Origin of the sequence: Pseudomonas migulae NBRC 103157 (assembly GCF_002091715.1) — a bacterium.
GTDB classification, from domain to species: Bacteria; Pseudomonadota; Gammaproteobacteria; order Pseudomonadales; family Pseudomonadaceae; genus Aquipseudomonas; species Aquipseudomonas migulae_A.
In genome coordinates this window covers 1-40,863 of sequence record NZ_BDAG01000052.1, presented here as the reverse complement: position 1 = coordinate 40,863, position 40,863 = coordinate 1, and the positions used below count along the sequence as shown (strand labels likewise).

35 protein-coding genes and 3 pseudogenes are annotated in these 40,863 nt (G+C 59.8%); 15 read left to right on the top strand and 23 right to left on the bottom strand.

Annotation, left to right across the window (positions count from 1 at the left end):
- The first annotated feature begins 470 nt into the window (after positions 1–470).
- Positions 471–1,166: an aquaporin Z gene (gene aqpZ / locus PMI01S_RS27770; RefSeq protein WP_084323281.1), complete on the top strand. Its 696-nt coding sequence runs from the start codon at positions 471–473 to the stop codon at positions 1,164–1,166.
- Between the two features lie 19 nt (positions 1,167–1,185).
- Here the strand turns inward: aqpZ and PMI01S_RS27765 are convergent, their stop codons facing one another.
- Positions 1,186–2,310, bottom strand: a complete 1,125-nt coding sequence (locus tag PMI01S_RS27765) for a GNAT family N-acetyltransferase (RefSeq protein ID WP_084323280.1) — start codon at positions 2,308–2,310, stop codon at positions 1,186–1,188.
- Positions 2,311–2,593: 283 nt separating this feature from the next.
- On the opposite strand from PMI01S_RS27765, the gene PMI01S_RS27760 reads away from it, so the two are divergent.
- On the top strand, positions 2,594–3,910 hold the full coding sequence (locus PMI01S_RS27760) for a putative porin (protein WP_084323279.1): 1,317 nt from the start codon (positions 2,594–2,596) through the stop codon (positions 3,908–3,910).
- Positions 3,911–4,107: 197 nt separating this feature from the next.
- On the opposite strand, the gene PMI01S_RS27755 is transcribed toward PMI01S_RS27760, so the two are convergent.
- From PMI01S_RS27755 to aceK, 3 genes are all read right to left on the bottom strand, one after another.
- The gene (locus tag PMI01S_RS27755) at positions 4,108–5,229 is read right to left on the bottom strand and encodes a beta-ketoacyl-ACP synthase III (RefSeq protein WP_084323278.1); all 1,122 of its coding nucleotides are present in this window, start codon (positions 5,227–5,229) and stop codon (positions 4,108–4,110) included.
- Between the two features lie 301 nt (positions 5,230–5,530).
- The gene (gene hrpA, locus PMI01S_RS27750) at positions 5,531–9,442 is read right to left on the bottom strand and encodes an ATP-dependent RNA helicase HrpA (protein ID WP_084323277.1); all 3,912 of its coding nucleotides are present in this window, start codon (positions 9,440–9,442) and stop codon (positions 5,531–5,533) included.
- Positions 9,443–9,615: 173 nt separating this feature from the next.
- Positions 9,616–11,334, bottom strand: a complete 1,719-nt coding sequence (gene aceK / locus PMI01S_RS27745) for a bifunctional isocitrate dehydrogenase kinase/phosphatase (RefSeq protein WP_084323276.1) — start codon at positions 11,332–11,334, stop codon at positions 9,616–9,618.
- A 412-nt stretch (positions 11,335–11,746) separates the two neighbouring features.
- On the opposite strand from aceK, the gene PMI01S_RS27740 reads away from it, so the two are divergent.
- Positions 11,747–13,372 (top strand): methyl-accepting chemotaxis protein, encoded by a 1,626-nt coding sequence (locus PMI01S_RS27740; protein ID WP_084323275.1) that lies wholly within the window; start codon positions 11,747–11,749, stop codon positions 13,370–13,372.
- A gap of 71 nt (positions 13,373–13,443) precedes the next feature.
- Positions 13,444–14,352 (top strand): DMT family transporter, encoded by a 909-nt coding sequence (locus PMI01S_RS27735; protein ID WP_084323274.1) that lies wholly within the window; start codon positions 13,444–13,446, stop codon positions 14,350–14,352.
- A 103-nt stretch (positions 14,353–14,455) separates the two neighbouring features.
- Here the strand turns inward: PMI01S_RS27735 and PMI01S_RS27730 are convergent, their stop codons facing one another.
- The 4 genes from PMI01S_RS27730 to cysK form a co-directional block, all read right to left on the bottom strand.
- The gene (locus PMI01S_RS27730) at positions 14,456–15,319 is read right to left on the bottom strand and encodes a DMT family transporter (protein WP_084323273.1); all 864 of its coding nucleotides are present in this window, start codon (positions 15,317–15,319) and stop codon (positions 14,456–14,458) included.
- 96 nt (positions 15,320–15,415) lie between these two features.
- Positions 15,416–15,580, bottom strand: a complete 165-nt coding sequence (locus tag PMI01S_RS31790; protein WP_167362920.1) for a hypothetical protein — start codon at positions 15,578–15,580, stop codon at positions 15,416–15,418.
- 243 nt (positions 15,581–15,823) lie between these two features.
- A complete protein-coding gene (locus PMI01S_RS27725; RefSeq protein WP_084323272.1) occupies positions 15,824–16,762 on the bottom strand; it encodes an aspartyl/asparaginyl beta-hydroxylase domain-containing protein in 939 nt (312 codons plus the stop codon).
- A gap of 220 nt (positions 16,763–16,982) precedes the next feature.
- Complete coding sequence (cysK, locus tag PMI01S_RS27720; RefSeq protein ID WP_084323271.1) at positions 16,983–17,957, bottom strand: cysteine synthase A; 975 nt, start codon at positions 17,955–17,957, stop codon at positions 16,983–16,985.
- 127 nt (positions 17,958–18,084) lie between these two features.
- Here cysK and PMI01S_RS27715 point away from each other — a divergent pair, with 127 nt between their 5' ends.
- The 3 genes from PMI01S_RS27715 (at position 18,085) to PMI01S_RS27705 (ending at position 21,362) form a co-directional block, all read left to right on the top strand.
- Positions 18,085–19,161 carry an AsmA family protein gene (locus PMI01S_RS27715; RefSeq protein ID WP_084323270.1) on the top strand — a complete coding sequence of 359 codons (1,077 nt, stop codon included), beginning with the start codon at positions 18,085–18,087 and terminating at the stop codon, positions 19,159–19,161.
- Between the two features lie 164 nt (positions 19,162–19,325).
- The gene (locus tag PMI01S_RS27710; RefSeq protein ID WP_007984829.1) at positions 19,326–20,171 is read left to right on the top strand and encodes an AAA family ATPase; all 846 of its coding nucleotides are present in this window, start codon (positions 19,326–19,328) and stop codon (positions 20,169–20,171) included.
- Positions 20,172–20,183: 12 nt separating this feature from the next.
- Positions 20,184–21,362 carry a vWA domain-containing protein gene (locus tag PMI01S_RS27705; protein WP_084323269.1) on the top strand — a complete coding sequence of 393 codons (1,179 nt, stop codon included), beginning with the start codon at positions 20,184–20,186 and terminating at the stop codon, positions 21,360–21,362.
- Positions 21,363–21,547: 185 nt separating this feature from the next.
- Here the strand turns inward: PMI01S_RS27705 and PMI01S_RS27700 are convergent, their stop codons facing one another.
- Positions 21,548–22,300 (bottom strand): 5-oxoprolinase subunit PxpA, encoded by a 753-nt coding sequence (locus PMI01S_RS27700; protein WP_084323268.1) that lies wholly within the window; start codon positions 22,298–22,300, stop codon positions 21,548–21,550.
- 44 nt (positions 22,301–22,344) lie between these two features.
- Positions 22,345–22,671 (bottom strand): annotated as a pseudogene (locus PMI01S_RS27695) (MFS transporter); the annotation flags it as partial.
- On the opposite strand from PMI01S_RS27695, the pseudogene PMI01S_RS27690 reads away from it, so the two are divergent.
- Positions 22,659–23,566: pseudogene (locus PMI01S_RS27690) on the top strand (LysR family transcriptional regulator). The pseudogenes PMI01S_RS27695 and PMI01S_RS27690 sit on opposite strands and share 13 nt — an antisense overlap.
- Positions 23,567–23,657: 91 nt before the next feature.
- Here the strand turns inward: PMI01S_RS27690 and PMI01S_RS27685 are convergent.
- The 3 genes from PMI01S_RS27685 to PMI01S_RS27675 are packed head-to-tail and all read right to left on the bottom strand — an operon-like array spanning position 23,658 to position 25,516.
- Positions 23,658–24,200, bottom strand: coding sequence for a DUF2937 family protein (locus PMI01S_RS27685; RefSeq protein WP_084323267.1), 543 nt, complete (start codon positions 24,198–24,200; stop codon positions 23,658–23,660).
- Positions 24,201–24,211: 11 nt separating this feature from the next.
- On the bottom strand, positions 24,212–24,988 hold the full coding sequence (locus tag PMI01S_RS27680) for a class II glutamine amidotransferase (RefSeq protein ID WP_084323266.1): 777 nt from the start codon (positions 24,986–24,988) through the stop codon (positions 24,212–24,214).
- Positions 24,989–25,018: 30 nt separating this feature from the next.
- Complete coding sequence (locus tag PMI01S_RS27675) at positions 25,019–25,516, bottom strand: MFS transporter (RefSeq protein ID WP_084323265.1); 498 nt, start codon at positions 25,514–25,516, stop codon at positions 25,019–25,021.
- 230 nt (positions 25,517–25,746) lie between these two features.
- Here PMI01S_RS27675 and PMI01S_RS27670 point away from each other — a divergent pair, with 230 nt between their 5' ends.
- Positions 25,747–27,801, top strand: coding sequence for a S9 family peptidase (locus PMI01S_RS27670; RefSeq protein ID WP_084323264.1), 2,055 nt, complete (start codon positions 25,747–25,749; stop codon positions 27,799–27,801).
- A gap of 212 nt (positions 27,802–28,013) precedes the next feature.
- Entirely contained in the window at positions 28,014–28,487 is a 474-nt protein-coding gene (locus PMI01S_RS27665; RefSeq protein ID WP_084323263.1) for a cyclic nucleotide-binding domain-containing protein, read from the top strand.
- Here PMI01S_RS27665 and PMI01S_RS27660 read toward each other — a convergent pair.
- A complete protein-coding gene (locus PMI01S_RS27660) occupies positions 28,484–28,774 on the bottom strand; it encodes a hypothetical protein (RefSeq protein WP_084323262.1) in 291 nt (96 codons plus the stop codon). The genes PMI01S_RS27665 and PMI01S_RS27660 overlap by 4 nt on opposite strands.
- 92 nt (positions 28,775–28,866) lie before the next feature.
- Here PMI01S_RS27660 and PMI01S_RS27655 point away from each other — a divergent pair, with 92 nt between their 5' ends.
- From PMI01S_RS27655 to PMI01S_RS27640, 4 genes are all read left to right on the top strand, one after another.
- The gene (locus tag PMI01S_RS27655; RefSeq protein ID WP_084323261.1) at positions 28,867–29,553 is read left to right on the top strand and encodes a spermidine synthase; all 687 of its coding nucleotides are present in this window, start codon (positions 28,867–28,869) and stop codon (positions 29,551–29,553) included.
- Positions 29,554–29,601: 48 nt separating this feature from the next.
- Positions 29,602–29,973 carry a YajD family HNH nuclease gene (locus tag PMI01S_RS27650; RefSeq protein ID WP_084323260.1) on the top strand — a complete coding sequence of 124 codons (372 nt, stop codon included), beginning with the start codon at positions 29,602–29,604 and terminating at the stop codon, positions 29,971–29,973.
- 208 nt (positions 29,974–30,181) lie between these two features.
- The gene (locus tag PMI01S_RS27645) at positions 30,182–30,652 is read left to right on the top strand and encodes an RNA methyltransferase (RefSeq protein ID WP_017336996.1); all 471 of its coding nucleotides are present in this window, start codon (positions 30,182–30,184) and stop codon (positions 30,650–30,652) included.
- Between the two features lie 92 nt (positions 30,653–30,744).
- A complete protein-coding gene (locus PMI01S_RS27640; RefSeq protein ID WP_084323259.1) occupies positions 30,745–31,122 on the top strand; it encodes a YgaP family membrane protein in 378 nt (125 codons plus the stop codon).
- Positions 31,123–31,224: 102 nt separating this feature from the next.
- On the opposite strand, the gene PMI01S_RS27635 is transcribed toward PMI01S_RS27640, so the two are convergent.
- Both PMI01S_RS27635 and PMI01S_RS27630 read right to left on the bottom strand, forming a co-directional pair.
- Positions 31,225–32,454, bottom strand: coding sequence for a hypothetical protein (locus PMI01S_RS27635; protein ID WP_084323258.1), 1,230 nt, complete (start codon positions 32,452–32,454; stop codon positions 31,225–31,227).
- Between the two features lie 18 nt (positions 32,455–32,472).
- The gene (locus PMI01S_RS27630) at positions 32,473–32,922 is read right to left on the bottom strand and encodes a YcgN family cysteine cluster protein (RefSeq protein WP_084323257.1); all 450 of its coding nucleotides are present in this window, start codon (positions 32,920–32,922) and stop codon (positions 32,473–32,475) included.
- Positions 32,923–33,201: 279 nt separating this feature from the next.
- On the opposite strand from PMI01S_RS27630, the gene PMI01S_RS27625 reads away from it, so the two are divergent.
- Complete coding sequence (locus PMI01S_RS27625; protein ID WP_084323256.1) at positions 33,202–33,795, top strand: nitroreductase family protein; 594 nt, start codon at positions 33,202–33,204, stop codon at positions 33,793–33,795.
- Between the two features lie 140 nt (positions 33,796–33,935).
- Here PMI01S_RS27625 and PMI01S_RS27620 read toward each other — a convergent pair whose 3' ends face one another.
- From PMI01S_RS27620 to PMI01S_RS31865, 7 genes and pseudogenes are all read right to left on the bottom strand, one after another.
- Positions 33,936–34,868, bottom strand: coding sequence for a D-2-hydroxyacid dehydrogenase (locus PMI01S_RS27620; RefSeq protein WP_084323255.1), 933 nt, complete (start codon positions 34,866–34,868; stop codon positions 33,936–33,938).
- A gap of 120 nt (positions 34,869–34,988) precedes the next feature.
- Entirely contained in the window at positions 34,989–35,282 is a 294-nt protein-coding gene (locus PMI01S_RS27615; RefSeq protein ID WP_007898694.1) for a YcgL domain-containing protein, read from the bottom strand.
- Positions 35,279–36,412 carry a ribonuclease D gene (rnd, locus tag PMI01S_RS27610; RefSeq protein WP_084323254.1) on the bottom strand — a complete coding sequence of 378 codons (1,134 nt, stop codon included), beginning with the start codon at positions 36,410–36,412 and terminating at the stop codon, positions 35,279–35,281. Before rnd ends, PMI01S_RS27615 begins: the two co-directional genes overlap by 4 nt.
- Before the next feature lie 123 nt (positions 36,413–36,535).
- The gene (locus PMI01S_RS27605) at positions 36,536–37,198 is read right to left on the bottom strand and encodes a class I SAM-dependent methyltransferase (RefSeq protein WP_084323253.1); all 663 of its coding nucleotides are present in this window, start codon (positions 37,196–37,198) and stop codon (positions 36,536–36,538) included.
- A 74-nt stretch (positions 37,199–37,272) separates the two neighbouring features.
- Positions 37,273–38,922 carry a phosphoethanolamine transferase gene (locus tag PMI01S_RS27600; protein ID WP_084323252.1) on the bottom strand — a complete coding sequence of 550 codons (1,650 nt, stop codon included), beginning with the start codon at positions 38,920–38,922 and terminating at the stop codon, positions 37,273–37,275.
- A 168-nt stretch (positions 38,923–39,090) separates the two neighbouring features.
- On the bottom strand, positions 39,091–40,473 hold the full coding sequence (locus PMI01S_RS27595) for a glutamine synthetase family protein (RefSeq protein WP_084323251.1): 1,383 nt from the start codon (positions 40,471–40,473) through the stop codon (positions 39,091–39,093).
- Positions 40,470–40,863, bottom strand: a pseudogene (locus tag PMI01S_RS31865) (hypothetical protein); the annotation flags it as partial. The pseudogene PMI01S_RS31865 and the gene PMI01S_RS27595, both read right to left, overlap by 4 nt.

Here is a 40,863-nt window from a genome sequence, read left to right as displayed (position 1 = left end):
GGAGAACGCGGACAGCTGAAGAGCCAGGTCGGCTTTCAGGCCGCCTCGGCGGCTGTGGCGGTAGTCGCACCCTCGAGAGGCCGAGCGCAGGTTCTGCGCAGTGGGCAACCCGGCATGGATGCCGGGTTAGCCGCCCCCGGCCATGGATGGCCGATGGCGGCGGGCCCACGGAGCAGGACCGGAGCGAGGCACCGAACGAAAGGGGCGAGAGCGCTTGGTTACTTGGCGCTTCTCCAAGTGACTCGCCGTAAGGGCGAAACCATTGGCAGCCGTGACCGCAGCAACGGATATGCTCCCCCCCAAAAACCCACCAACCCCCATCCCCCAAAGGCTCTGGCAGTTTCAAACCCACTGGAATTCCAGAAAAACCCTGCTGTACTCACCCAAGGTCCTGAAGATGAACCTGTCGTAAACCCGCAGGATGCAAAACTTGATTCAGTCCCGATAGCTCGCCTATCAAGGAAGATCTCATGTCTCTGTTCAAACGTTCAATCACTGAGTTGCTAGGTACATTCTGGCTGGTGTTGGGAGGTTGCGGCAGTGCGGTGCTGGCCGCGTCGTCTCCGCTTGGGATCGGAGTGCTCGGTGTGGCCATCGCGTTTGGTCTCACGGTACTGACCATGGCCTTCGCCATCGGCCACATCTCCGGTTGCCATCTCAACCCCGCCGTCTCGGTCGGTTTGTCAGTCGGTGGCCGATTCCCCGCCAAAGAACTGCCCGCCTACATCATTGCCCAGGTCATCGGCGCAATCATCGCCGCCGGCTTGATCTACTACATCGCCAGTGGCAAGGAAGGCTTCGACCTCTCCGCCGGCCTCGCTTCCAACGGCTACGGCGAACACTCCCCCGGTAAATACTCGATGGCCGCAGGCTTCGTCTGTGAGCTGGTGATGACAGCGATGTTCGTACTGATCATCCTCGGCGCCACCGATAAACGTGCGCCCGCCGGGCTGGCACCGATCGCCATCGGCCTGGCCCTGACGCTGATCCACCTGATCTCGATTCCCGTCACCAACACCTCCGTCAACCCGGCCCGCAGCACCGGTCCGGCATTGATGGTCGGCGGCTGGGCCATCGCGCAATTGTGGATGTTCTGGGTCGCACCGCTGCTCGGCGCGGTGATCGGTGGCGTGACCTATCGATGGCTGGGCAAAGAAGGCACTTGAACCTGCTGCGGGCGAGGGATCAGTCTTGCCGATACGGCAAGGCTGTCCTCGCTTCCTCGGCATACGCCAACACGCCGAGACGTTCCTGCTGAAGGAAATCTTTTACCGCCGCTTTCAGCCCGGGATGACGCAAGTAGTGCCAGGAATGGGTGATCACCGGTTCAAACCCGCGAATCAGCTTGTGCTCACCCTGGGCACCGGCATCAAAACGCTGAAAGCCGTTGGCAATCGCGTAGTCCATGCCTTGATAGAAACACGTCTCGAAGTGCAGCCGATCGAACTCCGCCAGACAGCCCCAGTAACGGCCATAAAAACTGTCGCCACCGACGAGGCTGAAGGCCATGGCCACCGGCCGTGAGCCTTGTTTGGCCAGCACCACGCGAATCGATTCCGGCATGCGTTCGGCCAACAGGCTGAAAAACTCCCGCGTCAGATAAGGCCGTTGCCGACGCACGGCATAGGTGTTGGCGTAACAGGCGTAAACGAAATCCCACTGCGCCTGATCCAGTTGCCGGCCTTCCAGCCATTCGAATTCGAAGCCCTGCCCCGCCACCTGCTCGCGCTCTTTGCGCATCTGCTTGCGTTTGCGTGAACTGAGGGCGTCGAGGAAGTCCTGGAAATCCCGATACCCGCGATTTTGCCAGTGGTACTGACAACCGATGCGCTGCAGCCAGCCGGGGTGTTCGGCCAATGCCGCGTCGGTGAACGGGTCCGTAAAGTTGATGTGAGCGCTGGAGAGTGCTTCGATCTCGAGGTAGCCAGGCAGACTCTTCAGCAGTTCGAAACCGTCCTCAACCGTGGCCGCCAGCAAACGCGGTCCGCTGACCGGACTGAAGGGCACGGCAGTCAGCAATTTGGGGTAATAGTCGATACCGGCACGCTCGCACGCATCTGCCCAGGCGTGATCGAACACGTACTCGCCGTAGGAGTGCCATTTGCGGTAACTGGGCAGCGCGGCGATCAACCGATCACCTTCCCTATGCAGTAAATGCTCGGGCTGCCACCCGGAATGCGGGCCGACGCTGCCACTGTCTTCCAGTGCGCTGAGAAAAGCATGGCGCAGAAACGGCTGGGTTTCCGGCACCAGGGCATCCCAGGTGTGCGGCGCGATTTCGGACAGACTTTCCAGACGTTGCAACGGCATCACTTCCCTCTCCACTTCTTGGCGTAAAGCCTCGCGAGTATCGCCTATAGAGGCGCAATCCACACCCGCGATCCGCTGACAGGGCCCGGAATAGAAAGTTCACTCAAGTTTTGTATCGTCATCGAGACGCCATCACATTGCCACTGCATTGTCATAAACCATCGCGATACTGGCGCCAGTTTTTAGAGCGCCGGGTTATAGCACTCGGCCATGTTTTCCGTCCCTTTGCGGCCGGTTGTGCCCCGGATGGCTCAGTCATCCCCTCTCATCTTCGGAGATTGATATGCGTCTTGCTTCCACGAAAACTGCGGCGGCCCTGTGTGGTGGCCTGCTGCTGGCCATGAGTGTTCCAGCCAGCGCCGCAGTCGACGCCAAACTGCTCGACATGCTGAAGGCTAACGGTTCCATTACCAACGCGCAGTACAGCGAACTGCAAGCCGAACTGGCCCGGGATCAGAAAGAACAGCAAATCGCCCGTCAGGCTCAACAAGAGACCAACGAGCAGATCGCGGCTACCGCAAAGAAAACCGAAGCACTGAGCACCTTCGACCAGAAGCTGGCGTGGGCCGCCAAGACCCAGTTCAAGGGTGACGTGCGTTTCCGTCAGGAAACGGTCAAGAACGATGGCGTATCGAACACCGGTGACCAGGATCGTCAACGTATTCGTGTCCGCCTGGGTGCCTACACCGCAATCAACCCGCAAGTGGACACCGGCATCCGTATTGCCACCGGCAGCGACAACGACTCTCGTTCCACCAACCAGAGCCTGGATGGCAACTTCACCAAGAAGGATATCTGGCTGGACCAGGGTTACGTCGACTACCACCCTGATGCCATCAAGAACCTGCACCTCGTTGGCGGCAAGATGCCACAGCAATGGGTGAGCATGGGCGACATCATCTGGGATAGCGACATCAGCCCGGAAGGTCTGGCACTGACTTACAAATACCCGCTGGGCGGCAGCACCGAGCTGTTCGGTAGCGCCGGCCACTACACCCTCAAGGACAACGTCGACGGCGAAGGCAAGCAGTTCCGTCACGACCTGCGTCTGTACGCAGGCCAGTTGGGCGCGCGCTTCGCAATCACCGACAACCTGAAAATGACCTTGGGCGGCAGTCTCTACGCTTACGACAACGACAACGACATCAACAATACGTGTGCCGCAAACACCTGCCGACTGGCCATTAACGGCAACACGGCGAACGAACAATTCAAACTGTACGAAGGCTTTGGTCAGCTCGACATCGGCGGCCTGCCAATGCCGTTGTCGATCTACGGTCAAGTCGTCAACAACGACGATGCCAGCAACGATCAGGACATGGGCTGGCTGGCCGGTGTCAAGACCAACGTCTTCGGCTTCGGCGTGGACTACAACTATCGCGACGTACAGCGTAACGCAGTGGTCGGCGCCTTCACCGACTCCGACTTCGCCAACGGTTTCACCGGTTCGCGCGGCAGCAAGTTGAAAGTGAGCTACGAGATCGACAAGAACTTCGCCCTCGGCGCGACCTACTTCATGGCTGATTCCGACTACACCAACGCCACCCTGCGGGACTCGAAAATCAACACCCTGCAACTGGATGCCGAAGCCAAGTTCTAATCCCTGCGACACGGCCCGGGCAAGGAAGCCCGGACTGCTTTTACAAACTCGCGTTGCTGTATCGGTCCCCATCATCCGTCCGATATCGCCACGCGAGTTTTTTTGTGCAAAAAAAAGATCGCAGCCGGCGGCAGCGCCTACCTGGGATTACGTAACCCTGTAGGAGCTGCCGCAGACTGCGATCTTTTAAATCGAACTCAGCGCTTGCGCAGAATCACGCTACCAATCGAGTAACCGGCGCCGAACGAGCTGAGCACCGCCAGCGAACCGGCGGCCAGATCATCCTGATTCTTATGGAACGCAATCACCGAGCCCGCAGAGCTGGTATTGGCGTACGTATCGAGAATCACCGGCGCTTCTTCTTCGGTGGCTTCGCGGCCCAGCAGTTTCTTCACGATCAAGTGGTTCATGCTGAGGTTGGCCTGGTGCAGCCAGAAGCGCTTCACGTCGCCGACATTAAGCTGGTTCTCTTCCAGGTGCGCACCGATCAGCTCGGCAACCATCGGGCAGACTTCCTTGAACACCTTGCGGCCTTCCTGCACGAACAGTTTGTCCTTGGTGCCGATGCCCTCTTCCGCCGCGCGGTTGAGGAAGCCGAAGTTGTTGCGGATGTTGTTGGAGAACTTGGTCAACAGCTTGGTGCTGACCACGTCGAATTGATACTTGGACGTCGCCAGGTCGGCGCGTTCGATGATCACCGCGGTGGCCGCGTCGCCGAAGATGAAGTGGCTGTCGCGGTCACGGAAGTTCAGGTGACCGGTGCAGACTTCCGGGTTGACCATCAGCACTGCCCGGGCCTGGCCCAGTTGCACGCTGTTGGCGGCCGCCTGGATACCGAAAGTCGCCGAGGAGCAGGCGACGTTCATGTCGAAACCGAACCCCTGGATGCCCAGCGCTTCCTGGACTTCGATGGCGATGGCCGGGTAGGCACGTTGCAGGTTGGAGCAGGCAACGATCACGCCGTCGATGTCGGCGGCGGTTTTGCCGGCGCGCTGCAAGGCTTGTTCGGCCGCGCCGATGGCCATCTGGCACAGGACCGACCATTCGTCGTTCGAGCGCTCCGGCAGGCGTGGCGCCATGCGTTGCGGGTCGAGAATGCCGTCCTTGTCCATGACAAAACGGCTTTTGATGCCGGAGGCTTTTTCGATAAACGCGGCGCTGGATTCGGTCAATGCCTCGACTTCGCCACGGGCGATGGCGTCGGCGTTGTCGGCGTTGAACTGCGCGACGTAAGCGTTGAAAGACTGCACCAGCTCTTCATTGGAAATGCTGTTGGCCGGGGTGTACAGGCCGGTGCCGCTGATGACGACGTTATGCATGGTCGTTTCTCTAATCTGTTCAGGCAGAAAGCGTTGGCACCGACGTACCAACACATAAAGGGTCTGCTCCCGTCATGGGACGCATACCTGACATCGCTTTATTCCGAACCGCTTGTGCCAGTGAAGGCTCAAAACCGCGGGACCGGCGTTTATAGGCGCGAAGTTTGCCATAAACGTTGGGTTTTGGCCCTACTTGCGAGATGACAAACCTGTAGGAGCCGGCTTGCTGGCGATGAACGATAACGCGGTCAATCTGAGACACCGCGTCGATCCCATCGCCAGCAAGCCGGCTCCTACAGGCCTATGGTTCGACCTGGGTCCATTGTTTGTTCAGGCGCTTGTCGGAAATCGGCACTTTGGTCCCCAGTTGCTGGGCGAACAGCGAAACCCGGTATTCCTCCAGCCACCAGCGATACAACTCAAGCTGCGGATCACGCTTGCCTTCCTGGGCGTGCTTGCCAGCGCGGGTCTGGTATTGGGTCCAGAGACCGGACAACTCACCGCTCCAGACCCGATCCTTCTGCACCTGCGCCCCGAGTTTCTCGAAGCGCTGTTCGATGGCTTTGAGGTATCGCGGCAGCTCCTTGAGCCACTGCATCGGCGTTTCGCGGACAAACCCCGGATACACCAGATGACTGAGCTGCTGCTTGATGTCATTCAACGCCACGGCCTGCGCCAGATCGATCTTGCCCTTGAAGCGTTTTTGCAGGCCGTGCCAGAGCTTGAGAATTTCCAGGGTCAGCTTCGCCAGCCGCTCGGCATGCTCGGTCCAGCTACCGCGCTTGCGTTCGGCCAGCGCCGCCAATCCAGCGCCATCACGCGGCAACGGGTCTTCGCCGTCGAGGATGCAGCTGTCGAGACTGGCCAGCAGAATGTCTTCCACCAGACTGTCGACACGGCCCATGTCGCGGTACATCAGGCCCAGTTCGGTCAGCCCCGGCAACTTGCCGCGCAGGAACTTCGCCGGTTCCGCCAGTTGTTGCATCAGCAAGCGCTGCAACGCGCGGCGATGCTGGAACTCGGCTTCAGCCGGCGTCGAGAACCGCCCTTCCTTGACCGTGCCGGCCTCTTCCACCAGCGCCGGATACACCGTCATCGACAGCCCGGCAATCTTCTGTTGAGTCTTTTCCGCCACGGCGGCGAAGACTTTCGCCTCGACCGGCTGCTGACTTTTCGCGGTCTGCGGCACCGCCAAAGCAGCCTGGCTCGCTTCAGCGAATCGAGCGGTCAGTTCCGCCAGATCCCGTCCTTCGCCAAGGAACTTGCCCTGGCCGTCGACGATTTCCAGGTTCATCCGCAAATGGCTTTCAACCTGCTGCGCCGCTTCGGCCCAGGCTTCGTCGCTGACGCGGGCGCCGGTCATGCGCAGCAGTTCACGGCCCAGCGCCTGAGGCAAAGAGCCCTCGGCAAAAGTCATGCGCTGCAACGCCGCTTTGACGAAGTCCGGCACCGGCACGAAATTCTTGCGCAACGCCTTGGGCAGGTTGCGCACCAGCGCGATGCACTTGGCCTCGATGACGCCCGGCACCAGCCACTCCAGACGTTCCGGCGGCAGCATCGGCAGCAACGGCGCCGGCACGCGCAGGGTCACGCCGTCGCGCGGATGATTCGGTTCGAAGTGGTAACTGAGCGCCAGTTCCAGATCACCGATGTGCAAGGTGTCCGGGTAATGTGCGGCGGTGACCTCACTGGCCTCACGGGCCAATACGTCTTCTTCGCGCATGATCAGCAACTGCGGATCTTTCTGGCTGTTGACCCGGTACCAGCTGTCGAAGGTGGCGGTCTGGTGAATCTCCGCCGGCAGTCGCGCATCGTAGAAAGCGAACAGCGTTTCTTCATCGGCCAGAATGTCGCGGCGACGGGCCTTGGCTTCCAGTTCGTCGAGTTGTTCCAGCAATTGCTTGTTGGCTGTCAGGCATTTGGCCTTGGACTGAATCTCGCCACGCACCAGCGCTTCACGAATGAACAGCTCGCGGGAGACCACCGGATCGACCGGCCCGTAATGCACCGGCCGACGGCCGACCACGATCAGCCCGAACAAGGTGATCTGCTCGAACGCCACGACCTGTCCGCGCTTCTTCTCCCAATGGGGTTCGAAGTGGTTTTTCTTGATCAGGTGCCCGGCGAGCGGCTCGATCCAGTCGGCATCTATCTTGGCGACCATGCGCGCGTAGAGCTTGGTGGTTTCCACCAGTTCGGCGGTCATCAACCATTGCGGACGCTTCTTGCCGAGGCCTGATGAAGGATGAATCCAGAACCGCCGCTGACGGGCGCCGAGGTAATCGCCGTCTTCGGTTTTCTGGCCGATCTGGCTCAATAATCCGGACAACACGGCTTTGTGCAGTTTCGGGTAGTCCGCCGGATCTTTGTTGAGGCTCAACTGCATGTCGCGGCAGATCAGGCTCAACTGGCGATGAGAGTCGCGCCACTCGCGCAGACGCAGGTAATTCAGGAAATTCTTGCGGCACCAGTTACGCAGCGGGCTCGCTGTCAGCGCCTGGCGCTGTTCTTCAAAACCACGCCACAGATTGACCAGCCCGGCGAAGTCCGAGTCCACGTCCTTCCATTGGGCGTGGGCCTGATCCGCCGCTTGTTGGCGCTCCGGCGGCCGTTCACGCGGGTCTTGAATCGACATGGCGCTGGCGACGATCAGCACTTCCTGCAAGCTGCCCAGTTTCGCCGCCTCCAGCAGCATGCGGCCCATGCGCGGATCCACCGGCAGGCGCGCCAATTGGCGACCGAGCGGGGTCAGCTGGCTGTTGCGGTCCACCGCGGAGAGTTCTTGCAGCAGGTTGAAACCGTCGCTGATGGCCTTGCCATCCGGCGGCTCGATAAACGGGAAATCGGTGATCTCGCCAAGGCGCAGATGCAGCATCTGCAAAATTACCGCCGCGAGGTTGGTCCGCAGGATCTCCGGATCGGTAAATTCCGGGCGACCGAGGAAATCCTCTTCGCTGAACAACCGCACGCAGATGCCCGGTTCGACCCGTCCGCAACGACCTTTACGCTGGTTGGCGCTGGCCTGGGAAATGGCCTCGATGGGCAAGCGCTGGACCTTGGCGCGATAGCTGTAGCGGCTGATGCGCGCGGTACCGCTGTCGATCACGTAACGAATGCCTGGCACGGTCAACGAGGTTTCCGCGACGTTGGTCGCCAGCACCACGCGACGCCCCGGGTGCGACTGGAAAATCCGCTGCTGTTCGGCTGGCGATAGTCGCGCATACAGCGGCAGGATTTCGGTGTGTTTGAGCTGGGCCTTGCGCAACATGTCGGCAGCGTCGCGAATCTCGCGCTCGCCGGGCAGGAACACCAGCACATCGCCGGGGCTCTTGCGTTCGCTGCGTTCGAACGCAGCGATTTCGTCGAGCGTGGCGAGGATCGCCTGGTCTACGGTCAGGTCATCCTCGACACGGTTGCCCTCTTCGTCCTGCTCCAGGGTCAACGGGCGATACCAGGTTTCCACCGGGAAGGTGCGGCCGGAGACCTCAACGATCGGCGCATCGTCGAAGTGCTTGGAAAAGCGCTCCAGGTCGATGGTCGCCGAGGTGATGATGACTTTCAGGTCCGGACGACGTGGCAGCAGGGTTTTCAGGTAGCCGAGCAGGAAGTCGATGTTCAGGCTGCGTTCGTGGGCTTCGTCGACGATGATCGTGTCGTAGCGTTCGAGGTAGCGGTCGTTCTGGGTTTCCGCCAGCAGGATGCCGTCGGTCATCAGTTTGATCAGGGTATTGGAATCGCTCTGATCCTCGAACCGCACCTGATAGCCGACCAGCGCGCCCAGCGGCGTCGCCAGTTCTTCGGCAACCCGGCTCGCGACGCTGCGCGCCGCGATTCGACGCGGTTGGGTGTGGCCGATCAGGCCATGCTGGCCGCGACCGATTTCCAGGCAGATTTTCGGCAACTGGGTGGTTTTACCCGAGCCGGTTTCGCCAGCGATGATCAGCACCTGATGCTTGAGCAGCGCTTCCTTGATTTCGTCGCGCTTGGCGGCGATCGGCAGGCTGTCGTCGTAACGAATCACCGGCAGGCTGGCACGCCGCGCCAGCACCTGATCACAGGACGCCTGCATGCGCGTCACCCACTGGGCGAGCTTGGCCTCGTCGGGTTTCTTGCGCAGCTCAAGCAACTGCCGCCGCAGCCGGTGGCGGTCGGCGAGCATGGCGTGATCGAGGTTTTTCAGCAGTTTGTCGATGGAAGGCGATTCGTCAGTCATCAGGTACGCAATAAGTCGTCTAGTGGCGCAGGGGGCGGATTGTCGCAGATTTAAGGGACGAACGAGATCCCTTGTAGGAGCCGGCTTGCTGGCGATGGCAGTGTGACAGCCACATCGTGAGCGCCTGTCAGGACGCCATCGCCAGCAAACCGGCTCCTACAAGGGGTGTGGGGTTATTCGTTATCAAGGCCCTTGCGCCGATACGGGAACACATCGATCACCTTGCCGCCGCGAATGGCTTCCTGAAGGCTTTTCCAGTAATCGGCGTTGTACAACTCGCCATGCAGCTGATCGAACAAGCGTCGCTGACCGGCATCGGCGAACAGGAACGGCGGAAACTCCTCGGGGAACACATCCAGCGGCCCGATCGAATACCACGGTTCGGACGCCATCTCGTCTTCCGGCGTGCGCGGTTGCGGGATGTGGCGGAAGTTGGCTTCGGTCAGGAAGCAGATCTCGTCGTAGTCATAAAACACCACACGACCGTGACGGGTGACGCCGAAGTTTTTCAGCAGCATGTCGCCCGGAAAGATGTTCGCCGCCGCCAGTTGCTTGATCGCCAGGCCGTAATCTTCCAGCGCCTCGCGCACCTGCGCCTCGTTGGCGTTTTCCAGGTACAGGTTCAACGGCGTCATCCGCCGCTCGGTCCAGCAGTGTCGGATCAACACGGTGTCGCCCTCCACCGAAACCGTGGACGCGGCCACCTCCAGCAATTCTTCCAGGCACGCCGGGTCGAACTTGCTCAGCGGGAAACGGAAGTCGGCGAACTCCTGGGTATCGGCCATGCGCCCGACCCGGTCGACACTTTTCACCAGACGGTACTTTTCGATCACCGTCGCGCGGTCGACGTTTTTCGACGGCGAGAAACGGTCCTTGATGATTTTGAATACGGTGTTGAACCCCGGCAGGGTGAACACGCTCATGACCATGCCGCGCACACCGGGGGCCATGATGAACTGGTCGTCGGTGTTGGCCAGGTGATTGATCAGCGCCCGGTAGAACTCGGATTTACCGTGTTTGTAGAAACCGATCGAGGTGTACAACTCGGCGATGTGCTTGCCCGGCAGAATGCGCCGCAGGAACCCGATGAACTCCGCTGGCACCGGCACGTCGACCATGAAGTACGAACGGGTGAACGAGAAGATGATCGACACATCGGCTTCATCGGTGATCAACGCATCGATCTGAATCCCCCGCCCTTCGCGGTGCAGCAGCGGAATCACCAGCGGCCACTGCTCCTCCCGGGTGAAAATTCGGCCCACCAGGTACGCGCCTTTGTTGCGATAGAGCACCGAGGAAAACAGCTCGACGTTCAGTTCCGGGTCTTTGCAGACCCAATCCGGCAAGTTCTCGCGCAGTTGTGCTTCGAGACGGCGAAGATCGCCCGCCAGGTCGGCGTAATCCTCGCTGAAACGGTAGTCGGCAAAAATGCTTGCCAGCATGTCGGACAGCTTGCCCTGAGGCTTGTACGTACGGGTCTGTGCGGCGCGTGCCCGACGCAGGCTCGGCCGGGTGGTGTGGATGAACATGCAGCCGTCGCTGATCAGGTCATGGCTGAACAGCCCGCAGAAGATCGAGTTGTACCAGGTCTCGGACAGTTCATCGTCGAAGCGCAGGTCGATCAGGCTGATGTAGGCACTTTTGACCAACGGCCAGCAGCTGACATCCAGGGTATCGGCGTCGAACGCGATGCGCAGCCGGTCGACCGTTTCGCTGACCTTTTCTTCGTAGAGGTTGATCCGCGCCGCCGAGGCGACTTGCGCCTCCTGCCACTTGGCCTGCTCGAAGCGCGCCCGGGCGCCGTCGGTGATTTGCCGGAAATGCTCGCGGTAATCGTCAAAGCCATCGAGGATCATTCGGGCGATGTCGGCGGCTGGCCATTGCTGCGGCATGGTGAGACCTCTGCGGGAATTCGGAAGGCCTGAGCTTAGCCAGTGAACCGGGTGCAGGAGAAGTCTAATTTCTGCGCGCCATCGAAATGGATTTTTCAAGCGACGATTTTTTTTTGGCTTTTTTTTACTCGACCGTTCGGTCAGTAAAGGAACTTTATAGTCACTCGCCCGACACTTAATCGATTCAGCTGCAGGCCTTGGATTCTCTGGCACTCAGATCCAATCGTGCGTGCGACCGTCTACGTCGGGCTTGTTACTCGCCTTGCCCTGACAGTGCGGCATCCTGCAAAGGTCGCGCAGATTGGTCTTACCAAGATAATAGTACTTTGATATACACCTCGCGTTCACCCGCCTAAAAACAAGATCCTCGGTACACGAGGACTACCCCCTAAATGCCCGAGGAGCACATTAGATGCCTATAAGGAATATGCGCATAGGTTTGCGCGCGAGCTTGAGTTTTGCCGTGTTGGCCGGCCTTTTGGTCCTGGTCGGACTGTTCGGTCTGGGTCAAATGGCGACCCTGCGCGAGAGCGCTTCGGTCATCGAGGAATCCTGGATGCCGAGTATTGAAAGCATCCACGACAGTGCGGCCAACATAGCCACCATCCGCCTGGAATCGTTGCGGTTGATCGCCAATAACCAAAGCGCCGTGCGCGATAAGAGCAAAGGCATCCTCAGCGCCCAACGCCAGGAACTGCTCAAACGCCTCGACGATCACAAGACGTTGCTGTCCAGCGATCAAGAGCGGGCCATGCTCGATAGCCTGAACGCGGCTGTCGCCAAGTACCTGACGATCCTCGACCAGATCGTCGTCCAGATTGACGCTGGCCAGAATGACCAGGCCTACGCCCGTCTCAACAATGAACTGGCCCCGCAGGGCAGCGTGCTGGATAAGGCGCTGGACTCGATGATCAGTTTCAATCAGCAAGGCGCCGAGGCCGCCGCCGACGCGGCTGCATTGATGTATCAGCGTGCGCAATGGATCGTCGGCAGCATCATCGTGACGGCGCTGATCGCTACATTGCTGCTGGCCTGGCTGCTGACGCGCAGCATCACCGCGCCGATCAATCAAGCGCTGAACGTCGCGCGCCGGATTGCCTCGGGCGACCTCAGCGGGAAGATTGTCAGTGAGGGCAAGGACGAAGCCGCGCAATTACTCGGGGCTCTGGCCGACATGCAGGACAACCTGCGCACCACCATTCGCGGCATCAGCGACTCGGCGCGGCAACTGGCGTCTGCTGCAGAAGAGATGAGTTCGGTAATGGAGGAAAGCACCCGCGGCCTGCAACAGCAGAACGATCAGATCGAGATGGCCGCCACCGCCGTCACCGAAATGAGCACTGCGGTGGACGAAGTCGCCGCGAATGCCGTGTCCAGCGCCGAAGCCTCCCAGGCGTCGAACGAGGACAGTAAGCACGGCCATGTGCAGGTCACTGAAACCATCACCGCGATTCAGGGGTTGGTCAACGAAGTGCTCGGTGCCTCGGAACGGGCCGAGGGCCTGGCGGTTCAGGCGCAGGACATCAGCAAGGTGCTAGAGGTCATTCGCGGGATCGCCGGGCAAACCAACCTGCTGGCGCTCAACGCCGCCATCGAAGCCGCCCGCGCCGGCGAGGCCGGACGCGGCTTTGCCGTGGTCGCCGATGAAGTGCGCTCGCTGGCGCAACGCACCCAGAACTCCACCGAAGAAATCGAGCTGATGATCAACAACATCCAGCACGGCACCGGGGCCACGGTCAGCGCGTTGCAAAGCAGTGCCGAACACGCCGGCCAGACCTTGCGCCGGGCCAACAGTGCCGGCAGCGCCCTGGAGAAAATCACCGAATCGATCTCGCAGATCAACGAACGCAACCTGGTCATCGCCAGCGCCGCCGAACAGCAAGCGCTGGTGGCACGCGAAGTCGATCAGAACCTGGTCAACATTCGCGATCTCTCGACCCAGACGGCCGCCGGTGCCACTCAGACTTCCGCCGCCAGCCAGGAACTGTCGCGGCTGGCGGTCGACCTCAACGGCCTGGTAACGCGCTTCATAATTTGATGCCGGTTTTTCGGTTGCCATAGGCAAGGCTCTCGGCAACACTCTCGTCCCCATCAAGGAAGGAGTGCGCCGTGAGCCCTGTCGATACCATTCGTTTACTGTCGCTGGCGGCCATCTGGGGTGCGAGCTTTCTGTTCATGCGCATCATCGCCCCGGTGATTGGCAGCATCCCCACGGCGTTTTTCCGCGTCTCGATTGCGGCGGTGGGGTTGCTGGTGATTCTTGGGCTGATGCGCATCAGCTGGGATTTCAAAGGCAAACTGAAAACCGTGATGCTGCTCGGGGTGATCAACTCCGGGATTCCGGCGACCCTCTATTCCGTGGCGGCCCAAGTGCTGCCGGCCGGTTATTCGGCAATCTTCAACGCCACCACGCCATTGATGGGCGTGTTGATCGGCGGGCTGTTCTTCAGTGAAAGGCTCACTGCCGCCAAGCTGGGCGGGGTATTCCTCGGCCTGTTCGGCGTGGGCATCCTGACCCGTGCCGGCCCGGTGGCGTTCGACCTGCAACTGCTGATGGGCGCCCTCGCTTGCCTGCTCGCCACCACCTGTTATGGCTTCGCCGGCTTCCTTGCTCGCCGCTGGCTCGATCAGGCCGGTGGTCTCGACAGCCGTCTTTCGGCACTGGGCAGCATGCTTGGGGCGACCTTGTTTCTGTTGCCGCTGTTCGGTTACAGCGTGATCAGCCAGCCACCGGCGAGCTGGGGTGGTTGGGACGTGTGGTTGTCGTTGCTGGGGTTGGGGCTGGGCTGCACGGCGTTGGCGTACATCGTTTACTTCCGCTTGCTCAGCTCGATCGGGCCTTTGAAATCGATGACAACGACGTTCTTGATTCCACCGTTCGGGGTGTTGTGGGGGGCGTTGTTGCTGGATGAGCCGCTGTCGATGGCGCACGTTTATGGCGAGGTGTTGATTGCGCTGGCGTTGTGGTTGGTGTTGAAACCTTCAGTGATGAAGAAGGTTGAGGTGGCAGTCCGGTAGTTGTGCGGTGATGCAAATGACGCCATCGCGAGCAGGCTCGCGATGGCGGCGGGCCGCTCTAAGAGCGGAGCCGCCATCCCCCCAAAATGGATATGTCCCCCCTTCACCCGGTCTTACGAAAAACAAACACCAGGCCAACAATGATCAACACCATCCCAAGCATGCTCAACAGCGCCAGCCGATTGCCGAAAAACAGGTAATCCATCACCGCCGTCACTGCCGGCACCAAATAGAACAAACTGGTGACATTCACCAGATTACCCCGTGCAATCAGCCGATAAAGCAACAGCGTCGCCAGCACCGACACCACCAACCCCATCCACAACACCGGCACGACAAAGCCACTGCTGTGCTCGAAGTGAAAGGGCTGAAACGGCACGAAGACCCCGCACAGCAACAATCCCGCAAGGTACTGCACAGGCAATGTGCCAAGAGGATTATCAGTGATGCGCTTTTGCATGATCGAACCTAACGTCATGCTCGCCAACGCCAGCAAACCGAAGAACATCCCCGCCAGCGACATGCCCGCCAGACCGATGCCCTGATACACCACCATGATCAAGCCCGCCAATCCCAGCGTCAGACCGAACATCCGGCTGGCTGAGCGCTGCCGCTCCATGATCACTACCGTGAGAATCGGCTGCACGCCCATGATCGTGGCCATTACCCCCGGCGTAACTTTCAGGTCCAGGGCCAGCAGATAGAAAATCTGATAAGCCCCCAACAACACCACACCCGTGGCCATTGCATACAGCATCGGTTTGCCACGTTTGGGCAATTTCAGCTTGAGCAACGGCACCAGCAGCACCAACCCACACAGCGCGATGGCAAAGCGAATCAGCAGAAACGCGAAGGGTGACGCGTGGGCCAGCCCCCATTTGGAGAAGATCGCCCCGCTGCTCCACAGCAGGACGAACAGGCTCGTGGACGCCGCCGCGAGCGCGGATTTTTTCGAAAGGACAAACATGAAGACCACCTGTAGTCAGGCAAAAAGCCAACTCAGCCGAGGCTGAAATCCAGTAGTTTTTTCAGGCAGGCACGGGTCACAGCAAAAAGAAGCTGATCAGCCCGAAACGCCAACGCCCGGCGGTGATACGACTGCGTACACCGGCGTGCTACGGACAGGTGGGGGGTAATGACTGATCTGCGCAGGCTGCTGATTCCCGCACGGCACGACGCCAGCGTTGACCGCTGAATCGACTACCGCGTTGATGTGGGATGCAGGCATGGGCTGATCTTTTCTGATGGGGTGGACGGTGAGTTGGAAATCACCGAGCGCCGACTATAACCAGTGGGTGACATGGATTGCAATGACTTGGCCAAAGGTGCTCAGAGACAGTCAGCGACGCCTTCTGGAAATACTTGCGAAGGGGATCGAAGGCGAAGAACCTGACGTGCTCGTCGGGCGCCGATGAAATCCGGGGCAAAAAAAACCGCTCGAAAGGAGCGGTTTTTTCATTTGACAATCGAATCACCCAAACAACCAATACCCCAACAACGTCAACACCAGCACCGCCAGCACCGGCCGCAACACGCGATACGCCTTGGGATTGCGACGCTTCCACCGCTTGACCACACCACTGACCTTGTCACTGGAACTCTTGCTCCAGGCATAAGCCTTGTTGATCCCGCCAACCCGCTCATCGTCGAGGTTTTGCGGTGCCGTGGCGCGACCGAGCAGGCCGCTGATCGAGCGGTTGATCCGGGTCATGATGCGGTTGCTCAATGGACGTTCGATGTCGCAGAACAAAATGACCCGAGTCTTCTCGGTTTCGTTCTTGACCCAGTGCACATACGTCTCGTCGAACATCACATCCTCACCGTCACGCCAGGCGTACGCCTGACCGTCGACGAAAATGCGGCAATCGTCGGAATTCGGGGTCGACAGCCCCAAGTGATAGCGCAAGGAACCGGCAAATGGATCGCGGTGCGGGTTGAGATGACTGCCGCCGGGCAACAGCGCAAACATGGCGCCTTTGACGTTGGGGATGCTGCTGACGAGGGCCACGGTTTTCGGGCACAGCGCTTCGGCGGATGGCAGGGGTTTGTCGTACCACTTGAGGTAGAAGCGCTTCCAGCCTTTCTTGAAGAACGAGCCAAATCCGGCGTCGTTGTTTTTCTCGGCGGCGCGAATGTAACCCTCGTCGAACAGGTGCATCGCTTCGTCGCGAATGACTTCCCAATTGTCCCTCAGCACGTCCAGTTCGGGGAATTTGCTGCGGTCCAGGTAAGGCCTGGAGGGCACGCTGGAGAACAGGTACATCAAGGCGTTATAAGGCGCGAACAGCGCGGAGTGGTTGACGAACTGACGCAGGGCCGGCAAACGCGCCTTGCCGCGCAAATGCACATAAAGCGTACTGCCCAGGAACAGCAGCAACAGCGACGCCTTTGCGGCAAAGGAAAAGGTCATCAACAACTCCTTGAGAAAAAACAACTCTGCACAACGCCATTTACCCGACGTTGCAGTTGGCCATGATAAACACTACCGGCCTCGGGAAAAACCCGCCTGACTCAACATTCACTGTTAAGGATTGTGCAATAAAGCACTTCTTATCATAAGTCTCCTGAACGGGGGCTGACCTGAATCAACCCCTACCGCAAGGTCAAAAGATCGCAGCTTGCGGCCGCTCCTACTGCTGATTCTCCTGCTCGGTAAACAAGTCACTGAACAGCATGCTCGACAGGTAGCGTTCGCCAGAATCAGGCAGGATCACCACGATCGTCTTGCCCTGCATTTCCGGGGTTTCCGCCAGGCGTACGGCCACGGCCATGGCAGCACCACACGAGATACCGCACAAAATCCCCTCTTCCTGCATCAGGCGCAGGGCCATGGCCTTGGATTCATCGTCGGTCACCAGTTCGACACGGTCCACCATCGACAGGTCCAGGTTCTTCGGTACAAAACCGGCGCCGATTCCCTGGATCTTGTGCGGACTCGGTTTGATCTCTTCACCGGCCAGTTTCTGTGTAATCACCGGCGAAACCACCGGTTCAACCGCCACGGAAAGAATCGGTTTGCCCTGGGTATTCTTGATATACCGCGAAACACCGGTAATGGTTCCGCCCGTTCCAACGCCCGCCACCAGCACATCGACTGCGCCATCGGTGTCATTCCAGATTTCCGGACCGGTGGTTTTCTCGTGGATGGCAGGGTTGGCGGGGTTCTCGAACTGCGCCGGCATGAAGTAGAGGGACGGGTCGCTGGCGACGATCTCCGCGGCCTTTTCGATCGCGCCCTTCATGCCTTTGGCCGGCTCGGTCAGCACCAGTTCGGCGCCCAGCGCCTTGAGCACTTTGCGACGCTCAATGCTCATGGACGCTGGCATGGTCAGCATCAGCTTGTAGCCTCGTGCAGCGGCGACGAACGCCAGACCAATGCCGGTGTTGCCGGAAGTGGGCTCGACGATGGTCATGCCTGGCTTGAGTTTGCCGGTGCTTTCGGCGTCCCAGATCATGTTCGCTCCGATCCGGCACTTGACCGAATAACCGGGATTGCGCCCCTCGATCTTGGCCAGGATGGTCACGCCACGCGGAGCGATGCGATTGATCTGCACCAGCGGTGTATTGCCGATGGAATGGGCGTTGTCAGCAAAAATACGGCTCATGGCTGGGTCCTTATGCAGCGTTGAATTAGCCCTTCACGGTATGCCTGTTGCCCGTGGTCGTCCAGTCAGGTCGAACGTCCGCTGACCACCGCAGTCAATGGTTTTACATCGCTGGAGATTTGCCATCATGAAACGTCGATACAGCTGGCCCCTGTGGATCCTCGTCGGCCTCGTTGTGCTACTGATTACGTTGCATGTTGCCCTGCCCTACATGGTGCGTGACTACCTGAACGACAAGCTCGCCGACATGGGCGACTACCGCGGACAGATCACCGACGTAGACCTGGCTCTGTGGCGAGGCGCCTACAAAATCAACGGGCTGAAAATCGTCAAGGTCGATGGCAAGGTCCCGGTGCCGTTCGTCACTGCGCCGTTGATCGACCTTTCTGTCAGCTGGCATTCGCTCTTGTACGACCACGCGGTGGTGGCCAAGGTGCAGTTCTTCAACCCCGAAGTGAACTTCGTCGATGGCGGCGCCAACAAGCAAAATTCGCAGACCGGCCAGGGCACCGACTGGCGTGCGCAATTGAGCAAACTGGCACCGATCACCCTGGACGAAGTAAGAATCTTCGATGGCAAGATCAGTTTCAGAAATTTCAATTCCAAGCCGCCCGTCAACATGAATGCGACCCAGGTCAACGCCAGCATTTATAACCTGACCAACGTCGTCGACAAGGAAGGCAAGCGCGACGCACGCTTCGATGGCAAAGCGCTGCTACTGGGGCACGCCCCACTGGAAACCACCGCGACCTTCGATCCGCTGAGTAATTTCGAGGATTTCCAGTTCCGCCTGCGCGCCAGGGACATTGAACTCAAACGCATGAACGACTTCGCCTCGGCCTATGGCAAGTTCGATTTCAATGCCGGGCACGGTGATGTGGTGATTGAAGCGCAAGCGAAAAAAGCCCAATTGACCGGCTACATCAAACCGCTCCTGAAGGATGTCGACGTTTTCAACTGGCAGCAGGACGTAGAGAACAAGGACAAAGGGCTGTTCCGGTCGATTTGGGAGGCCATTGTCGGCGGCTCCGAAACCGTGCTGAAAAACCAGGGCAAGAACCAGTTTGCGACTCGGGTGGAACTGAGCGGCAACGTACATCGGCAAGATATCAGCGCGTTCCAGGCGTTTTTGCAGATTTTGCGTAATGGTTTTGTCCAGGCATTCAATGCCCGGTATGAGCGGCCCAAGCCGGAGGCCGGTTAAGACTGGTCAGCCCCGAAACCGAGTCAAGATGTGACGCCCCATTCAGAGACTGAATAAGCCGTCTGCGTTCACAGTCGACCGGGCAGCGCGTTATAGTCGGGTACTACAACTATTGCGCCCCGCCCTGCCCGTCAGGTCGGCGTTTACCGTTCGAGGATTAGCAGATGAAGTTCGAAGGCACCCAGGCCTACGTCGCCACCGATGACCTGAAGCTGGCGGTCAACGCCGCCATCACCCTGGAGCGTCCGCTGCTGGTCAAGGGCGAGCCAGGCACCGGCAAGACCATGCTGGCCGAACAGCTGGCGGAGTCCTTCGGCGCCAAGCTGATCACTTGGCATATCAAATCCACCACCAAGGCGCATCAGGGCCTGTACGAGTACGACGCGGTCAGCCGCCTGCGCGATTCGCAGCTGGGCACGGAAAAGGTCCACGACGTTCGCAATTACCTGAAAAAGGGCAAGCTCTGGGAGGCTTTCGAGTCTGAAGAGCGGGTGATTCTGCTGATCGACGAAATCGACAAGGCCGACATCGAGTTCCCGAACGACCTGCTGCAAGAACTCGACAAGATGGAGTTCTACGTTTACGAGATCGACGAGACCATCAAGGCCAAGAAGCGCCCGATCATCATCATTACCTCCAACAACGAAAAAGAGCTGCCGGACGCTTTCCTGCGCCGCTGTTTCTTCCACTACATTGCCTTCCCGGATCGCGTCACGATGCAGCGGATCGTCGATGTGCACTACCCGGACATCAAGAAAGACCTGGTCAGCGAAGCGCTGGACGTATTCTTCGACGTGCGCAAGGTGCCGGGCCTGAAGAAAAAGCCATCGACCTCCGAACTGGTGGACTGGCTGAAGCTGCTGATGGCCGACAACATCGGCGAAGCCGTGCTGCGCGAACGCGATCCGACCAAGGCGATCCCGCCGCTGGCCGGTGCTTTGGTCAAGAACGAACAGGACGTGCAATTGCTTGAGCGTCTGGCGTTCATGAGCCGTCGCGGCACCCGCTAAGAGGCTGATGCCATGCTGCTCAACCTGTTCAATGAAATGCGTGCAGCCAAGGTGCCGGTCTCGGTGCGCGAGCTGCTGGACCTGATCAACGCGCTGAAACAGCGCGTGACCTTCGCCGACATGGACGAATTCTATTACCTGTCCCGGACGATCCTGGTGAAGGACGAAAAGCATTTCGACAAGTTCGACCGAGCCTTCGGTGCTTACTTCAATGGCCTGGAAAAACTCGACGACCACCTTCAGGCCTTGATTCCCGAAGACTGGTTGCGCAAGGAATTCGAGCGTTCACTGACGGAAGAAGAGCGCGCGGCGATCCAGTCCCTTGGTGGCCTGGACAAGCTGATCGAAGAGTTCAAGAAACGCCTCGAAGAACAGAAAGAACGCCACGCCGGCGGCAACAAATGGATTGGCACCGGCGGCACCAGCCCGTTCGGCTCCGGGGGCTTCAACCCGGAAGGCATTCGGGTCGGCGATGCCGGCAAGCGGCAGGGCAAGGCGGTCAAGGTCTGGGATCAACGCGAATACAAAAACCTCGACGATTCGGTGGAACTGGGCACGCGCAACATCAAGGTTGCCCTGCGCCGGCTGCGTAAATTCGCCCGTCAGGGTGCGGCGGAAGAGCTCGACATCGATGGCACCATCGATCACACCGCTAAAGATGCCGGGTTACTGAACATCCAGATGCGGCCGGAACGGCGCAACACCGTCAAGCTCTTGCTGCTGTTCGACATCGGCGGCTCGATGGATGCGCACGTGAAGATCTGCGAAGAGTTGTTCTCGGCCTGCAAAACCGAGTTCAAGCATCTTGAGTACTTCTACTTCCACAACTTCATTTACGAGTCGGTGTGGAAGAACAACATGCGCCGTACCTCCGAGCGCACCTCGACCCAGGACTTGCTGCACAAGTACGGCGCCGACTACAAAGTGATCTTCATCGGTGACGCCGCCATGGCGCCCTATGAGATCACCCAGGCCGGCGGCAGCGTCGAGCACTGGAACGAAGAAGCCGGGTACGTGTGGATGCAGCGGTTCAAGGAAAAGTACAAGAAGCTCATCTGGATTAACCCGTATCCGAAAGATACCTGGGGCTATACGTCGTCGACCAATATCGTGCGGGATTTGATTGATGACCAGATGTACCCGCTGACATTGCGGGGGTTGGAGGAAGGGATGAGGTTTCTTTCCAAGTAGAGTTGTTCGTTGTCCGTGAAGGCCTCTTCGCGAGCAAGCCCGCTCCTCACAGTTGATCTCCAGCGCACACATAATTTGTGTACGACGGAAATCCATGTGGGAGCGGGCTTGCTCGCGATGCTTTTAGCGGTTCAAAAACCGGCGCACCCTCAGGCAATCCAGCGCCACCACTTCCACCCGAGGATTCATGGTGCGCTCTGCTGATCGAGGGCATCGCGAATCCGCCGTACCGCGGCCACCGAACTGGCGTTGTCGCCGTGCACGCACAAGGTGTTGGCCTGCAAATGCAAGGCGCTGCCGTCGCTGGCGGTAAGGTTGTCGCCACGGGCGATGGTCAGCGCCTGTTCAATGATTTTTTCCGGATCGTGATGCACCGCGCCCGGCAGTTGTCGCGAGACCAGCATGCCGGCGCTGTCGTAGGCGCGATCGGCGAAGGCTTCGAACCACAGCGTTACGCCGTACTCATCGCCCAATCGCTGTGCGGCACTGTTGTCGCGAGTCGCCATCAGCATCAGCGGCAAAGTCTTGTCATAAGACGCCACGGCTTGCAGGACGGCGCGCAATTGCGCCGGGTTGGCCATCATGTCGTTGTACATCGCGCCGTGAGGTTTGACGTAGCTGACACGCCCGCCTTGCGCCCGGCAAAGACCGTCGAGAGCGCCGATCTGATAATGCAGAATGTCCTGAAGTTCCTGGGCGGCATACGCCATGGAACGACGGCCGAAGCCCACCAGATCCTGATACGCCGGATGCGCGCCAATCCGTACGCCATTGCTCAGGGCCAGGCTGACGGTCTTGCGCATGATGCTCGGGTCGCCGGCGTGAAAGCCGCAGGCGATGTTGGCGCAGTCGATGAAGGGCATGACCTCGGCGTCCAGACCCATGGTCCAGTTGCCGAAACTCTCGCCGATGTCGCAGTTCAATAGCAGGCGGCTCACGGTAAACACTCCTGTAGGTTTTATTCTTTTCAGATGTGGGCAGATTACTGCGCATCCAGTTGTTTGCCACGGGTTTCCGGCAAACTCAACGCCGCAAGAATCACCACCCCGTAGGACACCGCCGCAAACGCTCCGATGCCGACGCTCAGTGGCACCTTCTGGCTAAGCAAGCCGATCAACAGCGGGAACAACGCCGCCAGCGCCCGGCCGATGTTGTAGCAAAAGCCCTGGCCCGAGCCGCGAATCCGCGTGGGAAACAGCCCGTAGGAACCGACGATCACCATCGCCAGATAACCACCCGTGCCGAGTACGCTCAAACCGCGCTCGTTTTTCAGAAAAGTCGGAAGCCAGGACGTGATTGCGTAGTAGCCGGGTCGCCCGACTCAAGAGTTTTCGCCTGACCGCGGACAAGCTGTTCACTACCCAGGCATCGATCTCCAGCCGCATCGCCGTGCTCGAAGGCGAACTCGGGGTGAAGCTGTTCCTGCGTGATTCGCGCGGCGTGAGCCTGACGCCCGAAGGCTTGAAAGTGCTCGAATACGCCGAGCAAATGATGGACACCATGCAGGCGCTCAAGCCGTCGATCGAAACCCGATCAAGCAAGGTGGGACGGGTGCGGATCGGCGTCAGGGACACGGTGATTCATACCTGGCTGAGCCCGTTGGTGGCGCAGATGACGGATCACTATCCGCTGGTGGAAATCGAGCTGGTGGCCGATACCTCGCTCAACCTCTGCGACCAGCTGCAAAAAGGCTTTCTCGACCTGATCCTGCAAACCGATCTGCTACGCCAGGAAAGTGTGCGCAGCCTGGAACTGGCCAGTCACCCGATGGGCTGGATCGCGGCCAGCAACTCGATCTACAACCGCGAGTATTCCGGCGTGGCCGATCTGGCGCGGGAGCGGATCATCACGTATTCGAAAACTCACATCCGCACCAGGAAGTTCTCGCACTGATGCAGGCCAATGGCGTCATGACGCCGCGGCTTAACTGCGTGAACTCGGTGTCGGCGATTACCCGGTTGCTGCGGGACGGTTTCGGCATAGGCGCGTTGCCACCGGTGCTGGTAGCCGAGGAACTGGCGCGGGGGGAACTGACCTTGCTGGCCATCGATCAGCGCCCGCCGGACTTGCAGGTGGTGGTGTCGTGGCGAACCGGGGCGGAATGGGTGGAGGAGATTGTGGCGTTGTGTCAGCACGTGCTGGAGGGGTATGCGCGCAAGGTGGGTGAGCGCTACATCGTTCTGAGCAAACCTTCGGTTAGCTAAATCAAAAGATCACAGCCTGCGGCAGCTCCTACAGGGTGTACATCATCCCAATGTAGGCGCTGCCGCAGGCTGCGATCTTTTGATCTTTCGCTTAGAGCCCGCGCAAATCCCGCTCTTCAATCGGCCGGCTCTGGCGCAGGCGCTTGCCACCCAGCACCACCCAGTCGATCAGCCGGAACAGGCATTCAATCCCGAACGACAATAACAACGCGCCGCTCATGCCCCAGATCATCGCTTCCGGTGTCAGCAGGATCTGGTAGCTGTAGCCATTCCAGGCTTCCTTGCGGATATCCGGGTCGGCGGCCAGTACAACCTGCAGGAAACGGATGTACCACGGGCCTTGCATGGCTTGGTATTGCTTATCGAGGGCCAGTTGACGGGTGAGCAGGTTGCTCAGGCTGTCGGCATCGCTGCGAAAAATCGGGTCTTCGCTGGCGCGGTAATGGGCGACCAGGGCCTGCATGTCACCCTTGAAGAATTGATTGGCGGTGCCCTGGAAACCGCTCAGGCCGGCCTGCGCCTCGATCAGGTGGGCTTCGACCCGCTTGGCGTAGTCGTTGATGAACCCCGGCACCTGGACACCGATCAACAGGCCCGCCGCGAACAACACCAGCCGTAGATAACTGAGCAACATGGGAGCGTCCTTTATTCAGTCATGCCCTGGCTGACGCATTCACCGCGTCGCCACAGGCTCCATTGGCCCGGTTCGTAGCGGGTCCAGGTTTCGTTTTCGGTCAGGGGTTCGGTGGCGATCACCGTGACCACATCGTTGGGCGTGGTTTCGGCCTGGAAGTCGACGATCACATCGACATCTTTCAAGCGCGCCGGGCCGAACGGTGCACGGCGGGTAATCTGCGCCAGTTTGGTCGAGCAGTAACAGAACAGCCAATCGCCATCGCTGAGCAGGCAATTGAACACACCTTTGCTGCGGTATTCGGCGCAGGCGGCCACCAGATCGGGCAAAAGCGCTTCGATCTCTACCGGTTCCGGAAACGCTGCGCGTACACGATTGAGCAAATCGCAAAAGGCCGCTTCGCTGTCGGTATCGCCGACCGGGCGGTAAAAGCTTGTGATCGCTTGAAAATCCGCGAGCTGGCCGTTGTGGGCGAAACACCAGTTGCGCCCCCACAGCTCGCGCACGAACGGATGGGTGTTGGACAGGCAGACCTTGCCGACGTTGGCCTGGCGGATGTGCCCGATCACCACCTCGCTCTTGATCGGATAGCGCTGCACCAGGTTCGCGACTTCCGACTCACTGCTGGCCGCCGGGTCCTGGAACAACCGCAGGCCACGGCCCTCATAGAACGCGATGCCCCAACCGTCACGGTGCGGACCGGTACGGCCGCCGCGCTGCATCAGCCCGGTGAAGCTGAACACGATATCGGTCGGCACATTGGCGCTCATGCCCAATAACTCACACATGCTCGGACTCTCTGTAAGGCAGGGGCAAGGTTACAAACGCGGTTCTACGCGCATACGCTGAGGGTTGTTCGGGACCGGCGGGCGACCATAACGGTCATCACCGGCACCGCCGAAGGGATGATCCTCTTCAGGATCGTCGGCCTTGGCCGCCGCCTTGGCAGCCGCCGTCCGTTCCTTGCGCGCATTGGCGGCACGTTCGATCGGGAAGCGGATCGCGACGAACACCAGATAAATGCCGAAGGCGATCATGCCGTACATGAGCAGGTCGGAGACCGCCCGCCAAGCGTTGTTGCCCACCTTGAACGCGAGGTCCAGGGCGGTAATGGCGATGGCAGGGGCGACCTTTTCCTTCACCGGATCGATGATCGTCGGACTGAACAGCAACACGGCGACCAGCAGCCGCAACGGCTCGCGCAGCCAGCGCCACATCCAGCGGGTCATGCGCATCCAGACCAACAGGCAGCCTAAAGCGGCGAAGGCGTAGAGGCCCCAAGCGATCAGATAGTCGTTCTCGGTCATGGTGTCCATGGCAAGGCAGGCAAAGAGGCGCTTATAGTAACGACTTTTCGCACATCAGGCTTGTCCCAATGCCAGTCGGTCAACACTCCGGACCTGTGGGAGCGGGCCCGCTCGCGAAAGCGGCGGGTCAGACAACAGAAATGTTGAATGCGCCGCTCCCACAGGGAACTGTGTAAGGCATCAGGATTTTTCCTGCACCCTGCGAAGCCCCAATTCCGTACATCGTCCGAGAGCCCTTCATGCCCGTATCCGCCAACATCACCAGCGCCCCGATTGCCCGCAAGGCTGAAGGTCCTGACCCGTATGCCTGGCTGCAGGAACGCGACACCGACGCGGTGCTCGATTACCTCAAGGCTGAAAACAGCTACCAGGAAGCGCAAACCGCCGATCAGGCAGGGCTGCGCGAAACCCTGTTCGAAGAGATCAAGGGCCGGATTCTCGAAACCGACCTGTCGCTGCCCTCCCCGTGGGGCCCGTATCTGTATTACACGCGCACCACGGCCGGTGACGAATACGCCCGACACTACCGCTGCCCGCGTCCGGCCGATGACAGCCTGCAGCTCGATGAAGCCCACGAACAACTGCTGCTGGACCCGAACGAACTGGCCAACGGCGGTTTCTTTTCCTTGGGTGCGTTCAGCATCAGCCCGGACCATCAGCGTCTCGCCTACAGCATCGACTCCACGGGCGATGAGATTTACACCCTGTTCGTGAAGGAATTATCCAGCGGCCGCGTCAGCGAACTGGAATTCGCGGACTGCGACGGCAGCATGACCTGGGCCAATGACAGCCTGACGCTGTTCTTCGGCGAACTGGACGACACCCACCGCCCGCACAAACTGTTCCGCTACCGACTGGACGGCACGGCGGCCGAAGAAGTGTTCCACGAGACGGACGGCCGCTTCTTCATGCATTGCTATCGCTCGAGTTCGGAGCAGCAATTGCTGCTGGCGCTGGGCAGCAAGACCACCAGCGAAGTCTGGGTACTCGACGCGTGCCAGCCGCAACAGGCGTTTACCTGCATCGCGCCGAGGGTTGAAGACCATGAGTACGACGTTGATCACGGCGCCCTCGATGGCCAATGGACCTGGTTCATTCGCACCAACCGCGACGGCATCAACTTTGCCTTGTACACGGCTGTCGACACCGGCATCGCACCGACGGAAGCCGACTGGCAGAACCTGATCCCCCACAGCGACACCACGATGATCGACGGCATGAGCCTCAACGCCGGAGCCATGAGCCTCAGCCTGCGTGAAGGTGGCTTGCCGATCATCGAAGTCCACCCGCAAGGCTTGCCGAGCTACCGCGTGCAGTTGCCGGATGCGGCCTACAGCCTGCACGTGCAAAACAGCCTGGAATTTGTCAGCGACCGCATCCGCTTGCGTTACGAAGCGCTGAACCGTCCGGCGCAGATCCGCCAACTGGAACTGGTCAGCGGCGAACAGAAAGTGTTGAAGGAAACCCCGGTGCTCGGCCCGTTCGACGCCGACGCCTACGTCAGCCAGCGCCTGTGGGCGACAGCGCCGGACGGTACGCAAGTGCCGATCAGCCTGGTCGTCAAACGCGAAGCCCTTGGTAAGCCGACGCCACTTTATCTGTACGGCTACGGCGCCTACGGCGAAAGCCTCGACCCGTGGTTCTCTCATGCGCGCCTGAGTCTGCTGGATCGCGGCGTGGCGTTTGCCATCGCCCACGTGCGTGGCGGCGGCGAACTGGGTGAAGCCTGGTATCGCGCCGGCAAACAGGAACACAAGCACAACACCTTCAGCGACTTCATCGCCTGTGCCGAGCACCTGATCGCCAACGGCTTCACCACCTCAAAGCAACTGGCGATCAGCGGTGGCAGTGCTGGCGGTTTGCTGATTGGCGCGGTGCTCAACATGCGTCCGGAGCTGTTCGGCGCGGCCATTGCCGAAGTGCCGTTCGTCGACGTGCTGAACACCATGCTCGACCCGGATCTGCCGTTGACCGTTACCGAATACGACGAGTGGGGCAATCCTGAAGAGCCGGACGTTTATGATCGGATCAAGGCCTATGCCCCGTACGAAAACGTCACTGCACAGGCTTATCCGGCGACGTTGGTAATCGCCGGCTACAACGACAGTCGCGTGCAGTATTGGGAAGCGGCGAAGTGGGTAGCGAAATTGCGCGCAACCAAAACCGACACCAACCCGCTGCTGCTCAAGACCGAACTGGGCGCCGGGCATGGCGGGATGAGCGGTCGTTATCAGGGATTACGTGACGTAGCACTCGAATACGCATTTGTTTTCGAGGTTTTGGGGATTGCCTGAGGAACTTGGCCTGACATGTCGGTCTTAAGACCAGACACCGGGTCTACTCCCACACAATTCCAATGTGGGAGCGGGCTTGCTCGCGAAGAGGCCAGCACATTCAACATCAATGTTGGCTGTTCCACCGCCTTCGCGAGCAAGCCCGCTCCCGCAAGGGATTGAGGACATCCCGAAAAACCGGAACCAGACACAAGAAAAAAGACCGTGACGACATGTCAGAACCGACCCTGTTAAACAACGAAATCCGTGACTGGCTGATGGACTGCGGCCTGTTCGATCAACTGCTGCCCGCCGACTTCGCTGCGGCCTCAGGCTACTTCAGCATCAGCACCGTGGCCGAAGGCGAAGAGATTTTCCACGAAGGCGATGCCGGCAGCTTCATGTGCATCATCCACACCGGCCAGGTGGCGGTGCAGAAAACCAACAGCGACGGGCAACGGGTGACCATGGCCACCTTGCGCAGCGGTCGCGCATTCGGCGAAATGGCCGTGCTTGATGGCGAGCGACGTTCCGCCAGTTGCGTGGCGGCGAGCAATTGCCAGCTGCTGAACCTGGGCAAGGACTCGCTGGAAAAAATGCTCAACGACGCGCCGAAAATCGCCGCCAAGATCATCCGCGCCCTTGCCGTTTCGCTGTCCAAACGTCTGCGCATGGCCGACGGGCAACTGCTCTCGCAACAGGTCTAACCGCCCGGCGACTTGATCTTCGTGCGGTTATCCTCCAACCCCGGCAAGGGCTGGTCCTTGGGCGGGCTGGGCACTTCGATCGGTGGCAACAGCGGCGGCCCGCCACTGCCGGGCCCGGCCTTGGGCACGCTGTTGGGGGTGATCTGCGGGTACGGGGTCGGTGTCGCGGTGCCGGGTGAACCGGGCAGCGGCGCCGGGCTGGTCGGAATCGTTTGCAACTGCTGGGCCTGCACTGCAGTTATCGAGAGCGCGGCCAAGGCAATGACCGTTAGAATGGTGCGCTTCATCAATGGCTCCGTTAGCCTTGTTGTCTGTTTGCAGGCTACTCCCAACTGCGTTCGTTTGCCTCCCCTCTGCCCATCCTTCTCAAGAGAGCCCCATGAAACGTTTCGTTCTGCTCGACACCGCCCCCATCCCTGAAAACGGCGGTGCCCTGTGCCTGTTCGAATACGGTGAGGATTTCGTCATCAAGATCCAGGGCGGCGACGGCGGACAGCTGATGAACACCCGCATGCATGGCTCCGAAGATGCATTGGCAGAAATTCCGTGCCGCAAAGTGGCTGGACGGCCGAATTCGCGGGTGCTGATCGGTGGCCTGGGCATGGGTTTCACCCTCGCCTCGGCCCTCAAGCATTTGGGCAAGTCCGCAGAAGTGGTGGTCGCTGAACTGGTGCCCGGCGTGGTTGAGTGGAATCGCGGGCCATTGGGCGAGAAATCCGGCAACCCGTTGCTTGATAAGCGCACGGTGATCCGCATGGAAGACGTGGCCAAGGTGCTGCAAGCCGAGCCGCAAGGTTTCGACGCGATCATGCTTGACGTCGACAATGGCCCCGAAGGCCTGACCCAGAGGGCCAATAGCTGGCTCTACTCCGCCGGCGGCCTTGGCGCCTGCGCCAAAGCCCTGCGGCCAAAAGGCGTGTTGGCCGTCTGGTCGGCCAGCGCCGACAAGCAGTTTTCCGACAAACTGAAGAAAGCCGGCTTCAAGGCCGAGGAAGTCCAGGTCTTCGCCCATGGCAACAAGGGCACCCGCCACACCATCTGGATTGCCGAGAAGCTCAAGGGCTGAGCTAAACTTCGTACATAACCGTCATTAGTCTTTTACAAAGGTGAACCCATGAGTTCGTCAACGCCGACCAACACCTCGAAGCTGGACCGCATCCTCGCCGACAACCAGCGCGACAAGGAAATGGGTTACCGCGACAAAGCCCTGAAAATGTACCCGCACGTGTGCGGCCGCTGCGCCCGCGAGTTTTCCGGCAAGCGCCTGAGCGAACTGACCGTGCACCACCGCGACCACAACCACGACAACAATCCGCAGGATGGATCGAACTGGGAACTGTTGTGCCTGTATTGCCATGACAATGAGCACTCGCGGTACACCGATCAGCAGTATTTCGATGAGGGCTCGTTGAGCACGCCGAAGATTGCCAAGGCGACGCATAACCCGTTTGCGGCGTTGGCCGGTTTGATGAAGAAAGACGAATAGTCTTCAGCGACTGACCCGGCCTCTTCGCGAGCAAGCCCGCTCCCACATTCGATCTTCAGTGAACACAGGTTATGTGTACGACCGCGATCAAATGTGGGAGCGGGCTTGCTCACGAAAGCGGTAGCCCAGACACCACCAATCTCAAACCAGACACCCCCTCCCCCAATCCCCGTATAATCGCCGTTTTTTCCCCGAAGGCACCCCGCTCGTGGCAGACAAACGGTACAGCTGCATTGGTTTGTTCAACCCCAAATCACCGGAAAACGTCGGCTCGGTCATGCGCGCCGCCGGCTGCTACAACGTGGCGTCCGTGTTCTACACCGGCAAGCGTTATGACCGCGCCGCCGACTTCGTCACCGACACCAAGCGCGTCCACTACGACATCCCGCTGATCGGCATCGACGACCTGAAAAAAATCCTGCCGTTGGGCTGCGTACCGGTCGCTGTGGAACTGGTCGAGGGTGCCCGCTCGCTGCCGGAATACACCCACCCGGATCGCGCGCTCTACATCTTCGGCCCGGAAGACGGTTCGCTGGATAAAGAGATTCGCGACTGGTGCGAAGACGTCGTCTACATCCCGACCACCGGTTGCATGAACCTCGCCGCCACGGTCAACGTCGTGCTCTATGACCGCATGGCCAAGGGACTCAACACCCGCTCCGGCCCGAAATTCCGCTGAATCGACACACATCCGATGGAACAAGCCGCCCGCCTCGGCAGTCAGCTTAATTATCTATTCTTGAAGCAGTCATTCCCGCCAGGAGACAGATCATGAGCGAACTCAAACGCGTAGAGCGCATCGAATCCACCCCGTTCCAGACCCATTCCGATCAGAACGTTCAGGGTTGGGAGCGCATCGGCTCTCTAGCCGGTGGCGTGGTCATGGTCGGCAAAGGCCTGCGTCGCGGCGGTGTATTCGGATTGATCCAGGTGGCCATCGGCGGCGTGGCGCTGGCCCGTGGCATTACCGGCCACAGTTCGGCCAAGAGCCTGCTGGAAAAGAGCCGTCAGGACATGAACAACGTGCGGGCGAAAATCGAACGTGCCGGGGAAGAGTTGGGTCGGCTGAAGGCGAATGCCGAGGCGGCGACCAAAACCGCGACCGTCACCGGGAATGATTCGCTGAAGTCGCCTAAAGCCGGGGTTTGATCCAGAAGATGGGTTGAGGCTCAGGGCCCCTTCGCCGGCAAGCCGGCTCCTATTGTTGAAATGCGTTCCCCTGTAGGAGCCGGCCTGCCGGCGATTGCGGTATTACTGAAGCAACCCGCTATCGAGGACCTTGGAAGACTCGCCAATAACACTCTCGGCCAGTTGAACAAACGCCTTGGTATCCACACTCTCCAGATGCATCGCCCCACGCAACACATCATCCAGCGATCGCTTGTTGCGGGTTTTAATACGAATTTCCTGATCCAGCTCTCTCAGCAACAAGACCGCTTTACCGATCTGCGCGGGGCTGACCTGCTCACCACGCAAGGTCGTGACCTTCTGGCCCTCTTTGGCCAGCTTCTGCTGCAGACTTTCATACCGCTCATCACTCATCCCCCCGGCGCGGCGCACCAGTTCGATCGCGTAATACTCGGCGAGCCCTTCGCTGATCCAGTCACTGCGCTGCTTGTCATTGACGCGCCCGAGCACCTGGACCAATTCACGCACCAGCGCACTGCTGCCGCTTTCGCTGACCAGAGGCAGACGCGTATTCAGATAGATCGACTCGCGTGCGGCCAGGCTGCCCCGCCACATCGGGTCGTTGGCACCGACAATCAGCAACTTGGCGGGATGACGCGGGAACACGTCCTGCACCTGCGGCCAGACGAACGTCAGCAGCGTCAGCACGTCCATGCGGCGCATGCCCTGGCCTTGGGGCGAGGCGACGGTGACTTCGGTTTCCCCCAATCGGGTGCGGCGTGTGCCGAGCTGGCCGGCAAGCATCCAGCCGGTAGGCCGGTCGAACAGGCGGGAGACGTTATCGATGCGGAACTTGTTCTTGCCGATCCGTGGCCAGGCGGTTTCGACGCTTTTCCAGCCGGAGGGCAATTCGAATTCCAGGCGTGAAACCAGCTCGATGCCATCCTGCTGATCGAGTTTGGCGGCAGGCACCAGATCGTCGCCACGCATCAATGCCCAACCCGGCGTCATGCGCGTGTCGAAGCTGCCCTTCTTGCGGCCATGGCTGATGCGCACACGGTAAGTCAGGCTGGCCTTGTCGGCGGCCGGGCGCCAGACACCACGGGCCGGTTTACCCGGCGTGAGCTGCCATTGGCCGTCGGCCTTGAAGTCGCTGTAGTCGCTGCCGTCGCCGAGGTCGAAATCCAGGCTGCGCACCGCCGATCCCTGGGCCAGGGTCAGGCGCACTTCAGCCTGATCGCTTTGCGGCAACAGGCGCACGTGGTAATCCAGATCGACCTTCTTCGCCGCCCACACGGGCGAGCTCAGGGCCAACAGCCCGACGGCCAGCGCCAGCCGCAATCCCACAGCCATACACACTCCTTTGTAAAACTAACCTGCGCGGAAAATCAGATGGTCTTCCCAATCCTCTTCGACCACGCTGCCTTCGGCGAGCATGCGCCCGGACTGGGAAATGCGTTCGTGATGCACGGCGTCGCGATCACCGCACACCAAGTGGTGCCAAAGAGGCAAATCCTTGCCCTCGCTGACCAGGCGATAACCGCAGGTCGGCGGCAGCCATTTGAACTCATCGGCCTTGCCCGGCGTGAGCTGGATGCAATCCGGCACGAACTCGCGGCGGTTAGGATAATCGCTGCACTGGCAGGTTTTCAGGTCCAGCAACTTGCACGCGATGCGCGTGTAGTAAACGCTGTTGTCCTCTTCGTCCTCGAGTTTTTGCAGGCAGCACAAACCACAACCGTCGCACAGCGATTCCCATTCCTCCTGATCGAGTTGATCGAGGGTTTTGCGTATCCAGAACGGTTCGACTTTGGCGGCCATGGCTCAAGCATCAACATCAGGTGGTGAAAAGGCCGCCAGTCTAGTGTGCAGCGGCCCGCGGGCCAAGCATTGGCGACTGCCGGTAGAACGGGACTTGTCAGTTATTGCGCCGCCAAGTAGCTTTGCCAGTCGCAAGGAGCCAGACCTGCGTGCCATTAACGCCCAAGGGCGTTGCATTCAGATGAAGTGCCAGGCTCACGAAAAACCTCATCGCCCAGCCAACTGCGCCGCCGGTTTTTTACTCGACCCTCTGACTCACATGTCGCAAGGAATCTCTGCATGAGTGCCAATCCACGCGTTGCCGATTACGCCATCCACCCGCAATTCACCGATCGCTGGTCACCCCGCGCCTTCACCGGCGAAGCTATTCCAGAAGAAACCCTGCTGAGCTTTTTCGAAGCCGCACGCTGGGCGCCATCGGCCTACAACTCGCAGCCTTGGCGGTTTCTCTACGCGCGCCGCGATACGCCGAACTGGGAGCGCTACCTGGGTTTGCTGAACGAATTCAACCGCAGCTGGGCGCAACACGCCTCGGCGCTGGTGATCGTGATCTCGAAAACCACCTTCGCGGTGCCAGGCGCCACCGAAGAAACCCCGGCCCTGTGGCACACTTTCGACACCGGTTCGGCCTGGGGCCACCTGGCGTTGCAAGCGAGCCTCAGCGGCTGGCACACCCACGGCATGGCCGGTTTCGACCAGGAGCTGACCCGCAAGGAGCTGAACATTCCGGAAGGTTACGCCCTGCACGCGGCGATTGCGGTGGGCAAGCTGGGGGATAAAGCGACCCTGGCGGATTACCTGCAGGCACGTGAAGAACCGAGCCCGCGTCGTCCGTTGAGCGAACTCGCAGCTGAAGGCGACTTCACCCTCTAAGCCACACCGCAAAACCGATGTGGGAGCGGGCTTGCTCGCGAAGGCGGTGTATCAGTCTCCATTTGTATCGACTGATACACCGCCTTCGCGAGCAAGCCCGCTCCCACAGGTTTTGCACACTATTCAAGTCAATGTTGGGTTCAATACCCGCGATTGAAATCCACTTCCCCGCGCAACGCTTCGCCCGCCTGATACGCCCGCACATTCTCGACAAACAGCTTCACCATCATCGCAGGCGAAGTCGGTGCCGAACTGTGCCCGGTCAGCAGCAAGCCCCAGGCCGTCCAGAACGGGTGACGTTGCGGCAGCGGCTCCTGACGGCAGACGTCGATCACCGCGCCTGCCAAATGCCCTTCCTTCAAGGCTTCCACCAGATCCGCATCGACCACCGCCACGCCGCGCCCGACATTGATGAACAACCCGGTCGGCTTGAACTGCTTGAACAGCGCCGCGTCGTACAAGTCGTGGGTCGTCGGTGTATTCGGCAGCAGATTGATCACGTAATCCACTTCACCGACCAGGCGCGGCAAGTCCGCCAACGCGCCCACTTCGACAAACGGTGCCTGCTCGCGAGCTTCGCTGGCGATGCCATACAACTCAACGCCAAACGGCAGCAGAAACTGCGCCACGGTCTGACCGATGTCGCCGGTGCCGACGATCAGCACCTTGCGCCCCGCCAGGCTTTGGCCCTGGCGGCTGTCCCATTTACGCTCGACCTGACTGACCAGGCGCGGCAAGACTTCGCGCTCGTGGCCGAGCATGTAGGTCAACACGTATTCGGCCATGACTTGACCGAAAATCCCCACTGCGCGGGTCAGGCGATAGTGGCGTGGCAGGCCGTCGGCCAGCAGCGGCGTGATGCCGGCCCAGGTCGATTGCAACCATTGTGGCTGGTGCCCCTGACGCAACAGGGTCGCCAGAAGGTCCGGCTGCCCCAGCCAGATCGGGCAATCGGCGGCCTGGCTGGCCAGTTCAGCGGAGTCGCCGCTGGTCAGCACTTCCAGATCAGGCGCCGCCTGGCGCAACAGTTGGGCATATACAGCGTGGTCGTGTTCAGCAATCAGAACGCGCATGGTTCAAACCTTTCAAAAGCAGTGCAGACGGCCGCCGAGAGAGTATCGATCCCTCATCGCGGTCATCGCCAAAATCATTCCAGTGTTTCACGCAGACTCTGAACAGAGCCTGTCTGCCGACTACATCGGATCGTTGCGTCGCAACAGTTCTTCCGGCAAATGTTCGATGTATTCGTCTTCGGCCGGCGGCATTTGCAGGTGGTAACCCTGCTTCTCGAGATTTTCCAGCACCACGGTGATGTCCTCGCGCGACAGCTTGCGCTCGGGGGTCAGCACCAGGTCGAACGCGTGGTGCGGTTTGCCGAAAGCGGCCATCAGACTTTCCGGGACGCGCTCCAGTGCATCGCTTTTGAGCACATAGAGGTACATCTCGTTTTTCTTCAGGCTTCGATAAATGGAGCAAATACGTTTCAAGGCTGTTCTCCGGCGGTGGCCAGGCTGTCGAGCAGCGCCTGGCCCATCAATTCGCGGCGCCAGCCACGCAGCGAATCAGGCAATTGGTAGGGACCGTTGGGGAAGCCGCTCTTGAGCAGTGCTTCCAGGGTTTTCTTGCGCAGCATCAGCTCCGGCGCAATGTTCAGGCGCTCGGCTTCGGCCTGACCGAGTGCACGCAACTGTTTGATCAGCGCTGCAGCATCCACCGGCAACGGCTCGGGCACGGCAGGCGGCCATTGATCAGGCGACACACTGCCAGAGCGCTTGATCAGATCAAGCAGAAATTCGCCGTCCTGACGCACGGTACGCGGGTGCATGTCTTCGATCTTCGCCAGCGCGCCGAGGTTGTCCGGTTGCGTCCGCGCCAGCGGCCACAGAGAGTGCTCACGGATGATGCGATTACGCGGCAGGTCACGGGCGCGGGCTTCATGTTCGCGCCAGGCACAGAGTTCACGCAGGACGGCGAGTTGAGCGCGGGAGAGCTTCCAGGCCAGTTTGGCTTCGCGATAGACCTCGTACGGATCAACTTCGCGGCGCAGGTTGGCCACCAGCTCGGCGCCGTCTTCCAGGACCCAGGCGTATTTGTCGTCAGACAGTTTCGGACGAAGCTGTACGAAAACTTCCGCCAGGTGCAAGGCATCTTCGGCGGCGTAACTGATCTGGGTGTCGGACAGTGGACGTTGCAGCCAGTCGGAACGGGTCTCGCCCTTGGGCAAGTCGATGCCCAGCACTTCCTGCACCAGCCGCGAATAGCCCATGGAGAAACCGAGGTTCAGGTAAGCAGCGGCCAGTTGGGTGTCAAACAACGGCGCCGGCAGGCTGCCGGTCAGGCGCAGCAACACTTCGAGGTCTTCGCTGCACGCATGCACGACTTTGACCACGGCCGGGTTCTCCAGCAACGCGGCCAGGGGCTGCCAGTTGTCGATGGTCAGCGGGTCAATCAGGTAAGCGCGTACGCCATCGCCGATCTGCAGCAGGCCCGCGATCGGATAAAAGGTGTCGACCCGCATGAATTCGGTGTCGAGGGCAACGTAGGGCAGCTGCTGCCATTCGGCGCAAAACCGGCCGAGGCTATCGTTGTCGCGAATCCAGTGAATATCGATGGCCACACGGCTCTCCCTTGAAGAATGGCGCGCAGTATATATCGCCCCCGGCGATTTCCGCGCCTCCACTGAACAAGAGCTTTAGCGAAAACACCTGCCTGATAGCAAGAATTGTCTGACGGGGGGAGGTTATCTGGCCTTACGCAGCACGTAGACGCGCAAAGGTGCACAACCGGGCAGGAAGTCTTGATGGCTAAGCAAGCGAAAACCCGCCTGTTTGAACTCGGCTTCCACTTCGGCCTTACTGGCCAGCGTCCGGGCTTGAACGCCTGGTGTATCCGGTCGCCGGCGCTTGAAACCGGTATCGATCCGCACCGCCACAATCACCGTATCGCGGCTGACCCGGTGGAATTCCCCCAGCATGGCCGAGCGATGCTCGGGACTGGCGATGTGCTGAAACAGTTGCATGCAAAAAATGCAGTCCACTGCATTCGCCGACAAACCGATGGCGAATGCCGAGCTCTGAAAGGTCTTGACCCGTTTCAGCAAATGTTGCGGGTGATGGGTCGGCGCGTGATCGAGCATATCCTGCGACGGGTCGGACGCCAGAATCACTCGATTTGCATGTTCGGCCAGCACCGGCCAGTAGCGCCCGGCCCCGCAGGTGACGTCGAGAATCAGCCCTGGCTCGCCGGCCACCTTGAGCGCGCTGCGCACCAGTTGCTCGTCACGCCAGAACGCCAGGCGCCCGGCAAGGCCACGCGGGTGCGGCTGCAGGCAGACGCGGGCGTGTTCCTGATCGTGACGCCGGGCGAACTCAAGCTCGATGGCGGAAGGGGGTTGAGCGGACATGTAAGGGGCTCTTGTAGGAAAAATCTGCCGGGCTGCAGGTTAACGGCCGATACGTGAAAAAAAGGTCGTGGCCCTCACTCTTTGGCCAGGACACCGTCAATCACCGCACCGCGGCAGCCGGCAAACATGTCCAGGTCATGGTTGTAGACCTTGCTGTTGACCTCCAGCAAACCGAGCATCGAATGGAACAGGTTGTCCTGGCTCAACGGTTTGTCACGGCTCAGTTGCAGGCAATGGGTGTCTACCGAGAAAGACTTCTGATAGGTGTCGGAGAACCAGGCCAGCATGGCGACATGCTTCTGTTGATCGGGCGCCATCATGTAAGGCGTGCCGTGAAGGAACAGGTTGTATTCGCCCAGGGACTCGCCGTGGTCCGACAGATACAGCATCGCGGTATCGACTTTGTCCTGGTTGCTGCGCAACAGATCGATCAGCGTCGACAGCACATGGTCGGTGTACACCAGCGTGTTGTCGTAACCATTGACGATACTTTCGCGACTGCAATTGTTCAGCGCATTGCTTTCGCAAACCGGGGTAAATCGCTCGTACTCTTTCGGGTAACGCTTGAAGTACTCCGGACCGTGACTGCCCATCTGGTGCAACACCAGCACGGTGTCTTTATCCAGGGTGTCGATGAAGTGCTGCAAACCCTGCAGAAGGATTTCATCGCGGCATTCACTGTTGGCGCAGAGTGTCGGGTCCTTCAGGTTGCTGACATCATCGAGGGTGACGCGGTCGCAAGTGCCTTTGCAGCCCGACTGGTTATCGCGCCAGATGACGTCCAGCCCCGCCCGCTTGAGCACATCCAGCAGGCCTTCTTCATTCTTTGCCTTGCTCGCGTTGTAATCCTTGCGGCCCATGTTGGAGAACATGCACGGCACCGAGACGGCTGTTTCCGTACCGCAGGAATGCACATCAGTGAAGGCAATCAGGCCCGCCTCCTTGTCCAGTTTTGGCGTGGTGTCGCGGTCATAGCCCAGCACACCAAAGTTCTCGGCCCGGGCACTCTCCCCCACCACCAGCACGGTCAGGGATTTGCGGCCGTGGGCTTGCCAGGCCGGGTTTCTCTGGGCGTCTTCACCAATCTTGACGAAGGGTTGCTGTGCCGAAGCGACTTGTTCGCGCAGGTAGCCAAAGGAGGCACCGATATAGTTGCTGGGCACTACCATCAAACGTAACTCGTGGTGATTGCGAAACAACGACGCGAGGCCCTGATAGTTAACCAGTGCCACACCACCGATTACCGCTACCGACGCAACACCGACCAAAGCCTTACTTAACAGTTCGCGATGCCAGCGGCGGTAACCAACTGGTATGTTCCACAACAACCACGAGGGCAACACGCCGAGCAAAACAATATAAACAAGCAACTTTACCGAGAGTAAGTCGCGCACTTCCGTTGCATTGGTTTGCGCAAAATTACGCAACATGCCGGTGTCCATCAGCACACCGTATTGGCTCATGAAGTACGCAACACCCGCACTGATCATAAAGACCAGCGTGAGCACAGGTTTCATTAAGGGCCGGAACGCCAGCAGCGTCAGCACCAGGTTGAAGGCAGCCAGAATCATCAAGCCGAAAGCCACACGCATGACGATGCCTTTGCCGTCGGACGCGGTGATTTCAAACAGGTGTTGCCAGAGCACTAAATTGAAGCCGGCCAACAAAAAGGCACTGGCAAACAACGTCACCCACTCCGGGCGCACGGCTTTAATCTTCAACATGGTAATTGGCTGTTCCTGAAAAGATGCGCCGCCGGCAAATGTGAAAATTCCATTTACCGCGACAGCACTAACTTTAGGCAGCCAACCATCAATTTTTCGTGAAAAAGAAGCCAACGATTAGTTGGCTTCCAGTGCGGGGTCGAAACTTAAGTTGTATTTGAGAATGGTTCAGGCCTGGTTCAGGTACCAACGCCAATCCTGTTCACCGACTTCGCCCATGAACTGCCGATACTCGGCCCGCTTCACCGCGAGGTAAACACCCAGAAACTCACTGCCAAACGCATCCCGCGCCCAGCTCGAACCTTCCAGCGCGCGCAAAGTGGTCAGCCAGTCAGTGGGCAACAGTTCCGTGGCCTGGGCGTAACCATTGCCTTCGACCGGCGCCCCCGGGTCCAGTTGTTCGCGAATGCCCCGATGAATGCCGGCCAGGATCGCCGCAGCCGCCAGGTACGGGTTAGCGTCGGCGCCGCAAATGCGATGTTCGATGTGCCGCGAGAACGCCGGCCCGCCTGGTACGCGCAAACTCACGGTGCGATTGTCCACGCCCCAAGTGGCGGCCAGCGGCGCGTAGCTGTTGGTCTGGAAACGACGGTACGAGTTGGCGTTCGGACAGAACAGCAGCAACGAATCGAGCAAGGTGCTGAGCATGCCGCCAACCGCCTGTTTGAGCAGCGGCGTACCGTCCGTGGCTTCGCTGGCGAACAGGTTGTTGCCGTCCTTGTCCGCAAGGCTGACGTGCATATGCATGCCGGTGCCGGCCAGGTCGTCGAAAGGCTTGGCCATGAAGCACGCCGTCATCCCGTGTTTGTGCGCCACACCCTTGACCAGCCGTTTGTAGCGCACGGCTTCATCCATCGCCTGCAAGGCGTCGGTACGATGTTCGAGGGTGATTTCCACTTGCCCCGGCGCGTATTCGGAAATCGCCGTGCGCGCCGGAATGCCCTGGAGTTTGCAGGCGCTGTACAGGTCGGCCAGGAACGGCTCGATCTGCTCCAGTTCGCGCAAACCGTAGACCTGAGTGCTGCGCGGGCGTCCGCCGTCAACGTCTCGCGCCGGTTGCGGCCGACCGTTGCTGTCGCGTTGCTGATCCAGCAGGTAGAACTCCAGTTCTGCCGCCATCACCGGGTAATAACCGTCCGCCTGCAAGCCTTCGATCACCTTCGCCAACAAGTGGCGCGGATCGGCGATGGTCGCCGGCATGCCCTCCTTCGGGTGCATGCTGACCTGCACCGCCGCCGTCGGAATCAATCGCCACGGCATGCGCGTCAAACTGCCGCTGATCGGGTAGGCCCGGCAATCGATATCACCCACGTCCCACACCAGCCCGGAGTTTTCCACGTCATCGCCGTTGATGGTCAGGCCCAGAATGGTACTTGGCAAAGGCCGGCCACTTTCATACACCGCCAGCAGTTCATCGCGATGCAACAACTTGCCCCTTGGCACGCCGTTGTTGTCGAGGATGAACAACTCGAACATCTCGATATCCGGATTCTGTTCAAGAAAGGTCAGGGCTTCTTGCTTCGTGGCGAAGGATGTCGTGGCACAACTCATAGGAATTCTCTTGTTTGCGCGTCAGGCAAACGCGCACGCGCTGCCATTTTGATCCGGCGCACAGCGCGGGACCTGTAAGAACAATCAACGGGAAAGGCGGGAATCCGGCGGGCGCGCGTGGCGGCAATGCCACAACGCCCAGAAGGCGAGTTCAGAAGGAAGTGCGACCGGACAACCGTCCATAGAGAAGACCGCAGTAAACAGATGAGCAGCAGCGTCACATGGCTGCATAAGTCGTTAAATCGGGATTTGAAGAACTTTGGTTGCAGGATGACTAAACATTCTACTAACCACCCCGAAACCAGTGTGGGAGCGGGCTTGCTCGCGAAGGCGGCGTGCCAGACGATATTAATGGTGGCTGATACTCCGCCTTCGCGAGCAAGCCCGCGT

Bases quoted from the DNA above. Each gene is read 5' to 3' on its own strand.
- aqpZ (WP_084323281.1), top strand. From the start codon at position 471: ATGTCTCTGTTCAAACGTTCAATCACTGAGTTGCTAGGTACATTCTGG.
- PMI01S_RS27765 (WP_084323280.1), bottom strand. From the start codon at position 2,310: ATGCCGTTGCAACGTCTGGAAAGTCTGTCCGAAATCGCGCCGCACACC.
- PMI01S_RS27760 (WP_084323279.1), top strand. From the start codon at position 2,594: ATGCGTCTTGCTTCCACGAAAACTGCGGCGGCCCTGTGTGGTGGCCTG.
- PMI01S_RS27755 (WP_084323278.1), bottom strand. From the start codon at position 5,229: ATGCATAACGTCGTCATCAGCGGCACCGGCCTGTACACCCCGGCCAAC.
- hrpA (WP_084323277.1), bottom strand. From the start codon at position 9,442: ATGACTGACGAATCGCCTTCCATCGACAAACTGCTGAAAAACCTCGAT.
- aceK (WP_084323276.1), bottom strand. From the start codon at position 11,334: ATGCCGCAGCAATGGCCAGCCGCCGACATCGCCCGAATGATCCTCGAT.
- PMI01S_RS27740 (WP_084323275.1), top strand. From the start codon at position 11,747: ATGCCTATAAGGAATATGCGCATAGGTTTGCGCGCGAGCTTGAGTTTT.
- PMI01S_RS27730 (WP_084323273.1), bottom strand. From the start codon at position 15,319: ATGTTTGTCCTTTCGAAAAAATCCGCGCTCGCGGCGGCGTCCACGAGC.
- PMI01S_RS31790 (WP_167362920.1), bottom strand. From the start codon at position 15,580: ATGCCTGCATCCCACATCAACGCGGTAGTCGATTCAGCGGTCAACGCT.
- PMI01S_RS27725 (WP_084323272.1), bottom strand. From the start codon at position 16,762: ATGACCTTTTCCTTTGCCGCAAAGGCGTCGCTGTTGCTGCTGTTCCTG.
- cysK (WP_084323271.1), bottom strand. From the start codon at position 17,957: ATGAGCCGTATTTTTGCTGACAACGCCCATTCCATCGGCAATACACCG.
- PMI01S_RS27715 (WP_084323270.1), top strand. From the start codon at position 18,085: ATGAAACGTCGATACAGCTGGCCCCTGTGGATCCTCGTCGGCCTCGTT.
- PMI01S_RS27710 (WP_007984829.1), top strand. From the start codon at position 19,326: ATGAAGTTCGAAGGCACCCAGGCCTACGTCGCCACCGATGACCTGAAG.
- PMI01S_RS27705 (WP_084323269.1), top strand. From the start codon at position 20,184: ATGCTGCTCAACCTGTTCAATGAAATGCGTGCAGCCAAGGTGCCGGTC.
- PMI01S_RS27685 (WP_084323267.1), bottom strand. From the start codon at position 24,200: ATGTTGCTCAGTTATCTACGGCTGGTGTTGTTCGCGGCGGGCCTGTTG.
- PMI01S_RS27680 (WP_084323266.1), bottom strand. From the start codon at position 24,988: ATGTGTGAGTTATTGGGCATGAGCGCCAATGTGCCGACCGATATCGTG.
- PMI01S_RS27675 (WP_084323265.1), bottom strand. From the start codon at position 25,516: ATGGACACCATGACCGAGAACGACTATCTGATCGCTTGGGGCCTCTAC.
- PMI01S_RS27670 (WP_084323264.1), top strand. From the start codon at position 25,747: ATGCCCGTATCCGCCAACATCACCAGCGCCCCGATTGCCCGCAAGGCT.
- PMI01S_RS27665 (WP_084323263.1), top strand. From the start codon at position 28,014: ATGTCAGAACCGACCCTGTTAAACAACGAAATCCGTGACTGGCTGATG.
- PMI01S_RS27660 (WP_084323262.1), bottom strand. From the start codon at position 28,774: ATGAAGCGCACCATTCTAACGGTCATTGCCTTGGCCGCGCTCTCGATA.
- PMI01S_RS27655 (WP_084323261.1), top strand. From the start codon at position 28,867: ATGAAACGTTTCGTTCTGCTCGACACCGCCCCCATCCCTGAAAACGGC.
- PMI01S_RS27650 (WP_084323260.1), top strand. From the start codon at position 29,602: ATGAGTTCGTCAACGCCGACCAACACCTCGAAGCTGGACCGCATCCTC.
- PMI01S_RS27640 (WP_084323259.1), top strand. From the start codon at position 30,745: ATGAGCGAACTCAAACGCGTAGAGCGCATCGAATCCACCCCGTTCCAG.
- PMI01S_RS27635 (WP_084323258.1), bottom strand. From the start codon at position 32,454: ATGGCTGTGGGATTGCGGCTGGCGCTGGCCGTCGGGCTGTTGGCCCTG.
- PMI01S_RS27630 (WP_084323257.1), bottom strand. From the start codon at position 32,922: ATGGCCGCCAAAGTCGAACCGTTCTGGATACGCAAAACCCTCGATCAA.
- PMI01S_RS27625 (WP_084323256.1), top strand. From the start codon at position 33,202: ATGAGTGCCAATCCACGCGTTGCCGATTACGCCATCCACCCGCAATTC.
- PMI01S_RS27620 (WP_084323255.1), bottom strand. From the start codon at position 34,868: ATGCGCGTTCTGATTGCTGAACACGACCACGCTGTATATGCCCAACTG.
- PMI01S_RS27605 (WP_084323253.1), bottom strand. From the start codon at position 37,198: ATGTCCGCTCAACCCCCTTCCGCCATCGAGCTTGAGTTCGCCCGGCGT.
- PMI01S_RS27600 (WP_084323252.1), bottom strand. From the start codon at position 38,922: ATGTTGAAGATTAAAGCCGTGCGCCCGGAGTGGGTGACGTTGTTTGCC.
- PMI01S_RS27595 (WP_084323251.1), bottom strand. From the start codon at position 40,473: ATGAGTTGTGCCACGACATCCTTCGCCACGAAGCAAGAAGCCCTGACC.